The organism is Pseudomonas aphyarum (assembly GCF_028657055.1).
GTDB lineage: Bacteria > Pseudomonadota > Gammaproteobacteria > Pseudomonadales > Pseudomonadaceae > Aquipseudomonas > Aquipseudomonas aphyarum.
In genome coordinates this window covers 115344-173014 of the sequence record NZ_JAMDGS010000006.1, presented here as the reverse complement: position 1 = coordinate 173014, position 57671 = coordinate 115344, and the positions used below count along the sequence as shown (strand labels likewise).

47 protein-coding genes and 1 pseudogene (2 of these 48 cut by a window edge) are annotated in these 57671 nt (G+C 60.8%); 27 read left to right on the top strand and 21 right to left on the bottom strand.

Going from position 1 to position 57671, the window contains the following annotated elements; all coding sequences use genetic code 11:
• From M5G18_RS09965 to M5G18_RS09950, 4 genes are all read left to right on the top strand, one after another.
• Window positions 1–887 carry the 3' end of a DUF1302 domain-containing protein gene (locus tag M5G18_RS09965; protein ID WP_273899690.1) on the top strand. Its footprint begins 907 nt before the window's first position, so 887 of the gene's 1794 nt are visible here — the last part of the coding sequence; the start codon falls outside the window, past its left edge; its stop codon occupies window positions 885–887.
• A 23-nt stretch (window positions 888–910) separates the two neighbouring features.
• A complete protein-coding gene (locus tag M5G18_RS09960) occupies window positions 911–2278 on the top strand; it encodes a DUF1329 domain-containing protein (RefSeq protein WP_007957243.1) in 1368 nt (455 codons plus the stop codon).
• Between the two features lie 139 nt (window positions 2279–2417).
• Window positions 2418–4964, top strand: coding sequence for a helix-turn-helix transcriptional regulator (locus tag M5G18_RS09955; protein ID WP_273899691.1), 2547 nt, complete (start codon window positions 2418–2420; stop codon window positions 4962–4964).
• Window positions 4965–5125: 161 nt separating this feature from the next.
• Window positions 5126–8575 (top strand): dermonecrotic toxin domain-containing protein, encoded by a 3450-nt coding sequence (locus M5G18_RS09950; protein WP_273899692.1) that lies wholly within the window; start codon window positions 5126–5128, stop codon window positions 8573–8575.
• A gap of 12 nt (window positions 8576–8587) precedes the next feature.
• Here M5G18_RS09950 and M5G18_RS09945 read toward each other — a convergent pair whose 3' ends face one another.
• Window positions 8588–9370: an IclR family transcriptional regulator gene (locus tag M5G18_RS09945; protein WP_273899693.1), complete on the bottom strand. Its 783-nt coding sequence runs from the start codon at window positions 9368–9370 to the stop codon at window positions 8588–8590.
• A gap of 163 nt (window positions 9371–9533) precedes the next feature.
• Between M5G18_RS09945 and hmgA the strand changes: the two genes are divergently transcribed.
• From hmgA to M5G18_RS09925, 4 genes are all read left to right on the top strand, one after another.
• Window positions 9534–10829, top strand: coding sequence for a homogentisate 1,2-dioxygenase (gene hmgA, locus M5G18_RS09940; RefSeq protein WP_273899694.1), 1296 nt, complete (start codon window positions 9534–9536; stop codon window positions 10827–10829).
• Between the two features lie 3 nt (window positions 10830–10832).
• Complete coding sequence (gene fahA / locus M5G18_RS09935; RefSeq protein ID WP_273899695.1) at window positions 10833–12137, top strand: fumarylacetoacetase; 1305 nt, start codon at window positions 10833–10835, stop codon at window positions 12135–12137.
• 12 nt (window positions 12138–12149) lie between these two features.
• Window positions 12150–12788 carry a maleylacetoacetate isomerase gene (gene maiA, locus M5G18_RS09930; RefSeq protein ID WP_273899696.1) on the top strand — a complete coding sequence of 213 codons (639 nt, stop codon included), beginning with the start codon at window positions 12150–12152 and terminating at the stop codon, window positions 12786–12788.
• Window positions 12789–12869: 81 nt separating this feature from the next.
• The gene (locus M5G18_RS09925) at window positions 12870–14267 is read left to right on the top strand and encodes an MFS transporter (RefSeq protein WP_273899697.1); all 1398 of its coding nucleotides are present in this window, start codon (window positions 12870–12872) and stop codon (window positions 14265–14267) included.
• On the opposite strand, the gene M5G18_RS09920 is transcribed toward M5G18_RS09925, so the two are convergent.
• Window positions 14191–14994 (bottom strand): SirB1 family protein, encoded by an 804-nt coding sequence (locus tag M5G18_RS09920; protein ID WP_085729665.1) that lies wholly within the window; start codon window positions 14992–14994, stop codon window positions 14191–14193. The genes M5G18_RS09925 and M5G18_RS09920 overlap by 77 nt on opposite strands.
• Before the next feature lie 184 nt (window positions 14995–15178).
• Between M5G18_RS09920 and M5G18_RS09915 the strand changes: the two genes are divergently transcribed.
• Entirely contained in the window at window positions 15179–16198 is a 1020-nt protein-coding gene (locus M5G18_RS09915; RefSeq protein ID WP_273899698.1) for a Glu/Leu/Phe/Val dehydrogenase family protein, read from the top strand.
• A gap of 156 nt (window positions 16199–16354) precedes the next feature.
• Here the strand turns inward: M5G18_RS09915 and M5G18_RS09910 are convergent.
• Window positions 16355–16609: pseudogene (locus tag M5G18_RS09910) on the bottom strand (YebG family protein); the annotation flags it as partial.
• Between the two features lie 293 nt (window positions 16610–16902).
• Between M5G18_RS09910 and M5G18_RS09905 the strand changes: the two are divergent.
• The 3 genes from M5G18_RS09905 (at window position 16903) to M5G18_RS09895 (ending at window position 19240) form a co-directional block, all read left to right on the top strand.
• Window positions 16903–17403 (top strand): phosphate-starvation-inducible protein PsiE, encoded by a 501-nt coding sequence (locus M5G18_RS09905; protein ID WP_273899699.1) that lies wholly within the window; start codon window positions 16903–16905, stop codon window positions 17401–17403.
• Between the two features lie 77 nt (window positions 17404–17480).
• Entirely contained in the window at window positions 17481–18344 is an 864-nt protein-coding gene (locus tag M5G18_RS09900; protein ID WP_273899700.1) for a DUF6602 domain-containing protein, read from the top strand.
• Window positions 18341–19240, top strand: a complete 900-nt coding sequence (locus tag M5G18_RS09895) for a DUF4238 domain-containing protein (protein WP_273899701.1) — start codon at window positions 18341–18343, stop codon at window positions 19238–19240. The genes M5G18_RS09900 and M5G18_RS09895 overlap by 4 nt, the downstream gene beginning before the upstream one ends.
• A 94-nt stretch (window positions 19241–19334) precedes the next feature.
• Here M5G18_RS09895 and M5G18_RS09890 read toward each other — a convergent pair whose 3' ends face one another.
• The 3 genes from M5G18_RS09890 to M5G18_RS09880 form a co-directional block, all read right to left on the bottom strand.
• Window positions 19335–19649, bottom strand: a complete 315-nt coding sequence (locus M5G18_RS09890; protein WP_273899702.1) for a DUF3509 domain-containing protein — start codon at window positions 19647–19649, stop codon at window positions 19335–19337.
• A gap of 199 nt (window positions 19650–19848) precedes the next feature.
• Window positions 19849–21150, bottom strand: coding sequence for an HAAAP family serine/threonine permease (locus tag M5G18_RS09885; protein WP_273899703.1), 1302 nt, complete (start codon window positions 21148–21150; stop codon window positions 19849–19851).
• A 63-nt stretch (window positions 21151–21213) separates the two neighbouring features.
• A complete protein-coding gene (locus M5G18_RS09880; protein WP_273899704.1) occupies window positions 21214–22590 on the bottom strand; it encodes an L-serine ammonia-lyase in 1377 nt (458 codons plus the stop codon).
• A gap of 135 nt (window positions 22591–22725) precedes the next feature.
• Between M5G18_RS09880 and M5G18_RS09875 the strand changes: the two genes are divergently transcribed.
• The gene (locus M5G18_RS09875; RefSeq protein WP_011332523.1) at window positions 22726–23673 is read left to right on the top strand and encodes a LysR substrate-binding domain-containing protein; all 948 of its coding nucleotides are present in this window, start codon (window positions 22726–22728) and stop codon (window positions 23671–23673) included.
• Window positions 23674–23873: 200 nt separating this feature from the next.
• On the top strand, window positions 23874–24281 hold the full coding sequence (locus tag M5G18_RS09870; RefSeq protein ID WP_011332524.1) for an HPF/RaiA family ribosome-associated protein: 408 nt from the start codon (window positions 23874–23876) through the stop codon (window positions 24279–24281).
• Window positions 24282–24569: 288 nt separating this feature from the next.
• On the opposite strand, the gene fecA is transcribed toward M5G18_RS09870, so the two are convergent.
• From fecA to M5G18_RS09855, 3 genes are all read right to left on the bottom strand, one after another.
• The gene (gene fecA, locus M5G18_RS09865) at window positions 24570–26903 is read right to left on the bottom strand and encodes a TonB-dependent Fe(3+) dicitrate receptor FecA (RefSeq protein ID WP_273899705.1); all 2334 of its coding nucleotides are present in this window, start codon (window positions 26901–26903) and stop codon (window positions 24570–24572) included.
• 135 nt (window positions 26904–27038) lie between these two features.
• Window positions 27039–27968: a DUF4880 domain-containing protein gene (locus M5G18_RS09860; protein ID WP_273899706.1), complete on the bottom strand. Its 930-nt coding sequence runs from the start codon at window positions 27966–27968 to the stop codon at window positions 27039–27041.
• Window positions 27965–28453, bottom strand: coding sequence for a sigma-70 family RNA polymerase sigma factor (locus tag M5G18_RS09855; RefSeq protein WP_007957265.1), 489 nt, complete (start codon window positions 28451–28453; stop codon window positions 27965–27967). Before M5G18_RS09855 ends, M5G18_RS09860 begins: the two co-directional genes overlap by 4 nt.
• A gap of 175 nt (window positions 28454–28628) precedes the next feature.
• On the opposite strand from M5G18_RS09855, the gene M5G18_RS09850 reads away from it, so the two are divergent.
• The 6 genes from M5G18_RS09850 to M5G18_RS09825 all read left to right on the top strand — a co-directional run bounded on the left by M5G18_RS09850 (window position 28629) and on the right by M5G18_RS09825 (window position 34932).
• Entirely contained in the window at window positions 28629–28934 is a 306-nt protein-coding gene (locus M5G18_RS09850) for a DUF3649 domain-containing protein (protein WP_273899708.1), read from the top strand.
• Window positions 28931–30517, top strand: coding sequence for a PepSY-associated TM helix domain-containing protein (locus M5G18_RS09845; RefSeq protein ID WP_273899710.1), 1587 nt, complete (start codon window positions 28931–28933; stop codon window positions 30515–30517). Before M5G18_RS09850 ends, M5G18_RS09845 begins: the two co-directional genes overlap by 4 nt.
• Window positions 30518–30844 carry a DUF3325 domain-containing protein gene (locus tag M5G18_RS09840; RefSeq protein ID WP_273899711.1) on the top strand — a complete coding sequence of 109 codons (327 nt, stop codon included), beginning with the start codon at window positions 30518–30520 and terminating at the stop codon, window positions 30842–30844.
• A 1-nt stretch (window position 30845) separates the two neighbouring features.
• Window positions 30846–31412, top strand: a complete 567-nt coding sequence (locus M5G18_RS09835; RefSeq protein WP_273899712.1) for an RNA polymerase sigma factor — start codon at window positions 30846–30848, stop codon at window positions 31410–31412.
• The gene (locus M5G18_RS09830) at window positions 31409–32398 is read left to right on the top strand and encodes a FecR family protein (RefSeq protein ID WP_273899713.1); all 990 of its coding nucleotides are present in this window, start codon (window positions 31409–31411) and stop codon (window positions 32396–32398) included. Before M5G18_RS09835 ends, M5G18_RS09830 begins: the two co-directional genes overlap by 4 nt.
• A gap of 104 nt (window positions 32399–32502) precedes the next feature.
• Entirely contained in the window at window positions 32503–34932 is a 2430-nt protein-coding gene (locus M5G18_RS09825; protein ID WP_273899714.1) for a TonB-dependent siderophore receptor, read from the top strand.
• Between the two features lie 200 nt (window positions 34933–35132).
• Here the strand turns inward: M5G18_RS09825 and M5G18_RS09820 are convergent, their stop codons facing one another.
• A complete protein-coding gene (locus M5G18_RS09820; RefSeq protein ID WP_273899715.1) occupies window positions 35133–36008 on the bottom strand; it encodes an AraC family transcriptional regulator in 876 nt (291 codons plus the stop codon).
• Between the two features lie 139 nt (window positions 36009–36147).
• Here M5G18_RS09820 and M5G18_RS09815 point away from each other — a divergent pair, with 139 nt between their 5' ends.
• Window positions 36148–37050 (top strand): DMT family transporter, encoded by a 903-nt coding sequence (locus M5G18_RS09815; RefSeq protein WP_273899716.1) that lies wholly within the window; start codon window positions 36148–36150, stop codon window positions 37048–37050.
• Between the two features lie 51 nt (window positions 37051–37101).
• Here the strand turns inward: M5G18_RS09815 and M5G18_RS09810 are convergent, their stop codons facing one another.
• Together M5G18_RS09810 and M5G18_RS09805 are read right to left on the bottom strand one after the other, a co-directional pair.
• Window positions 37102–38076, bottom strand: coding sequence for a 2-hydroxyacid dehydrogenase (locus M5G18_RS09810; protein ID WP_273899717.1), 975 nt, complete (start codon window positions 38074–38076; stop codon window positions 37102–37104).
• 732 nt (window positions 38077–38808) lie between these two features.
• Complete coding sequence (locus tag M5G18_RS09805; RefSeq protein ID WP_011332538.1) at window positions 38809–39777, bottom strand: LysR family transcriptional regulator; 969 nt, start codon at window positions 39775–39777, stop codon at window positions 38809–38811.
• 182 nt (window positions 39778–39959) lie between these two features.
• Here M5G18_RS09805 and M5G18_RS09800 point away from each other — a divergent pair, with 182 nt between their 5' ends.
• Genes M5G18_RS09800 through M5G18_RS09785 form a run of 4 tightly spaced genes read left to right on the top strand, consistent with a single transcriptional unit; the run spans window position 39960 to window position 44738 of the window.
• Window positions 39960–41471, top strand: a complete 1512-nt coding sequence (locus tag M5G18_RS09800) for an efflux transporter outer membrane subunit (RefSeq protein WP_273900111.1) — start codon at window positions 39960–39962, stop codon at window positions 41469–41471.
• A 10-nt stretch (window positions 41472–41481) separates the two neighbouring features.
• On the top strand, window positions 41482–43674 hold the full coding sequence (locus tag M5G18_RS09795; protein WP_102686902.1) for an FUSC family protein: 2193 nt from the start codon (window positions 41482–41484) through the stop codon (window positions 43672–43674).
• The gene (locus tag M5G18_RS09790; protein ID WP_003221811.1) at window positions 43664–43864 is read left to right on the top strand and encodes a DUF1656 domain-containing protein; all 201 of its coding nucleotides are present in this window, start codon (window positions 43664–43666) and stop codon (window positions 43862–43864) included. The genes M5G18_RS09795 and M5G18_RS09790 overlap by 11 nt, the downstream gene beginning before the upstream one ends.
• 10 nt (window positions 43865–43874) lie before the next feature.
• A complete protein-coding gene (locus M5G18_RS09785; protein WP_273900110.1) occupies window positions 43875–44738 on the top strand; it encodes an efflux RND transporter periplasmic adaptor subunit in 864 nt (287 codons plus the stop codon).
• A 44-nt stretch (window positions 44739–44782) separates the two neighbouring features.
• Here M5G18_RS09785 and M5G18_RS09780 read toward each other — a convergent pair whose 3' ends face one another.
• Window positions 44783–45181 (bottom strand): DUF4440 domain-containing protein, encoded by a 399-nt coding sequence (locus M5G18_RS09780; protein ID WP_273900109.1) that lies wholly within the window; start codon window positions 45179–45181, stop codon window positions 44783–44785.
• The gene (locus M5G18_RS09775; protein ID WP_273900108.1) at window positions 45178–46548 is read right to left on the bottom strand and encodes an MFS transporter; all 1371 of its coding nucleotides are present in this window, start codon (window positions 46546–46548) and stop codon (window positions 45178–45180) included. Before M5G18_RS09775 ends, M5G18_RS09780 begins: the two co-directional genes overlap by 4 nt.
• Window positions 46549–46657: 109 nt before the next feature.
• Here M5G18_RS09775 and M5G18_RS09770 point away from each other — a divergent pair, with 109 nt between their 5' ends.
• Window positions 46658–47539, top strand: coding sequence for a LysR family transcriptional regulator (locus M5G18_RS09770; RefSeq protein ID WP_273900107.1), 882 nt, complete (start codon window positions 46658–46660; stop codon window positions 47537–47539).
• A gap of 7 nt (window positions 47540–47546) precedes the next feature.
• Here M5G18_RS09770 and M5G18_RS09765 read toward each other — a convergent pair whose 3' ends face one another.
• Both M5G18_RS09765 and M5G18_RS09760 read right to left on the bottom strand, forming a co-directional pair.
• Window positions 47547–48371 carry an SDR family oxidoreductase gene (locus M5G18_RS09765; protein WP_273900106.1) on the bottom strand — a complete coding sequence of 275 codons (825 nt, stop codon included), beginning with the start codon at window positions 48369–48371 and terminating at the stop codon, window positions 47547–47549.
• A gap of 35 nt (window positions 48372–48406) precedes the next feature.
• Window positions 48407–48871 (bottom strand): multidrug transporter, encoded by a 465-nt coding sequence (locus M5G18_RS09760; RefSeq protein ID WP_273900105.1) that lies wholly within the window; start codon window positions 48869–48871, stop codon window positions 48407–48409.
• A 181-nt stretch (window positions 48872–49052) separates the two neighbouring features.
• Here M5G18_RS09760 and M5G18_RS09755 point away from each other — a divergent pair, with 181 nt between their 5' ends.
• On the top strand, window positions 49053–51872 hold the full coding sequence (locus tag M5G18_RS09755; RefSeq protein ID WP_273900104.1) for an RHS repeat domain-containing protein: 2820 nt from the start codon (window positions 49053–49055) through the stop codon (window positions 51870–51872).
• A 76-nt stretch (window positions 51873–51948) separates the two neighbouring features.
• On the opposite strand, the gene M5G18_RS09750 is transcribed toward M5G18_RS09755, so the two are convergent.
• The 5 genes from M5G18_RS09750 to M5G18_RS09730 form a co-directional block, all read right to left on the bottom strand.
• Window positions 51949–53400, bottom strand: coding sequence for a mannose-1-phosphate guanylyltransferase/mannose-6-phosphate isomerase (locus tag M5G18_RS09750; RefSeq protein ID WP_273900103.1), 1452 nt, complete (start codon window positions 53398–53400; stop codon window positions 51949–51951).
• 210 nt (window positions 53401–53610) lie between these two features.
• On the bottom strand, window positions 53611–54267 hold the full coding sequence (locus M5G18_RS09745; protein ID WP_273900102.1) for an alginate O-acetyltransferase AlgF: 657 nt from the start codon (window positions 54265–54267) through the stop codon (window positions 53611–53613).
• A gap of 14 nt (window positions 54268–54281) precedes the next feature.
• On the bottom strand, window positions 54282–55457 hold the full coding sequence (locus tag M5G18_RS09740; RefSeq protein ID WP_273900101.1) for an alginate O-acetyltransferase: 1176 nt from the start codon (window positions 55455–55457) through the stop codon (window positions 54282–54284).
• Window positions 55458–55467: 10 nt separating this feature from the next.
• The gene (locus tag M5G18_RS09735) at window positions 55468–57033 is read right to left on the bottom strand and encodes an MBOAT family O-acyltransferase (protein WP_273900100.1); all 1566 of its coding nucleotides are present in this window, start codon (window positions 57031–57033) and stop codon (window positions 55468–55470) included.
• A gap of 300 nt (window positions 57034–57333) precedes the next feature.
• Window positions 57334–57671: the final stretch of a mannuronate-specific alginate lyase gene (locus tag M5G18_RS09730; protein ID WP_273900099.1), read on the bottom strand. Its footprint extends 787 nt past the window's final position; only the last 338 of its 1125 coding nucleotides appear in the window; its start codon lies beyond the right edge, outside the window; its stop codon occupies window positions 57334–57336.

Here is a 57671-nt window from a genome sequence, read left to right as displayed (position 1 = left end):
GCTGGCTCGGCGATGACACCGAGTACGGCCTCTACTTCATGAATTACCACAGCCGCACACCGACCGTCGGCACCAGCACTGCCGGCCTGTCGACCCTCGCGGCCCTGCCGGGCATGGTCGGGATCGCCAACCGGCTGGCGCCCGGCAGTGGATCGGGACTGGCGCAAAGCGTGATGCTCGGGCGTGGTCAGTACTACCTCGAATACCCGGAAGACATCCGCCTGTATGGCGCGAGTTTCTCCACCACACTTCCGACCGGCACCGCCTGGACCGGCGAGATCAGCTACCGGCCCAACGCGCCGGTGCAGGTCAATACCAACGACCTGACTCTGGCCTTGCTCAATCCGATTGCCGGCGGTACCGCGTCGCCGCTGGTCACCTCGCCGGGCGCCGACAACAAGGGCTACCGGCGCAAGGAAGTGACGCAGATCCAGAGCACGCTGACGCACTTTTTCGATCAGGTCTGGGGCGCACAGCGTCTGACCCTGGTCGGCGAAGCAGCGGTGGTTCGGGTTGGTGGACTGGAGTCGCGCAGCAAACTGCGTTACGGCCGTGACTCGGTCTACGGCCAGTACGGTTTCGGCGGTGACACCGACGGTTTCGTCACCTCCACCTCCTGGGGCTATCGCGCCCGGGCGATCCTCGACTACGCCAACGTGATCGGCGGGATCAACCTCAAGCCGAACCTGTCCTGGTCCCACGATGTCGCCGGTTATGGCCCCAACGGTCTGTTCAACGAGGGTGCCAAAGCCGTCAGCGTCGGGGTCGATGCCGACTACCGCAACACCTATACCGCGAGCCTGAGTTACACCGACTTTTTCGGCGGTGACTACAACACCCTCGAAGACCGTGACTTCGTGGCCCTGAGCTTCGGTGTGAACTTCTGATCTGCCCGAGAAGGATGAATGCAATGCGCAAGATGATTCTGCAATGCGGTGTCCTGGCCCTGAGCCTGCTGGCCGCCAACGTGATCGCGGCGGTGTCGCCGGACGAAGCCAACAAGCTTGGCACCAGCCTGACGCCGCTGGGCGCCGAGAAGGCCGGCAACGCCGACGGGTCGATTCCGGCCTGGACCGGTGGTATCCCGAAAAACGCCGGTGCGGTCGACAGCAAGGGCTTCCTGGCTGACCCGTTCGCCAGCGAAAAACCGCTGTTCACCATCACCGCCGCCAACGTCGACAAGTACAAGGACAAGCTGTCCGACGGCCAGGTGGCGATGTTCAAACGTTACCCCGAGACCTACAAGATCCCGGTCTACCCGACCCATCGCACCGTGGCCGTGCCGCCGGAAATCTACGAGTCGGCCAAGCGCAGTGCGCTCAACGTCACCACGATCAACGACGGTAACGGTCTGGCCAATTTCACCGGCAATCGCTACTACGCCTTCCCGATTCCCAAGAACGGGGTCGAGGTGTTGTGGAACCACATCACTCGCTATCACGGCGGCAACGTCAAACGGATCATCACTCAGGTGACCCCGCAGACCAACGGCAGCTATACGCCGATCCGCTTCGAAGAAGAGATCGCGGTGCCGCAACTGATGAAGGATCTGGACGCGGACAAAGCCGCCAACGTGCTGACCTTCTTCAAACAGTCGGTGACCGCTCCGGCGCGCCTGGCCGGTAACGTGCTGCTGGTGCACGAGACCCTCGATCAGGTGAAGGAGCCGCGTCTGGCGTGGATCTACAACGCCGGCCAGCGCCGGGTGCGCCGTGCGCCGCAGGTCGCCTATGACGGGCCGGGCACCGCTGCCGACGGCCTGCGCACCTCGGACAACTTCGACATGTTCTCTGGCGCGCCGGACCGCTACGACTGGAAACTGATCGGCAAGAAGGAAATGTACATTCCGTACAACAGCTACAAGCTCGACTCGCCGAGCCTCAAGTACGACGACATCGTCAAGGCCGGGCACATCAACCAGGATCTGACCCGTTATGAGCTGCATCGGGTCTGGGAAGTGGTCGGCACGGTGAAACCGAACGAGCGGCACATCTACGCCAAGCGCCACATGTACATCGACGAGGACAGCTGGCAAGTGGCGCTGGCCGATCACTACGACGGTCGCGGGCAACTGTGGCGAGTGGCCGAGGGACACGCGCAGTACTACTACGATCACCAGGCCCAGGCCTACACCCTCGAAGCGCTCTACGACATCATCGCCGGCCGATACATTGCCCTGGGGATGAAGAACGAAGAGAAGCACAGCTTCGAATTCGGCTTCGAAGCCAAGGCCGCCGACTACACCCCGTCGGCCCTGCGCGCCGAGGGCGTACGGTAAGGGTTTCGATACATTGGCAAGGCAAAAGGCGACCGTACGGTCGCCTTTTTTATGGGCGCCAATCAGCGTACTGAATACTCGTCAACAAGCGCCGGGGAGAGGGCTAGGGTGAGTGTACAACGATAAAAAGGCGTACCCGATGACCGCCATGACCCACGCTCCGGATCGAGCGGATTTTCTCCCGAGACTGTCTTCCCATCACCTTGCGCGTCCGCGCCTTTGTGGGGCTCTGCTTGAGTCTGCGACGCGGGTCAAACTGGTCTGCGCACCCGCCGGCAGCGGCAAGACCGCGCTGCTCACCGAATGCTTGTTGCAGGCGCCCGTCAATTGCACGGTGTGCTGGTTGCCACTGGCAGGCTCGTCCTTGAGCGTTGGCGAATTTTGCGAACGGCTTGCGCACGCCATGGGGCTGACAGTCGCAGACGAGACGTCATTGCTGTATGAACTGGCGCGGCGAACTTCGACAACCTGGGTGCTGATCGATGATTACTGCCGATATCCGGAGCCTGCACTGGATGCTTTTCTCGATCGAATGCTGGCGGTCAGCAGTCCGGCCCTGACGTGGTGGATCGGCACGCGGCGCCGTCCGTCCTGCAACTGGCCCCGCCTGCTGCTCGATGATGCCTTGTACGAATGTGAAGGCGCGGTGTTGGCGCTGACCCGGGACGAAATCGCACAAGTGCTGCGTCATTTGCCTCCCGCCCAGGCCGACAGTGTGGCGGGGCGCATCTTCCAGCGCAGCGGCGGTTGGTGCGCCGGGGTGCGGATGCTGTTGATGCAAAAATGCGACTGGTCGCAAAAGACCTTGCCGCAGCAGCGCATGGACACCTTGCTGGATTACCTGCAACACGAACTGTTCAGTGGTTTGAGTCCGGAGCTGGCCGAGGCCTGGCGGGTGCTGGTGCATCTGCCGCGGTTCAATGCCAGCCTGTGCGATCACCTGTTCGGTGCCGGCGACGGGGCGCAGTGGATGCGCACGCTGCAAACGCTCGGGTGTTTTATCGAACCCTGGCAAGGGTCGCCGGACTGGTTGCAGGTGTGCGCTCCGCTGTCGCGTCTGATGCGCGACGAACCCTGGTCGGCCGGGCGTTCCTGGCATCGCCGCGCCTGTCAGTGGTTTGCTGCCGGACAGCATTGGAAATGCGCCTTCGAACAGGCGTTGCTGGCCGAAGAGTACGAAGTCGCGGTGAGCCTGCTGCAGCACTTCAGCTTCGAGCATTTGTTCGAGGAGCAGACGGTCGTTCTGTTGCTGCGGCTCTACGAACAACGCGGCGAGGAACTGCTACTCGGCTCTGCCCAGTTGGTCGGCCTGATCACGGCAGCGCTGCTGTTCGCCGGACGATTTGCCCAAGCGGCGGATTGTATCGGGCAACTGTCGCGTTTTTTACCACCACCGTCAGCTGGCCAGCAAAGGCAATTGATCGCTCGTTGGCAGGCTCAGCAAGGCTGGCTGCTGCACTTGCAAGGGCACATGGACGAGGCGCGCGAGCATTTCGAGCAAGCCTTGAACGATCTGTCGCCCCAGGCCTGGACTGCACGTCTGCTGTGTCTGTCGGGCCGCACTCAGCAGGCGTTGCTGTGCGGTGATCTGGAACTGGCTCATTCGATCAATCGTGAAGCGTTGTGCCTGGCCCGGGCCGAGGGCTCATTACTGTTCGAGGCTTTGCTGGAGCTTGATCACGCCCAGCTGCTGGAGCAGCGGGGCGCGTCTGCTCGCGCGGAGGCGTTGCTGGCAGATCTTTGCGAAATGCTCGGCTCGTCCGTCGAGCGACCGACGTCGCTGCTGGGACGCATCGCCCTGCGTCGCGGGCGGCTGGCGTTGAGCATGGGGCAGCAGGATCGGGCCGCCGGATTCTTTCAACAAGGGCTCGACGACTGTCTGCGCAGCTTTGACAAGCGCGTGCTCTACGGCTTTCTCGGACAGGCACAACTGGCCGCGGATCAGGGCGATTACCCGCAGGCGTTCATGCGTCTGCGTGATGCCGAGCGGCTCATGCAGCAGCGGCAGATTCCGGACACGGTTTATCGCGGCGTTCTGCTGCAAGTCAGCAGCGAATTCTGGCTGCAACAAGGACGGCCCGAACTGGCTCGCGAGGCGCTGACTCGTGTACTCAGGCACTATCGCGGCCCAGGTGCTCGGCAGGCGCCGCCGGCAACATTGGAGCTGATTCCGCGCATCGAGTGTTTGCTGATTCTGGCCGAGACCCGTTTGGGGCAGACGCAGCAGCCAGTGCTGCGATTGCAGTCTCTGCTCGAGCAGGCTCGGTCTTGCCGGATGATCGTTCTGGAAGCCGAGCTGCTGCTGGCAATGAGCGAGGTGGCATCAATTCTCAGTGATCGGGAATCTGCCCGGCAATATTCCGATAAGGGCCGAATGCTGGTCCGCCAGTTCAACTTGCGGCGCCTGCTCATGAAGTTCGATGACGCCGCTGCGGTTATTGGATCCGAATCATTGTCCGAACAGCAGTTTTCTGAGGGTGGCGAGAGTGAAAGTTCATTAAGTCTGAGAGAGTCGCAAGTGTTGGGGTTGATTGCGGCGGGAAGTTCCAATCAACAAATAGCGGACAAGTTGTTCATCTCGTTGCATACCGTTAAAACTCATGTCCGGCGAATTCATGCAAAGTTGGGCGTCGAACGCCGGACGCATGCCGTGGCGCGCGCGAGAATGCTGGGTTTGTGTTGTTAATTGTCAGTTAATAAGAGTGTCGGTTTTTTTTAAGTTTGACCCTTTAAATTTCTTGCAAAGGATGGTGGGTGTTTTTGTTGGTTTTGCTCCGGTTAAGTTGTTTGCACGGCTCGGGCGATATTTTGTCGTCTGGTTATCGCGTGTAATAACGGAGTTTTATCATGAGTACAGAAAAAAGGTTTTCGGCGGAAAAACATCTGAATGAAATCAATCAGCGCAGGGACGACCTGGAAAGTTTGCTGGGTGCACTACCGTCGTTCAAGTCACTGTTGCAGGATCTGATGTTAAAGGAACTTCAACAGTTATCGCCGGATATCTATATCAGCAAAACGTACATCACCGCCCAACGTCCAGGGATTGTGAATCCGCAACCGACCGGGTTGTTGATGGACGTGTTCATGCAGTGCCTGATGTCCGGCAATGCGCCCGTCTATGACGCCAATCTGTACGGCGTCTACGACTGGCCTGACTCCACGGATGAAGAGGACCGGATACACGGGCTGGATGTGGTCGCCGTCGGTTCGTTGATCGGTAATGTGCTGGGATCGCTGGCGCAGAAGTACACGCCTTTGCTGGCGCAATACTGGGCTGCTTCTTCGGGGAAGGACGACAAGGGGCGTGAGCTGGCTTCGCGCAGTCGTCAGCTGCAGGATGTCCATGCAGCGCTGTTCTGGCAGGAATTGGGCGCGACGGTGCAGATGCAAGGCGTCAGGCCGGAGGTAGAGGAAAGCTATGCCGTTTTCATCAGGGGCACATCCCCGACTCCGGCCTACAGTCTTTCACTGCAACTGGAAAACGGTCGATTCGCAACGCTGGCCGGCTGCTTTGTCACCTACCTCACGGGGCGCTCTATTCCCGAACTGGTTCTGGACGATGACGAATGGGTTGTCCTCTACACCACCGTGAACGGCCTGGAAACGTTCCGCACACCCGCCTTGATGCATCAAACGTTGCAGCAACGCCTGGGCAATGCACAAACCCGGGCACAATTGCTCAGGAGCGTTTCACAGGAAGATGCCGAGCAGCTCGGCAGCGTTCCGGATATCCGTTACCTGAACATTCAAGGCGAAATCTTCCAGACCCTCACCGCCCAGCTTCTTGAAAAACAACAACGCGACGTTGCTTACCCTCTTCGCCGGTTACAGGCGCCGGGCGGGGATCGGCCGGCTCTCGTGCGTTCGGTCGAGAGCGCCCTTCAGCAGCAGGCGGTCATCGACGCTGCCAGGGGGCGGGTCGCCAGACTACTGGCCCTGATGAACCGAAACGCCCGGCCGCAATGGTTGAAGGATGCCACCGCCAACCATCAGGAAGCATTCGCTTCTCTGGAAAAGGAACTGCTCAAGGGGCAGATGGGCCTGCATGAGGCCATGGAAGGGGTATCTTCTTTTCAGGACTACGTGCGCGGTGTCGTCGAAACCCACATCAGCGCGGGTGATACCCGGCGAGTGGACCCTGATACTGTCTGGGTGACAGTGCAACATTCGTTGCGCATGGGGACTCGGCGTATCGAACATGTGGAGCGTAAAACCCTGACCCAGTTGTTCATGTACGGCGTTCATGACACGGCGGCTCCCTACACGATCAAGCTCGAAGCCTTTCACGACAATCCGCGACTGACGGCTTCGAATATCGAACTCGCCATCCGCCAGTTTGATCTGCGTGTGCAATATGCCAATCAGCGCAATCAGCGTTTCGCACAGGCGCGGACCCGCGAAGCCATGCGCGAAGTCCTGGGGCAGGAAATTGCGCTCAGCCACTTCGCCGCCGTCCTGCAAAAACACATCGGCCCACAAGCGCAGAACATGGTGCAGCGGTATCTGTATGGCGACCCGGGAGTCGAAGCGTTTGGCGTTGCCTTTCGTCAACGCTACAAGCCGTTCAAGGACATGATTGCGTTTCGTGCAAGGGGGGCTGCGCCTGACCGTCAATTACATGTGCTGTACGCGCCGGGTGCCCCGACCGGGCAGCAGTGGTACGAATTCTCCGATCTGACGGGGTTGAAGCGCCAGTTCATCTCCTGGGGATTCGAGCCACGTGATCGTGAATTCCTGACCGGTCAGGCTTTCAGCAACGATCGTGCAGCTTTCGTGAAAGACGAGCTCTCTTATGACGAACCGGGCCCTGTGTTTCAGCCATGGTGGTGGGGTGGTGTCACCCTGGTCGAGTGGACTCGGGGGCACGAAGACGGGCCGCTGATGGGGGCCATTCATGAAATCATCGATTGGGAAATTGCCGAGGAACAGGTGGCTACGCCTGTCTGGTACAGGAGTGCGGCGTCGCGGGATCGCGAAATGCTTACCCGACTGACCACGGATTTCAGGGCGATCTACGAACTGTCGAAAGAGGAGCTGAATATCCCCACGCTGGTTTCTTATTCACGAGACCAGGTGATGGAGCGGTTGAACAGTCATCTGCGTCGTTCTGACCCGAACCACCCGTTGATCGATCCTGATCGCGTTGATGTCAAGGTGAAAGGGCAGGACTGGATGACGCTCACCCATCTCTTCATTCAATGGCAGCTTTGGCCTGGTGACGATCAGGTGGCATTCGTCTCCCGGGATGGATCTTCATTGGGAGATCTGAATGCGACGGTCGTCAAATCGTTGATCGGTTTGCGGCCGGGCATGATGTATGAATGGCATCTGGTCGACCGTTTCGCCAACGGCCCTTCGCTGGATCTCAAGGCGAAACTGTTCTGCAAGATCAAGCAGAACGAAATGCTCAGGGCCGCATTGACCCAGAAAATGCAGGGCTCTCTGTCCTCCGAGCAATTCACCTGGCTGGCGGGACTGGTCGACGGGCTCGATCATGACCGTCCTCATGAACTGGATCCGTTCAAGCCGGGCACTACCCCGCAGGACGGTATCTACACGCTGGTTCTTGAAGGGCGACGCATCGAGGGCGCTTATACGTTTGGACGCCGGGTGGCAGGGAAGCTGCAGCTGCTGGTCTATATTCCGAAGGCTCCGGATGGCCTTGGTTTCCGCCCACTCGAGTCCCTGACACTGGGGCTCAAGGACGCCGACCTGGGAAATCACGTCATCGCACTGACCAGGCTCGAACACAGGAGTGTCGTACAGAACTTTGTCAGTCGCTGCCAAAACGCTTCAGGCGCTCTCCCTGCCCCGGCGTTGAACAACAGTTCTGTCGTGACCCATTTCAAGTTCGAATTCGACAGCATGATTTCCCGTGTGCTCAGCGACGTTGACTATCAGACCACCACACCTGCCGAGCGATTCTGGAACACGGTCATGGTGATCACCGAGCTTGCGGTGGATATCGTTTCGCTGTTCGTCCCGCCGGTGGGATTGGTGAGCAGCATCGTGCGCATCACACGGTCGATCGTCCAGGGCATCGTTGCCTACAGCCTGGGGGATGACGAAGCCGGCAAGAACCATCTCGCCTCGGCCTGGAGAAGCTCCATTCTCCTGTATGTGGGGATTGTGGCAGGCGTTGGCGGGTCTGTTTCGGCGGTGGGGCTGCTGACGCGAGTCAAGGATATTTCCGAAATCGTATCGACCGCGACCGGGGTGCCGGTGGGCATTGGTTATGTCACCGCCGTCGCTTCTCCCTATGTGATCGCGGACAGTAAAACCCGAATCATCGGCTGACCCCTTGCTTCGTCAATCTGGCTGATAACCCATCCGCCAGCTCACGGCCCGCGTCGCAGCCAATAACCGCTGCGCCGCCGGGCCGTTTTCGTCGGCGTGGAACAGCGAGGTCGGGCCGACGATGGTCAACACCGCAGCGACCTGCCCGAGGGCGTTGAACACCGGTGCCGACAGGGCATCGACGCCGGGCATCAGCAACCCGTGGACATGATGCAGACCGCGTTCGCGGATCTGTTCGCACAACGCCGCATAGGCCTTTTCGTCTGCCAGCGGATGGCCGCCGCTGGCGATTTCCTGTTCGCGCAATTCGTCGCTTTCCCGATGCGGCAGGTAGGCGCCGAAGACCAGGCCGGTGGAGGAACTGAGCAGCGGCAATACCGAGCCCAGTTGCGTCACTACCGTCACCGCGCGCACCGCCGGTTCGATGTGCACCACGGTCGCGCCCTGATTACCCCACACCGCCAGGAAACAGGTTTCGTTGAGTTCGTCGCGCAACTCGGCCAGCGGCAGGGCGGCGACTTTCAGCACGTCCATACTGTTGAGTGCGGCCAGGCCCACGCGCAGCGCTTCACGGCCGAGACCGTAGTGGTTGGTGGCGGTGTTCTGTTCGGCGAAACCGCTGGCAATCAAGGCCTGCAGATAACGGTGAACCTTGCTCGCCGGCATCTGCACATGTTCGGCCAGACGCGACAGCGAAGTGGACGGCGACAACTCGGCCAGGGCCTTGAGGATGTCGGTGCCGACTTCGGCGGAGCGGACTTTCTGTTTGCCGTTGCTGTCGCTGGTTTTTTCCATGGTGCTGCCGTGTCCCGGAACGAATGGCCGTCTTTATAGCTTGACGCTGGATAGCGGGCAAATTACGTTATGCGTAATTGAATTACGATAAAAATAACCCCGGCGTGCCAAGACCTCTGATCCAGAGCGTCCGGCCATGCCGACTCCCTGTTCAGGAGGCTCCATGAACCTCGATTCAGCCCTGGCTTACCAGTCCGGTTTCGGCAACGAATTCAGCTCCGAAGCGTTGCCCGGCGCACTGCCCGTCGGCCAGAACTCCCCGCAGAAAGCCCCGTACGGTCTGTACACCGAACTGTTCTCCGGCACCGCGTTCACCATGACCCGCAGCGAAGCGCGGCGCACCTGGATGTACCGGATCCAGCCGTCGGCCAATCACCCGGCATTCGTCAAACTGGAGCGGCAACTGGCGGGCGGCCCGTTGGGCGAAGTCACCCCGAATCGCCTGCGCTGGAACCCGCTGGAGATCCCGGCCGAACCGACTGATTTTATCGACGGCCTGGTAAGCATGGCCGCCAACTCCGCGGCCGAAAAACCGGCCGGCATCAGCATCTACCACTATTGCACCAACCGTTCGATGGAACGGGTGTTCTTCAACGCCGACGGCGAGCTGCTGCTGGTGCCGCAACTGGGGCGCCTGCGGATCGCCACCGAACTGGGTGTTCTGGACGTGGCGCCGCTGGAAATCGCCGTGTTGCCACGGGGCCTGAAATTCCGCGTTGAACTGCTCGACCCGCAGGCTCGCGGCTATGTCGCCGAGAATCATGGCGCGCCGCTGCGCCTGCCGGATCTGGGGCCGATCGGCAGCAACGGTCTGGCCAATCCGCGGGACTTCCTGACCCCGGTCGCCGCCTACGAAAACCTGCAACAACCGACCACCCTGGTGCAGAAATTCCTCGGCCAGTTGTGGGGCACCGAACTCAATCACTCGCCGCTGAACGTGGTCGCCTGGCACGGCAACAACGTGCCGTACAAATATGACCTGCGCCGCTTCAACACCATCGGCACCGTCAGTTTCGATCACCCGGACCCGTCGATCTTCACCGTGCTGACCTCGCCGACCAGCGTCCACGGTCTGGCCAACCTCGACTTCGTGATCTTCCCGCCGCGCTGGATGGTGGCCGAGAACACCTTCCGTCCGCCGTGGTTCCACCGCAACCTGATGAACGAATTCATGGGCCTGATCCAGGGCGAGTACGACGCCAAGGCCGAAGGCTTCCTGCCCGGCGGCGCGTCCCTGCACAGCTGCATGAGCGCCCACGGCCCGGACGGCGAGACCTGCACCAAAGCCATCAACGCGGACCTCAAACCGGCGAAGATCGACAACACCATGGCCTTCATGTTCGAGACCAGTCAGGTGCTGCGCCCAAGCCGCTTTGCCCTCGACTGCCCGCAACTGCAATCCACTTACGACGCCTGCTGGGCCACGCTGCCCGCCACGTTCGACCCGACCCGGAGATAACCCATGACTCAGAATTCCATCACCCGCAGTTGGGTCGCTTCGGCCAACGGCCACACCGAATTCCCGCTGCAGAACCTGCCGCTGGGTGTGTTCAGCCACAACGGCTCGGCACCACGCGCGGGCGTGGCGATTGGCGAACACATCTTCGATCTGCAAGTCGCGCTGGAGGCCGGTCTGTTCGACGGCGTCGCGCGCAGTGCCGTCGAAGCCATGCGCGGCGGTCAGTTGAACGCCTTCTTCGAGCTCGGCCGCGATGCCCGCGTTGCCTTGCGTGAACGCCTGCTGGAACTGTTCAGCGAAGGCAGCACTCATCGCGGCAACATTGAAGCCCAGGGCGCAAAACTGCTGCCACTGGCCGCCGATTGCCAGCTGCACCTGCCGGCGCGCATCAGCGATTACACCGACTTCTACGTCGGCATCGAGCACGCGCAGAACGTTGGCAAACTGTTCCGCCCGGACAACCCGCTGCTGCCGAACTACAAACACGTGCCGATCGGCTACCACGGTCGTGCGTCTACCGTGCGCGCCTCCGGTGCCGACGTGCGCCGCCCGAAAGGCCAGACCTTGCCGGCCGGTGCGACCGAGCCGACCTTCGGCCCATGCGCGCGTCTGGACTATGAGCTGGAACTGGGGATCTGGATCGGTCAGGGCAACGAGATGGGCGAGCCGATTGCCATTGGTGACGCCGCTGAACACATCGCCGGTTTCTGCCTGCTCAACGACTGGTCGGCCCGTGACATCCAGGCCTGGGAATACCAGCCGCTCGGCCCGTTTCTGTCCAAGAGCTTTATCACCAGTGTTTCGCCATGGGTGGTGACTGCCGAAGCGCTGGCGCCATTCCGCACCGCGCAACCGGCGCGTCCGCAAGGTGATCCGCAGCCGCTGCCGTACCTGCTCGACAAGCGCGATCAGGATGGCGGTGGTTTCGACATCGAGCTGGAAGTGTTGCTGCTTACCGAGAAAATGCGCGAGCAGAATCTGCCGGCCCATCGCCTGACCCTGAGCAACACCCGCTACATGTACTGGACCGTCGCGCAAATGGTCGCGCACCACAGCGTCAACGGTTGCCAGTTGCAGGCCGGTGACCTGTTCGGTTCGGGCACCTTGTCCGGGCCGGAAAACGGTCAGTTCGGCAGCCTGCTGGAAATCACCGAGGGCGGCAAAAAGCCGATTGAACTGGCGTCCGGCGAAGTGCGCAAATTCCTTGAAGACGGCGACGAAATCATCCTGCGCGCCCGCTGCGCCCGCGAAGGTTTTGCCTCGATCGGTTTCGGCGAATGCCGTGGCACCGTGCTGGCGGCGCGCTGACAGGAGCGGCTCATGGATCTCTACACCTATTACCGTTCCACCTCGTCATACCGGGTGCGGATCGCGTTGGCACTCAAGGGTCTCGACTATCAGGCGCTGCCGGTCAATCTGATCGCAGCGCCCGGTGGCGAGCATCGGCAACCGGCGTACCTGGCGATCAATCCGCAGGGCCGGGTGCCGGCGCTGCGCACTGATGACGGTAAGTTACTGATTCAGTCGCCGGCGATCATCGAGTATCTGGAGGAACGTTATCCACAGGTGCCGCTGCTGCCCGAAGACCTTGTTGCCCGCGCCCAGGTGCGCGGCGTCGCGGCGGTGATCGGCTGCGATGTGCATCCGTTGCACAACGTCAGCGTGCTCAATCGCCTGCGCGGTCTGGGGCATGACGAACCGCAGGTGAACGAGTGGATCGGTCACTGGATCAGTCAGGGGCTGGCGACGGTGGAGCAGTTGATCGGCGACAGCGGCTTCTGTTTCGGCGAGTGGCCGTGCGTGGCGGACGTGTACCTGATTCCGCAGTTGTACGCGGCCGAGCGGTTCAACGTTTCGCTGGAGGCGTATCCACGGATTCGTCGGGTGGCCGCGTTGGCGGCTGAGCATCCGGCATTCATTGCGGCGCATCCGGCGAATCAGCCGGACACGCCGAAGTAGCATTTGATGGCTCCCGTGCAGCGCACGGGAGCCATTCCGGTTACCCGCAAAAAAACATAAAAACAAAACAGGTACCTTGCGATGCACAACCAGATTGCCAGCTTTCGGGCGGCACTCGACGCCCGTCCTGTGTCCCGCTTTCAGTGGTTGCTCCTGATCCTTCTCGCCTTGTTGCTGGTCACCGACGGTTATGACGCCCAGGTGCTCGGTTACGTGGTGCCGGCGCTGGCCCAGGACTGGGGCCTGGAAAAGTCCGCATTCGGCCCGGTGTTCAGCGCGAACCTGCTCGGCCTGACGCTAGGCTCGCTCGCTGTGACGCCGCTGGCGGACCGCTTCGGCGTTCGACGGATTCTGCTCGCCTGCGTGCTGATCTACGCCAGCCTCACGGTGCTGATGGTGTTCGCCGATTCCCTGAATACCCTGATGATCGCGCGCTTCATCTGCGGTATCGGTATGGGTGGCGCGATGCCCAGCGCCATGGCGTTGATGTCGGAATATTCACCGCCACGCCTGCGCACGTTGATGGTGACGCTGGCGGCGTGCGGCTTTTCATTCGGCGGTGCGGCAGGTGGTTTTGTCGCGGCCGGCTTCATCGACCGTTTCGGTTGGCAAGCAGTGTTCCTCGCCGGCGGTGTCACGCCGTTGCTGCTGTTCCCGTTTCTCTGGTGGATGCTGCCCGAATCCCTGCCACGTCTGCTGCGTGATGCGCCGCCGTATACGCGCCTGCGCAAAGTCACCGCACGGATGCTGCCAGACTGGCAACCGCCCGCCGCATCGGCTGAGCAGAACGAACGCGAGCAGGGCAGCAAACTGACCGTGGTGGAGTTGTTCCGCAACGGTTACGCACGCCCGACCTTGCTGATTTGGGCAACGTTTTTTGTGAGCCTGATCCTGCTGTATTTCATGATCAGCTGGCTGCCGTCGCTGCTGCTGGAAAGTGGCCTGAAACTCAACGAAGCGAACCTGGTGACGTCGATGTTCCTGTTCGCCGGCACGCTGGGCGCGATCTGCATGGCGTGGTTCGCCGACCGGTTGAAAAGCAAGGTGCGACTGCTGTCCGGCGTGCTGGCTGGCGCGGCGGTGTGCACGATTTTGTTAGGCCTGAATCACGACAACCCGCGTTATCTGGTGGCCTGTGTGTTTGCGGCGGGGTTCTGCATCATCGGCGGGCAACTGACGCTCAATGCGTTCGCCAGCAATTTCTATCCGGCGCATGTGCGTGCCACCGGCACTGGTTGGGCGTTGGGAGTAGGGCGGTTCGGCTCGATTCTCGGGCCGCTGTTCGGCAGCCTGTTGCTGGCGATGCACATTCCGGTGGAGCAGATTTTCTTCTTCTGTGCGATTCCGGCAGTGATTGCGGCATTGCTGATCATTCAGGTGCGTTCACCAGCCACTGCGCTGCTCAGTGGACAACCGCGTTCGGCGGCAGATGCCCCAGTCGTTCCGTCAGGCGAAGTCGCTGAATCGGGTCGTCACTGAGCAATAGCGCGTGCTCCAGATCGAAACGCTCAGCGTTCGGGCAATCGAGGCGCTGGTACAGACTGGCCCGCGCCAGGTAGTCGGCGGCGCTGGCATTGCCCAGCTCGAGCACGCGCTCGGCATCGATCAGCGCCGCGATGAAGTCGTCGTGGGTCAGGTGCAACTGGCGCAGGTTGCGTGACAGACGCTGAAGCATCTGCACCGGTTCGGCAGTCAGCAGGTGGTCGGCGTTGAGTTTCATCTGGTGGCCGTACTGGCGATGCAGCAGTTCGCGGCAGTCGTTCGGATACAGACGCCGCCCGCCGCACGGATCAAGCAGGTGATCGGCCCCGGGAACCTTCAGCAGGAAATGCCCGGGAAAGTTCACGCCCACCAGCGGAATCTCCAGGCCACGGGCCAATTCCAGAGCAATCAGTGCCAGCGCCAGCGGCTGACCGCGTTTGGTCTGCATGACTTTGTGCACCATCGCGGCCTGCGGGCGCAGCGGTACGAAATCATCTTGGGCAAACCCCAGGTCGGTCATGCGTCGCAGCAACGGTTGCGCCAGCTCGCTGACCGGCAGCAACGGCAAGCCATAACTGACCCGCTGCTGCAGTTCCTTGAATTCCTGCAGCAGCGCTTCGGGGTCGGCTTGTTTGTCGTGTTCGGCGGCCATCCACAACGCCGCTTCGAACAGCGCGGGCGGTGAACGGTGCAGACAATCGAAGAAACGTTGGCGCGGACTCATCTAAATCTCCGGGGCATGCCTCGTTTTAGCCCCGTCTTTGCCATTCGTCCAGTGCCGGGCCGCTCTGCCATCGGGTTATGCCACAACCCTCCGATCGGTGGCGGCGCTTATTCCGGCGCGCTTCAGCAATTTTCAGGCGCAAGCCTATACTGGCGTCTACCAGAAGTGATTCGGGAGCCTGCCGATGTTCGCTCTCATGCAAAGCACTCGCCTGGAATCGCTGCACCTTAGCGTTGATCCGGTGTCCGGATTGAAGGCGGTCATTGCCATTCATAACAGTCGCCTCGGGCCAGCCCTGGGCGGGTGTCGTTATCTTGCCTATCCGAACGACGAATCCGCGGTCGAGGACGCCATACGCCTGGCCCAGGGCATGAGCTACAAGGCCGCGCTGGCTGGCCTCGCCCAGGGCGGCGGTGTCGCCGTGATCGTGCGGCCGGCCCATGTGGAAAACCGCGGCGCCTTGTTCGAAGCCTTCGGCCGTTGCATCGACCAGCTCGACGGGCGCTACATCACCGCCATCGACAGCGGCACGTCAGTGGCGGATATGGATTGCATCGCCCAGCAAACCCAGCACGTCACCAGCACCACCTCGGCCGGCGACCCCGCGCCGCATGCGGCGATGGGCGTGTTCACCGGGATTCGCGCCACAGCCATGGCGCGGCTGGGCAGCGATAACCTCGAAGGCTTGCGCGTGGCGATTCAGGGGCTGGGGAATGTCGGTTTTGCCCTCGCTGAACAGCTGCACGCAGCCGGTGCCGAACTGCTGGTCAGCGACATCGACCACGGCAAGGTGCAACTGGCGATGGAACAGCTCAACGCCCATCCGATTGCCAACGACGCATTGCTCAGCACGCCATGCGACATCCTCGCGCCGTGCGGCCTCGGCGGTGTGCTCAACAGTCACTCGGTCACCCAGTTGCGTTGCTCGGCGGTGGCGGGTTCGGCCAACAATCAGTTGACGCATCTGGACGTCGCCGATCAACTGGAGCGGCGCGGCATCCTGTATGCGCCGGATTACGTGATCAATGCCGGCGGGCTGATCTACGTTTCCCTCAAGCATCGGGGCGAAGAACTGACGACCATCACTGCGCACCTGTCGAAAATCAGTTCGCGGTTGACCGAAGTCTTCGCCCACGCCCAGGCGGAAAAACGGTCGCCCGCGCGGGTGGCGGACGAGCTGGCGGAAAAGGTGTTGTACCGCTGAGATTGGTCCGGGCATGAAAAAGCCCCTGAGTCTTTCAACTCAGGGGCTATTCAATTCAAGTGTCGCTTACTTTGCAGTCTTCGCCGCTTTGGCGGGTTTGACTGGCGCTTCTGCCGCATCAGTCGCGTCTGCCGTCTCGGTCGCTACAACCGGTTCGGCCGGTGCGTTGATCAGCTCCGACAGTGCGTCAGGCTGGCTCTTGAACGCCCGGGCGAACACATCGCGGTTCTTCGCCATGAAGATTCCGACTTCTTCCACTTGCTGCTCGCTCAACGAAGGAACGGCTTTTTCCAGCACTTCGGCCAACAGTTCGGCCAGTTCGAGCATTTTGTCATGACGGTCAGCTTCGGCTTTATCCATGAACAAGCGCTCCAGATCTCGGCTGCTGCGGTATACCACTTCGACGGCCATTCACCACCTCACATGCCTTCACATTAAGTTGTCTTTGCGACTACTGTATCTATATACAGCGAAAAGGATAAGCGAATCCCTGCGCTTTGGGTAGTGGCTTTTCAATGTAGACCGGATTCGGATTTTGTCAGCCCGGCGCCTGCGCACAGGTGCGACCAAACGCCACGGCGCGGGTTTCGCGGCGGCTCGCCATGATGGCGTGGCCTCTTTTCTGCATGCATCTGTGTACGTGCGCAATAACCGTCACGTCCAACAAGCAACATCCGCTCGAACCGGGCTAAGGAACCTTCATCGTGAAAATCAACTGGGCCGAGAAACTGCGGCAAAACGTGCATCAACTGGCCGAGTCCCTGGGCAACCTGTTCGTCGAGACCTTCCACTACCTGGCGCTGTTCGCCATTGGTGCGGTAACCGCCTGGGCGGCGGTGATGGAGTTTCTCGGGATGCTCGAGGTAGGGCACATCAAGATCGATGACATTCTGCTGCTGTTCATCTATCTGGAACTGGGGGCGATGGTCGGGATTTACTTCAAGACCAACCACATGCCGGTGCGCTTCCTGATCTACGTGGCGATTACCGCACTGACGCGCCTGCTGATCTCCAACGTCTCGCACCACAACCCGCCGGACATGGGCATTATCTACCTGTGTGGCGGCATTCTGCTGCTGGCGTTTTCTATCCTGGTGGTGCGTTACGCCTCGTCGCAATTCCCTTCGGTGAAAATCGAGAAGCCGCAGCGCAAACTCGGTGCGGGTTCCGGAGAACACCCTGAAGTCGAGAAAGGCGAACTGTAGCAGGTGAAGAATTGAGCGAATATTTAAGAGTGACTGTAAAGTCGTTGAAGTGATCTGAAAGCAAAGGGAGTTGAAAGTTGAGTAAAGAATCTTTTCAGAAATATATCAACGATCAGCATGATGCGTTGTTGAAAACGATCGATCTATTTCGAACGTTATTGCCTCATGTGAAAAATAATGCATCGGTGCACTCGGGCGAGGAAGGCCGCTTTATCGAATTGGCACTGATGCAGTTTTTGCGTGAGAAACTCCCGCAGGGCATTGGTGCAGGCAGTGGTTTTGTCATCGATGTCGATAGCGGCTGGAACTCTCGGCAGATAGATATTCTCCTTTATGATGCGGCGACTTATGCGCCACTCATGAAGTATGGCGACGCGGTTGTCTTGCCTGTGCAGTCTGTCATTGCGGCGATATCGGTTAAAAGAACTCTATACGCAAGCCAGCTTGAAAACGAAATCTCCGCGTTATCCGCCATTGGTGCACGAGCAGGCGGACGCGGATATCCAAAGCCTTATTTGACGCTGGTCGCGTTTGATTCGGAGACTGACAAAGTCTTGACGATGAAGGATAAGGTGTATTCGGCAATCGAGAGCTTTTATAAGCCTCGTATAGATATCAAAGCCAGAAAGCATTTGTACTCTTGGAACGAAATGTTGGATTCGGTTATTGTTTTCGATAGATTTCTGGTCAAGGGCGATAATCTCGCAGCGGATAGCGTCAATAAGGTCAATAAATACCTGTGGACAGGTGGAAAGGATGTAAATCGAAATATTTACATCCAGCATTTGCTGAAAGGTATTCATCGAGCATGGTACGACCAGCGCCGGGGAAATAAGCCGGATGAACATATCCTGGCCTTTCCCAAGGGCGACATGCAAACGGCCGGGAAACTGCAGTTTTGTATTCTGGATCGTAAGTATGTCTGGGATAAATTCAAATGAGTGATAACCCACCCAAAAACCATCACTACGTTCCCCGTCACTTTCTAAAAGCCTGGTCGTTTGATGGAAAAAAGCTGTACAGATATAAGCTTCAACCATGGGGCGGAGATCTTGAAGTGCAAAAGGCGTCTCTTGACAGAGTGGCCTCTGAACATGATCTCTATACAGTAGAGTTTCCTGATGGCCGCTTTGAAACCGAAACGTCTCATGTGACCCCGCAAGTAGATGTTCCGGGGTTTAAGGTTTTAGAAAGGGCGCGCTCGTCCAGTGTTTGTGAATTCGATGCGGAAGATTTACGAGAACTGGCTAATTACGTGGTTTTGCTGGAGGCGCGTAATCCAAAGATTCTAAAAATCATGGACATCCGTCCCCAGTTGTCCGAAATCGCTGAGCAATCCATTCGTGATGGCCTGAAAAAGGCAGACGTTGATCACGTAGCAGATTATCTGAAACTGGGTAATCTCGGGCCTGTGTCTCTTGGTCTATTCATCAAGAATGAGAGTGACGGTCGGTATGGAAAACCTTTTGCCGAGGGGCTGGCAAGTGTCGAGTTACGGGAGTACGAGTTCGATTCAGACCGGCTGTTATGTTCAAATTATCCTGCGGCGCGTTGGGGTAAGTTTGATGGAGAACTATTGCTTGTCTTGGCGATAACTCCACGCAAGGCATTGGTTTACTCATCGAATAATCGGCTTATTGAAAGCATTCCGGATGATCTCAAAGCGGTGCTGTTCAATTTGTACACTCTGGGTAAGGCAGAGGAAGCCTATTATATCGATGGCGCTATGGGTGACTTTGTGCGCGCTCATCTGGGATGGGCCGTGGATCAGACTCTTGAGGAATCGAGAGAGTACGTTGTCAGTATTCTTACGAGCTACTTGAGTCCTGGAATCTAGATCATCAAGCATTTTGCGCATTATTTAACCGATGGCTGCCGATGTTTTTCGTGGAACATCGGCAACCATTCACTGGCCGGAAGCTGAGTATTGGTTACGGGCCAGGTACTGTTCTGTTCTGGTTGTTTTTTCGAAGTGTCGGGCGGGGTATTCCACTGCCGGTCATGGCATCGAGGATCGCCATGGCGCTGTGACCCTGCTCGATGGCGATACCGAACTGAATGCTCTGCACCAGGCGTTTGAGGCGCTTGGGATCGTTGCGCTGTTCGGCGCTGATCATCCTTTTGGCGACGATCCGCCCGCCGTTGGAGAGGGTCAGCATGATGCTGCCGTCGAGCCCCTGAATGCTCAGGTTGATCTGATAGTCCGGCGCGAAGGCATCGGTAATGATCTGAAAAGGATTGTCCATGATGCGTCACCGCCTGATTGAACGTGCAGTTGTTGACCGGCCTTGATCGGGTTGGTTCGCCAAACCTGACCATCGGCCCTTCCGTGGTCCTGTCTCCTTCAGCGATCTAGCAAGGGACATGCCGGGAATATTGTCGAACAATGAAACCGGCCAAAAAGAAGGCGAGCCCATGGCTCGCCTTCTTCGTTTGCGGCCCGTTTCAGGGCAGAACCGAGTAGATGATCGCTGACAGTGCAATCAGGCCGATCAGCACCACGAACACGTTCGACACCTGGCCCGAATACTGGCGCAAGGCCGGCACGCGACGGATGGCGTACATCGGCATCAGGAACAAAAGACAGGCAATCACCGGCCCGCCGAGGGTTTCGATCATGCCGAGGATGCTCGGGTTGAAGGTCGCCACGGCCCAGCAACTGAGGATCATGAACAGCGCGGTCGCACGGTTCAGCCAGCTCGCCGACATCACCCGGCCGCGGCCGCGCAGGCTTTTGACGATCATGCCCTGGAAGCCTTCGCTGGCGCCGATGTAGTGGCCGAGGAAGGATTTGGTGATCGCCACCAGCGCGATCAGCGGCGCGGCGTAAGCGATGACCGGGGTCTGGAAATGGTTGGCCAGGTACGACAGGATCGAAATGTTCTGCGCCTTGGCCGCTGCCAGATCCGCCGGCGACAGCGCCAGCACGCAGCTGAAGCAGAAGAACATCACCGTCACCACCATCATCCCGTGGGCCATGGCGAGAATGCCGCTGCTCTTGCGTTCGGCCTGCTCGCCGTAGCGTTGTTTCTGTTCGACGGCGAACGCGGAAATGATCGGCGAATGGTTGAACGAGAACACCATCACCGGGATCGCCAGCCACAGGGTCTTGAGGAACACCGACATTTGCATCGGTTCTTGAGCACTGGCGAAGAATGCGCCGTTCCAGTTCGGAATCAGGCTGATGCCGAGCAACAGCAACGCGGCGACGAACGGATAGACCAGCACGCTCATGGCTTTGACGATCACGCTCTGACCGCAACGGACGATGGCCATCAGACCGAGGATCAACGCCAGCGACAGCACCGCGCGCGGCGGCGGGGCGATGTGCAACTGGTGTTCGAGGAAGCTGCTCAGGGTGTTGGTCAGCGCCACGCTGTACACCAGCAGGATCGGGAAGATCGCGAAGAAATACAGCAGCGTGATCAGCTTGCCGGCGCCGATGCCGAAGTGTTCTTCCACCACTTCGGTAATGTCACCGGAACGGCCCGACAGTACGAAGCGGGTCAGGCCACGGTGAGCGAAAAAGGTCATCGGAAAGGCGAGCAGCGCCAGGATCAGCAACGGCCAGAAGCCGCCAACACCGGCGTTGATCGGCAGAAACAAGGTGCCGGCACCGATGGCTGTGCCGTACAGGCCGAGCATCCAGGTGGTGTCGAATTTGCTCCAGCCCTTGTGGGCGGTTTCGTTGTTGCGTGTGCGGTCTACAGCAGGATTTTCGGCAGCAGGTGTGCGTACATCGGTCATCGTTTTTGCCTCGTTATTATTCTTGCTCGGGCTCACGTATTACGGGCGGTCAGGGAGTGCTCCTCAGCACTCCACCCAGCTCACGGCCAGGCCGCCCCGTGAAGTCTCTTTGTATTTGTCATGCATGTCGGCGCCGGTATCGCGCATGGTGCGGATCACCCGGTCGAGGGAAATGAAGTGTTTGCCGTCGCCGCGCAGGGCCATTTGCGTGGCGTTGATCGCCTTCACCGCAGCGATGGCGTTGCGCTCGATGCACGGCACCTGCACGAGTCCGCCGACCGGGTCGCAGGTCAGGCCGAGGTTGTGTTCCAGACCGATTTCGGCGGCGTTTTCCAGTTGCTCCGGAGTGGCACCCAGCACATCGGCCAGACCTGCAGCAGCCATCGCACAGGCCGAACCGACCTCGCCCTGGCAGCCGACTTCGGCACCGGAGATCGAGGCGTTTTTCTTGCACAGGATGCCGACCGCTGCCGCACCCAGAAAGAACGCGACCACGTCATCGTCGGACGCGTCCGGATTGAATTTCATGTAGTAGTGCAGGACGGCCGGAATGATCCCGGCGGCTCCGTTGGTCGGCGCGGTCACCATGCGCCCGCCGGCGGCGTTTTCTTCGTTGACAGCAAGGGCGAACAGGTTGACCCACTCCATCGCCGACAGGGTCGAGCTGATGACGTTCGGCTTGCCGATTTCCAGCAGGCTGCGGTGCAATTTCGCCGCACGACGGGGAACATTCAGACCCCCAGGCAGGATGCCTTCGTGACGCAGGCCCTGCTCGACGCACTCGCGCATCACCGACCAGATGTGCAGCAGGCCCTGACGGATCTCGGCGTCGCTGCGCCAGGCCCGTTCGTTGGCCATCATCAGTTCGGAAACCCGCAGGTTGTGCTGCTTGCACAGCGACAGCAGTTCGACGGCGCTGGAGAATTCGTAAGGCAACTCGACGTCGCCGGCCGGCGCCACACCCGATTCCGCTTCGGCCGCTTCGATGATGAAACCGCCGCCGACCGAGTAGTACGTTTGCTCGAACAGTTGCCCGGATGCACCAAAGGCTGTCAGCGACATGGCGTTCGGGTGGTAGGGCAGACTCTCGTCCAGCAGCAGGAGATCGTGCTGCCAGTTGAAGGCAATCGAGCGTTCACCGGCGAGGGACAGTTGGCCTGTCTCGCGCAGTTGCTGGATGCGTGGCTCGATGGTCGAAGGATCGATGCTGTCCGGCCACTCGCCCATCAGGCCCATGACGGTTGCACGGTCAGTGGCATGGCCGACGCCGGTGGCCGATAGCGAGCCGTACAAACGGATTTCCACCCGTTGCACATCGTTCAGCAAATGCTGCTCGATCAGGGCCTGGGCGAAGGTCGCAGCGGCACGCATCGGGCCGACGGTGTGGGAACTGGACGGGCCGATGCCGACTTTGAATAGATCGAAAACACTGATAGCCATGCTAAACCCTTACAAGCAATGGAGTAGGAATCGCTGCCATTTTTTGTAGGACAAGCGCAATGTCGGCGATACTGCCTACCTCGCTTCAACGTGACTAACGAAACTTCCTAAGTAAGCCTTTAGCAGGACTAAACAATGAGTCGTCAATTGCATGCCCAGACTTACGTCTGGCTGCAGGTGTTTTCCTGTGCCGCGCGGCACCTGTCATTCACCCGTTGTGCCGAAGAACTGCACATCACGCCGGGGGCGGTGAGTCAGCAAATCCGACAGCTGGAAGAGCGGTTGGGGTTTCGCCTGTTTCACCGCCGCGCGCGCGGTGTGGAGCTGAGCGCGGAAGGGCAGCGACTGGCGATCACGGTCAACGAGGCTTACGGCAGCATCGACGCGGAATTGCGTCGCCTCGATGCGGGGATGATCAGCGGGATTCTGCGGGTGCGTTCGATTCCGTCGTTCCTCAGCAAGTGGCTGACCCCGCGCCTGCCGCGCCTGCAACAGCGATACCCGGACATCCAGTTGCGGCTGGTGGCCGAGGACAGCAGCGTGCCGTTACATGAAGGGGATTTCGACCTGGCCATCGACCTGAACGACGGCAGTTATCCGGGATTGTTATCCACAGCCTTGCTCGATGAGCAGATTTTCCCGGTGTGCGCGCCGGGCCTGCTGCGCGGACGGCCGCCGCTGCACGGGCCGGCGGATCTGGTGCATTTCCCGCTGTTGCATGACATCACCGCCTGGCGCGGCAGCTATGAATACGCGGAGTGGGAGTTTTATCTGAATGCCATCGGTTTCGAGGGCGCCGATGTCCGGCGTGGGCACACGTTCAATCGCAACCACCTGACCATCGAAGCGGCGATTGCCGGCATGGGCGTGGCGATTGCCCGGCGCACGCTGCTCAACGATGAGCTGGAGCGGGGGACGTTGATCGTGCCGTTCGGGATTTCGGTGCCCAATCACAAGCGCTATGTCTTGCTTTATGCGCCGGGGGCGCTGAGTCATCCGGGCGTGCGGGCGGTGCATGACTGGCTGGTGGAAGAGGCGGGGATTTTCCGCAGCCTGCACCCGTTGGGTGATGGCCAATTGTGAGCAGATTTTTCGGGGCGGCGGGGCGACCCAACTCCCGACCTTACCAGCGCTTTACTCGGTTGTCCGGCTTTTTTTGCGTATGAATATTTATCTTTTTTAAGGGGTTGAAATGTTCGTCCGGCGGGCCGATTGTTGTAATCAAGAGGTCACGAAATCCTGTTCCAGGCCTCTTGCGAGCTAGCTGAAATAAGGGATGAACTATGCAAATCCAAGTCAACAGCGACAACCATATTCAAAGCAGCAAACGACTGGAGGAGTGGGTACGAACCACAATTGAGAGCACGCTCGACCGTTATGAGGAAGACCTGACCCGTGTTGAAGTCCATCTGAGCGACGAGAACGGTGACAAACCGGGTCCCCATGACTTGCGCTGCCAACTGGAAGCGCGGCCGAAAGGCCATCAACCGATTTCCGTCACCCATAAAGCCGATTCGCTGGAACAGGCGATCGATGGTGCAGCCGAAAAACTGGAGCACGCGCTGGAGCACCTGTTTGGCAAACTGCGCGGCAAACCGCGAGCCGCTGTGGTGCCATTCACAAGCAAAGCCAATGACAAGTTGTTGGCGGAAGAGTTTGACGAGAACGAACAGGCAGCGATCAACAGTTGATGCGCTGATTTTCCAAGCCACCCAATGAGAAAGGGCCTGCAATTGCAGGCCCTTTTTTGTTTGTGGTGTTGCTGGTATTTGTGAACGGCTCAGGTACGAAACCCTCACCCCAGCCCTCTCCCGGAGGGAGAGGGGGCCGACCAAGGTGAATATAACTATCCACCGACCTGAAATATTGAGTCGATTATGGATTCAAAGCCAATCGTTCAAGTCGGCGTACCTTCTCAATATCCCCCAATCAGTCCCCTCTCCCTCTGGGAGAGGGTTAGGGTGAGGGGTTTTTAAGCGTCAGAACGCCACTGAGGTCTGCACGTACACCGTACGCGGCTCACCGACGTACTTGCCCTTGTTGTTGTCATCGAACGAACGGGTGAAGTACTGGGTGTTGAAGATGTTCTTCACCCCCACCGCCACGTTCAGGTCCGACAGTTGCGGGCCGAAGTCATAACCGGCACGGCTGCTGAACAGCATGTAGCCGGGGATCTTGCCGGTGCTGCCGTCGGCGCTTTCTTTCGAGGTGTTGGCGTTGTCGGCGAACTGGTCGCTCTGGAAGCTGCTGTCCAGGTTCAGTTTCCACGGCCCTTCGGTGTAACCGACGCCGATCGTGCCTTTGTGTTTCGACGAGAACGGCACACGATTGCCCTTGTTCGGCCCGTCTTCGCGGATGGTCGCGTCGACATAGGCGTAAGTGGCGTAGACGTCGAAGCCGGCCAGCGCCGGGCTCAAGTCGTCGAGAGCGTAGTTGACGCTGGTCTCGATGCCCTGATGGCGAGTTTCGCCACGGGCGATCACCGAGTCGTTGGTCTGGTTACTTTCATACTGGTTGTCGAAGTTGATCAGGAACGCGCCGATCTCCGCTCGCAGTGCACCGTTGTCGTAGCGGGTGCCGACTTCCCAGGTGCGGGCCTTCTCCGGTTTCACTTCGCCGCTGCTGACGCGGTTGGGCATCTGGCTGTATTGCACACTGCCGAAGGAGCCTTCGGTGTTGGCGTACAGATTCCAGCTATCGGTCAGGTGATACAGCACGTTCAGCGCCGGCAGCGCGGTGTTGTAGTCACCCTTGTATTTGACGTTGGTCAGGTTGTTGGTCTGTTGCGACTCGATCATCTCGTAGCGCACGCCCGGGGTGATCGTCCACTTGCCGATGTCGATCCGGTCATCAACGAAGAACGCATTGGCTTCGGTGCCGCCGCGAGTGTCACGGTCGTTGCGGCTGTTGGTGGTCGGGTACTCGTTGCTGCTGATCGGCGTGCGATAGCGCAGTTCGTGGCCGGCCTCGTTGATGTAGCGATAGCCGACGCCGACTTCATGGCTGGTCGCGCCGAGATCGAAGCCCTGGGCGAAGCGGGTTTCCAGACCGCGAACCCAGTATTCGCGCGGCGATAGCGACAGGAAGGTGCCCTGATCCAGATAACCGCTGCGCAGGGTCTTGGTGAAGAAGGTGTTGGCGGTGAACTCGCGGCGATCTTCCTGATAGCGATAGCCGAAGTTGAACATCGTGCGACGGCCCCAGAACTGGTCTTTCGGCCGGGTCGACTGATACGGGTCGGCATCGTAATCGGCGACATTCAGGCCGCCGGGCATGTCGGCCTTGCCTTCGTAATACTGGGCCATGGCGTTGAAGCTGTTGGCTTCGTCGAGCTGGTATTTGCCCTTGAGGATCAGGTCGTCGATTTCCGTGTCGCTGTGCTCGCGCCAGTCGCCACCGCGAGTGCCGGAGTACAGCAGCGCGCCGCCCAGACCGTTGGCATTGGTGCCGCCTGCTAGCAGGTTGGCGCTGGTCTTGAAACCATCATGGCTGGAAGAAGGACTGGTTTCAGTCTGGAAGCCGCCCTTGACGGTCGGCTCGTCCGGAATCGCCCGGGTCACGAAGTTCACCACGCCGCCGACGTTCTGCGGGCCGTAACGCACGGCGCCGCCACCACGCACCACGTCCACCGCGTCCATGTTGCCCATGCTGATCGGCGCGAAGGACAACTGGGGCTGACCGTAGGGCGCGAATGGCACTGGAATGCCGTCCATCAACACCGTTGAACGTGCAGCCAGGCGCGGGTTGAGGCCGCGAATGCCGAAGTTCAGCGCCATGTCGTGGCTGCCGGTGCCGTTGTTTTCCGGCGCGTTGACGCCGGGAATGCGGTTGAGTACGTCACGGGCCTGGGTCGCGCCCTGGCGTTCGAACTCTTCGCGGCGGATCACGTCACGGGCGCCGGGATGTTCGAAGACGTTGACCTGTGCCGCTTCACCCAGCCAGTCGCCGACCACTTTCGAGGTGTCCAGCTCCAGGGCGCTGTCGTTCGCCGGCTGCAGGCTGAAGGCATTGCCGCCCTCGGCACGGGCTTGCAGACCAGTGCCTTCGAGCAGCGCATTCAGGCCTTGCTCGGCTGTGTAACTGCCTTCGAGGCCACGGCTTTGCACACCGCTGGTGACCTGCGAGCCGAACGAAATCAGCACACCGGCTTCACGGCCGAACTGGTTGAGGGCATTTTCCAGCGACGACGGGGCGATGTGATAAGCCTTGGTGTCGGCAGCCTGCGCAAGGGGCAGGGCGCTGAAGCTCAGGCTGGCGCCGAGGACGAGGTTGCGTAGGGTTCGGGCCAGCGGCGTGAGGCGGGTGGGGTGCATGGAGGACGGTCCTGAGAAGGTTGAATCAAGGGGGCTTTCCTTCTCTGTCACGCCAGATCTGAAAAACGGCTCATTTATTTTTACGGGGGACGCGGAGCGTCCGGGGCTGCGTTCCCACGCAGAGTTTGGGAACGATCAGGCTTTGGCTTCGACCGTCACCCAATAGCGAGTAAAACGCTTCACTTTCACTGGCAGGCTGATTTCCAGCAGATCGAGAATGCGCTCGCTGTCGTCCAGTGGATAAGTCCCGGAGATCAGCAAGTCAGCCACTTTCGCATCGCAATTGAGCTGCCCGCGACGGTAGCGGCCGAGTTCATCGAGGAAATCGCCCAGTCGCATGTGCGCGGCCACCAGCATGCCGTCGGCCCAGGCGCCGCTGTTGGCGTCCAGTGGTTTGGCGTCACTGATGGAGGTGGTGCTGAAACTCAGTTGTCGGGCGGCCGGCAGCAGCATCGGCGCGCGACCTTGCGCGTTCAATTCGACTCGACCTTCAAACAGTGCGATCTGCGTGCGGTCGGCAAACTGCCGCACGTTTATTCGCGCGCCCTGGGTTTTCAGCAGGCCTTGGGAGGTTTGCACTTCGAAGGATTGAGTAGCGGTCAGCAACATTTCGCCTTCGAGCAAGCGGATCAAGCCATCGCCCCGGACATCCGCCGCGCTGGCGGTGTTGAGCTGCAACTGGCCGCCGGCGCCAAGCGATATCTTGCGGCGTTGACCGATCGGGCTGCGGTAATCGGCCAGCAGCGATGGCAACGGATTGTGCTCGCGCATCCCCCAGGTGACCGCCGAGCCGGCGCCGAGAATCAGCAACAACTTCAGCGCCTGACGACGGCTACCGGACTTCGGCGCATTCAACGCGGCGTGGGCCAGTGGCGACGACAACCCGCGCAACCGCGAATTGACCCGCTGAATGTGCTCCCACGCGCGGCGGTGTTCGCTGTGGGCGTCGATCCAATGTTGCCAGGCTTGTTGCTGGCGCGGGCTCAATTGCCCCTGCTGCATTTCCAGCAACCAGTGCACCGCCTGTTCGGCAACCTGCGCGGAAAAACCCATCGGCGGATTCATAGGGCGAAATAGCAGCGCATCGCCGCTTTATTCAGATGACGTTTGACCGTCGCCACAGAAATGCCCAGTTCAGCGGCGATCTGCGGATAGGTCAGGCCATCGACCTGCGCCAGCAGAAATGCACGTTTGACGGCGCGCGGCAGACCGTCGAGCAACTGATCCAGCTCCATCAGAGTTTGCAGGATGATGGCTTTCTCTTCTTCCGAAGGCGCAACCATTTCCGGCATCTGCGCGAGGGTGTCGAGGTAGGCGCGCTCCAGATCCTGGCGGCGGTAATGGTTGAACAGCACGCGCTTGGCCAGGGTGGTGAGGAATGCGCGCGGCTCGATGATCACCGGCGGCTCGCGGGCGGTCAGCACCCGGATGAAGGTGTCCTGAGCCAGATCGGCGGCGCTGTCCGGGCAGCCGAGTTTTCGCCGCAGCCAGCCGGTGAGCCAGCTGTGGTGGGCCTGATACAGCGATTCGACAGGATGGGCGGACGACAACGGCATCACTCCGGGCGCATGCGGGATGCGTTAGAGAACAAGAATGGTTCGCATTGTAGGGTCGTGAATGCCTGCCGGCAATCAGACTCTTTTGCGTATGAGAATATTTATCATTAATATTGCTCGCCTGTCGTTCGGCGTGTTGGCCGGGCGTTAACCGTTTCAGGGTCGAAACATGAAAGCCAAACTCGCCGCACTCCCCATGTCTTATCGTCTGGCCGTCACTTCGCGGGTGCTCGCGGCGGTGTTTGGCGGCTATCTGGTTGCGGCGCTGGCCAGTGTCACGCTGACAATGTGGCTGCCGTTGAACCGCGCCGAAGCGGTGGTGACCGGCATGACCGTTTCGTTTCTGGTCTATCTGGTGGCGGTGCTCTGGTGTTTCGCCTGTCGCACGGCGTGGTCGGCGTGGGTAGGTCTGCTGGTGCCGAGCGTGATCCTGGCGACCGTTTCCGGGGCTGCACGCGGTCTGGGTCTGGCATGAAAGAGGGCTTTCGGCAGGCGATGGCCTGGCTGCATACGTGGACCGGGCTGGTTTTCGGCTGGCTGTTGTTCGCGATTTTCCTGACCGGAACTCTGGCCTATTTCAAGGATGAAACCACGCACTGGATGCAGCCGGAAATCCACGCGCACCCATTGGATGCCGAAAAAAGCCTGACGCTGGCCCAGCAGTATCTGCAACAAAACGCCCCCGACGCTTCGCGCTGGATCATTGGCCTGCCCGACGCTCGTGATCCCGGTCTGAGCGTGGGCTGGCAGCAGACGCCAGCCAAGCCGGGAGAGCGCGGCGCATTCACCCGCAAAACCCTCGACGCGCAGACCGGCGCCGAAGTGCAGCCCCGGGAGAGCATGGGCGGAGAGTTTTTCTACCGCTTCCACTTCCAGCTGCAAATGCCTTATCCGTGGGGCCGTTGGCTCTCGACCATCGCCGCGATGGTGATGTTCGTCGCGCTGATCACCGGGATCATCACCCACAAGAAAATCTTCAAGGACTTCTTCACCTTCCGCCCGCGCAAGGGCCAGCGTTCGTGGCTCGACGGGCACAACGCGGTGGGTGTGCTGGTGCTGCCGTTTCATCTGATGATCACCTACAGCAGCCTGGTGATCTTCATGTCGATGGTGATGCCGGCGAGCATTCTGGCTTCGTACGGCAACAACCTCCGGGCGTTTTACGACGAGGTATTTCCCGAATCCAGCATTCCTGAACGTGCGAACCAACCGGCGACACTGGCACCGCTGGCGCCCCTGTTGCTGGTGGCCAGCGAGCAATGGTCGGGCGGGCGCGTCGGGCGTATCAGCGTGAACAATCCGGGCGATGCCAATGCTTCTGTGGTGATGTCCCGCGCGGGCTCCGACCGTGTGGTGAATTCCGGCAGCGCCGTGACCTTTAACGGTGTCAGCGGACAAGTCATCGGCATAACGCCCGATCAGCCAATGGCGATGGCGGTCGCTGGCAGTTTCTACGGTTTGCACATGGGCCACTTTGCCGGGCCGGTGCTGCGTTGGCTGTATTTCATCTGCGGTCTGGCGGGCACGGCGATGATCGGCACCGGGCTGGTGATCTGGCTCGGCAAGCGTCAGCTCAAACACGCCAAGACGGGAGTGATGCCTTTCGAACTGCGGCTGGTGGAAGTGCTGAACATTGCCAGCATGGCCGGGCTTGTGGCGGCGGTCGCCGTGTTCTTCTGGGCCAATCGTCTGCTGCCGGTGAGTCTGGCCGGACGTGACGACCGGGAAGTGAACGCGTTTTTCATCGCCTGGGGCTTGAGCGTGGTCCACGCCATGTTGCGACCGGGGCGCAAGGCCTGGGTCGAACAGCTGTCGCTGGGAGCCGCATTGTTTGTCGCAGTGCCGCTTGTTAACGGTTTGACTTCCCCGTATCACCTCGGCGTGACAGTGCCCGAAGGCGATTGGGCCCTGGCCGGTTTCGACCTGACGTGTCTGGGCAGCGGTCTCTTCCTCGCCTGGGCCGCCCGAAAAATGCAGCGCGCCGGGCACGCCGTCAGCGTGAAAAAACCAGCCCGCGAAAAGGCCCGGCCGATCACCCTTGAGCAAGGGGCGAACTGAATGCTGTTGGCGCTGTTGCTCTGTTATTCCGCTTTCACCGCGCTGTGCCTCGCGATGCCCCGCCATCACGAGGAGCTACTGGGCCACAAACCTTCGGCTCGCCGTCGGCAAGGTTTGAAACTCGTGGGCTGGCTGTTGCTGGGGCTGTCGCTCTGGGCGGCGGTTTCCATGAAGGGCTGGAGTTTTGGTCTGGTCGACTGGGGCGCGGTGTTGATGCTCAGCGCGCTGACTCTGGTGCTGTTGTTGCCCTATCGACCACGTTTGGCATTGACCATGGCCGGACTGAGCCTGCTCGCCAGCCCGGTCGCTGCGTGGGCCTTGAACTGACATGCTGATCGGCCATCCTCCCGAGCATCGCGACGACGAACCCCATGGCGCCCGTGCGCATTTTCTTCAGGTGTTCCTGTCCCAGCGTTCGCAGATGGAAGCGCTGGTGAGCCGGCGCGTCGGCTGCCGGGCGACGGCGGCGGATCTGGTGCAGGATCTGTTCCTGCGGTTCTGGCGTCGGCCGCTGGTGCAGGTCGAAGAACTCAGCACTTATCTGTTGCGTTGCGCCGGCAACATCGCCATCGATCATTTGCGCAGCGAAGGCGCGCGGGTGCGGGTCAACGAAGGCTGGCAACCGGACGAGCCGGACAGCAGTGGCAGCGAACCGCAGGCGGCGCTCGAAGCAGGCAACGATTTGCGTCATGTCGAAGCGGCGTTGCGCGCATTGCCCGAGCGCACGCGGCAGATCTTTTTGCTCAATCGCATCCACGGGCGCAAGTACGCCGAGATCGCCAAAGCCATGGGCCTGTCCCAAAGCGCCGTGGAAAAACATATGATGCGCGCCCTCGAGGCCTGCAAGGCCAGCCTGCGCGAACCCGCGCCACGCCTGCCAGGGAAAGCACCGTGAATCACATCGAACGCGTCATTCCGACGCCCGCTCAGGAACAGGCCGCGTTCGCCTGGCTGAGCCTGCTGCACGACCGCCCGAGCACCGGTGATCAACTTACCTTCAGCCAGTGGCTGCACGCTGACCCGGCCCACGCCGAGGCCTACGCCCAGGCGCAAGTGGTGTGGGAATTGAGCGAAGGGCCGGCGCGCACCTTGGCCGATGAAGACGCGTTGGCGTTGCAGGGTTTGCTCGATGCGATGGACCGGCCGCGTCGTCCGCAGGTCCGACGTTGGGCCGGCGCGCTGGCGATGGCGGCCTGTCTGTTGTTGATGATCAGCCTCGGCACTGGTTGGCAGCCGCAGCGCTGGATCGATGATCTGGGCGCCGATTACGTGTCGGCGCCGGGCGAGATCCGCACCGTGACCCTGGCCGATCAATCGCAGGTGACGCTGGACGCCGACAGCGCCATCGCCGTGGATTTCAGTCATGGCGAGCGGCATGTGCAATTGCGCCGAGGGGCCGGGTTTTTCAGCGTGACTCACACGGGCGATCCCTTTGTGGTCGAGGCCGAGAAGGGTCAGGCGGGAGTGTTGGGCACGCAATTCGAAGTGCGCCTGGAACCCCATGGCGCACAAGTCACGGTGCTGTCCGGACGCGTTGGCGTGACGGCGGCGCGTGATGCCGAGCAGCAGATTCTCACCGCCGGCCAGCAAGTGGCGTACGGCGCAGGCACCGCAGAAAAACTCCACGCCGTGGACAGCGAAGCGCAACTGGCGTGGCGCCAGGGCTGGCTGACTTACTACAAGTCGACACTGGCCGATGTGGTGCAGGATCTGCGGCGTTATTACCCCGGACGGATCGTGTTGCTCAACGACGAACTGGGCGCGCGCAAGGTCAGCGGCAGCTTTCCGAGCAAGGACCCGCAGGCAGTGTTGAACTCGCTGCAAGGGGTGTTGGGATTCGAGCAGCATCAGGTCTTGGGCAAGCTGATCATCCTGCGCTGAAAATATTTTCAACTTTGTGGTGAGGTAAACCCGGGCGCCATTCGTGTAGTGACTGAAACTGCGAGTCATTCGCATCCGTTGCGGTTCTACACAGGTCATGAGCAATGAAGTCCAGGGCAAAATCGGGTTCGGTCAAACAGTGGTTAGGCGTTTCGGCCTTGAGTTTTTCGGCATTGGCCCTGTTGCCGATGAGCGTGGCGCTGGCCGCTGAATCCGTCAGCAGTCAGCCACAAAAGCAATTCAGTTTTTCCCTGGCTGCCAAGCCGTTGCCTCAGGCTCTGAGTGATTTCAGCCGTGTCACCGGACAGAGTGTGGTCTACACCGATGAAGCGCCTTACGGCCTGACCGCTCCAGCGATCAACGGCCAGATGAGTGCCGAACAGGCGCTGCAACGTCTGCTCACCGGCTCGGGACTGACTTTCCGCCGCACCGACAGCCACACCCTGGCGCTCGAACCGCAACCGACCGCAGGCGCTCTGAACCTCGGCGCGACCACCATCACCTCGGTGGTCAACCAGCCGATGAGTTACCAGCCACCGGAAACCAGTTCGGTGATGCGCTCTTCCGCTTCGCTTCAGGAAATCCCCCAGACCGTCAACGTGATTCCGGCCCAGGTCATTCGCGATCAGGCACCGCGCAACCTCGATGACGCACTGGCCAACGTCAGCGGCATCACCCAGGGCAACACCTTGGGCAGCACCCAGGATTCGGTGATGACTCGCGGCTTCGGCGACAACCGCAACGGCTCGATCATGCGCGACGGCATGCCGGTGGTGCAGGGCCGTGGCATGAACGCGACCGTGGATCGCGTCGAAGTACTCAAAGGCCCGGCCTCTCTGCTCTACGGGATTCAGGACCCGGGCGGCGTGGTCAACATGGTCAGCAAGAAGCCTGAGCTGACCCAGTACAACGCGCTGACCCTGCGCGGTTCGACCTACGGCGACGGCAAGAATGGTAGCGGCGGCTCGTTCGACAGCACCGGTGCGCTGGGGGATTCCGGCCTCGCGTATCGCATGGTGCTGGACCACGAAGACGAAGATTACTGGCGCAATTTCGGCACGCATCGTGAAACCCTGATCGCGCCGTCGCTGGCCTGGTATGGCGAGCGCACCAAGTTGCTGTTCGCTTATGAGCACCGCGAATTCCTGACCCCATTCGATCGTGGAACCCTGATCGATCCGCGCACCAACCATCCGCTGGACATCTCGCGCAACGAGCGTCTCGACGAGAAATTCAACGATATGGAAGGCCGCTCGGATCTCTATCACTTCGAGGCCGACCACGAACTCAACGACGACTGGAAAGCCCATTTCGGCTACAGCTGGAACCGCGAAACCTACGATGCCAGCCAGGTCCGCGTAACCGCGATCGACACCAAAAAAGGCACCCTGACCCGCAGCATGGACGGCACCCAGGGCGCGATCAGCACCGACCGTTTCACCACCGCCAGCCTCGAAGGCAAGGTCAACGTGCTGGGCATGCAGCATGACCTGGTGTTCGGCGTCGACGACGAGTACCGCAAGATCTACCGCGCCGACCTGATCCGCCAGAAAAGCCTGAGCACCTTCAGCTACGTCAACCCGGTCTACGGCCGCGAAGTCGAAGGCACCACGGTCAGCGCCGCCGATAGTGCGCAGACCGACGAACTGCGCAGCGATTCGGTGTTCCTGCAGGACTCGATCCACCTCAATGACCAGTGGATTCTGGTGGCCGGCGGGCGCTTCCAGGAGTACGACCAGTACGCCGGCAAAGGCGTGCCATTCAAGGCCAACACCGACAGCAACGGCCAAAAGTGGGTGCCGCGTGCAGGTCTGGTGTATCGCTACACCGACGCGTTGTCGTTCTACGGCAGCTACACCGAATCGTTCAAACCCAACTCGACCATCGCTCCGCTGAGCGGCAGCAGCACCGTGCTCGACGGCAGCATTGCGCCGGAAGAAGCCAAGTCCTGGGAGTTGGGTGCACGTCTGGATATGCCGGGACGCGTGACCGGCAACATCGCGCTGTTCGACATCAAGAAACGCAACGTGCTGGTGGCCAATGCCGAAGGCCCGACCACGATTTACAGCGCTGCCGGCGAAGTGCGTTCCCGTGGTCTGGAAGTCGATCTCACCGGTCAGCTCAGCGACCGCTGGAGCATGATCGGCAGCTACGCCTACACCGACGCCGAGGTTACGGAAGACCCGGACTACAAAGGCAACAAGCTGCAGAACGTGGCGAAAAATACCGGCTCGCTGTCGGCAGTCTACGACTTCGGCAGCGTGATCGGCGGCGATCAGCTTCGGGTCGGCGCCGGCGCCCGGTATGTCGGTGAACGAGCGGGTAACGCGGTGAATGATTTCGACCTGCCGAGCTACACCGTGGCCGATGCGTTTGCCACGTACTACACCAAGGTTGAAGGGCAGAAGGTCAAGTTCCAGCTCAACGTGAAGAACCTGTTCGACCGCACTTACTACACTTCGGCGGCGAGCCGGTTCTTCGTGTCGATGGGCGATTCGCGGCAGATTTCGTTGTCGAGCACGCTGGAGTTTTGAGGCAAGATCAAAAGCCCCTCACCCTAACCCTCTCCCGGAGGGAGAGGGAACTGACCGAGGTGTCTTGCGCGATACGTCGACCCGAAATATCGAATCGATTATGGATTCAGAAGAGCACTTTCAGGTCGGTGTAAAGCTTGAGCATCCCCCAATCGGCTCCCTCTCCCACTGGGAGAGGGCTGGGGTGAGGGGAGAGGGGCTCAACGCAAAAACGCCTGCCGATATTCGCCAGGCGTCCCGCATAAAACCTGTTTGAAACGGTTGGTGAAGTGGCTGGCACTGGCAAAACCGCACGCCAGGGCAATTTCTCCCAACGGCAACGCCGTCCCGCGCAACAACTCCCGCGCCCGGCTCAAACGCCGCGCCAGCACGTACTGATGCGGCGGCAGGCCGAAGCTCACCCGGAACATCCGCGCAAAGTGGTATTCCGACAACGCACACAACCCCGCCAGTTGACCGAGGCTGATCGGCTCGGCCAGTTGGCTGTCGATGAATTCCACCAGTTGCCGACGTTGATGCGGCGCCAGTCCACCCTTGAGGCGCAAGCCCTGACGTACGCCGACCTGACTCAACAGGGTATGGCTGATCAGTTCGTGGGCCAGGCTGCTGGTCAGCAGACGCTCGCCAGGTTCGTCCCAGTTCAGGGTCAGTAACTGGCGAAACCGTCGGGCCTGTTGCGGGTCTTCGAGAAAAGTCTGTTCGCGCAGCTGCATTTCCCGAGGCTCGCGATCCAGCAGTGTCACGCAACCCAAGGCAAATTGTTCGGCGCTGAAATACAGGTGAGCCAGACGAATATCGCCGTTGATCACCCAACCTGATTCATGGTCGGCCGGCAGGATGCACAGCTTGTCCGGGCCGCCCTTGTGGCCGGGTTCGCCACGGCGGAAGGTGCCGGTGCCGCCGGCGATGTAGCAGGAGAGGGTGTGATGGCTCGGCGCTTCGTATTCCTGGGCGTCGTGGTGATTGGTCCACAAAGCTGCAGACAGGCCGTCACCCAACTCGGCGCTGTGCACAAGACGTGCATTGGGCGAATTGTTGAGGGCTTGAAAGACTTGCAGGGTATCGATGGCGGCCATGATCGGTTCTCTTCAACGCCTTGCATCCTACTCCGTAGATTTCGCGCTGCCAGCCCGCGCGCCGACAAAAGCGCAAGTTTATGCAAGCGCAGGTCGAGGGCGGGGGCGGACACTGAAACCCAATCAAGGAGTGTCTGTCATGAACCTGTCGTTGTATTTGTTGACCGTGCTGATCTGGGGCACCACCTGGATCGCCCTCAAATGGCAATTGGGCGTGGTGGCGATTCCGGTGTCGATCGTCTACCGCTTCGGTCTCGCGGCGCTGGTGTTGTTTGCGCTGTTGCTGCTCAGCCGTCGCCTGCAACCGATGAACCGGCGCGGGCATCTGATCTGCGTGGCGCAGGGCTTGTGCCTGTTCTGCGTCAACTTCATGTGTTTCCTGACCGCCAGCCAATGGATTCCCAGCGGTCTGGTGGCGGTGGTGTTTTCCACGGCAACGTTGTGGAACGCGCTGAATGCACGGGTGTTCTTCGGCCAGCGTATCGCGCGCAATGTGCTGATGGGTGGGGCGCTGGGGCTGGGCGGTCTGGGCCTGTTGTTCTGGCCGGAGCTGGCCGGGCATCACGCCAGTCCGCAAACCCTGCTCGGCCTTGGCCTGGCACTCTGCGGCACCTTGTGTTTCTCGGCGGGCAACATGCTCTCGAGCCTGCAACAGAAGGCCGGTCTCAAGCCACTGACCACCAATGCGTGGGGCATGGCTTACGGTGCGGCGATGCTGTCGGTGTGGTGTCTGGTCAAAGGCATTCCGTTCGAGATGGAATGGACGTCGCGCTACATCGGCGCGCTGCTGTATCTGGTGATTCCGGGGTCGGTGATTGGCTTCACCGCGTACCTGACGCTGGTCGGCCGCATGGGCCCGGAGCGCGCGGCGTATTGCACGGTGCTGTTCCCGGTGGTGGCGCTGAACGTTTCGGCCTTTGCCGAAGGCTATCAATGGACGGCGCCGGCGTTGGCCGGACTGGTGCTGGTGATGCTGGGCAATGTGCTGGTGTTTCGCAAACCCAAGGCGCCGGCATTGCCGAGTCACGGCAAACTGGCCTGAGTGTTCTGAAGGTAAAAGGGGCAGACGTTTCACGACGTCTGCCCCTTTTTTTCATCTTTTCCAGACTTGCGGATTGACCAGATCCTGCGGCCGTTCGCCGAGCAGGGCGCTGCGCAGGTTGGCCAGGGCGCGGTTGGCCATGGCTTCGCGGGTTTCATTGGTGGCCGAGCCGATGTGCGGCAAGGTCACGGCATTTTTCAGCTGGAACAGCGGCGATTCGGCCAGCGGCTCTTTCTCGTAGACGTCGAGGCCGGCGCCGCGAATGCGGTTGTTTTGCAGCGCTTCGATCAGTGCTGGCTCGTCGACTACCGGGCCACGGGAGATGTTCACCAGAATGGCGTCCGGCTTCATCAGCGCCAGCTCGCGGTGGCTGATCAGGTGGCGAGTCTTGTCGCTGAGCGGCACCACCAGGCAGACGAAATCGGCTTCGGCCAGCAGTTGGTCAAGGCTGCGAAATTGCGCGCCGAGTTCCTGTTCCAGCTCGTTCTTGCGGCTGTTGCCGCTGTAGAGAATCGGCATGTTGAAGCCCAAGCGTCCGCGACGCGCGACGGCGGCGCCGATGTTGCCCATGCCGACGATGCCCAGGGTCTTGCCGTGTACGTCGCAACCGAACAGCGGTGCGCCGACGCTGGCCTGCCATTGGCCGGCCTTGGTCCAGGCGTCCAGTTCGGCGACGCGGCGGGCGCTGCTCATGATCAGGGCGAAAGCCAGGTCGGCGGTGCTTTCGGTGAGGACGTCCGGGGTGTTGGTGAGCATGATCCCGCGTTCGTTGAAGTAGGCGAGGTCATAGTTGTCGTAGCCGACGGAGACGCTGGAGACCACTTCAAGTTTTGTGGCGTTTTCCAGTTGGGCTTTGCCGAGTTTGCGACCGACGCCGATCAGGCCGTGGGCGTGGGGCAGGGCTTCGTTGAACTGGGCGTTGATGTCGCCGTTTTTCGGGTTGGGGACGATGACGTCGAAGTCCTGTTGCAGGCGTTCGATCATGGGGGGGGTGATGCGGCTGAAGGCCAGGACTGTTTTTTTCATTGGCATTTGGCTCGGGCATGGCGGCTGGTGTGATGCCAAGCAAGCTAACATTTCTGTTTTGGGTTGTCTTGGCGGCCTTTGGGCCGACCAGGTTCTTGGGGTTTTGGGTGAATATCCGTTTTTGCGGGTGTTGCGGCTGGCGGTTTCGCCCTTACGGCGACTCCCTTTGGCAAACGCCGGAGTGCCGGCCCAGCCCAAAGGAAGCAAAGGTCTGGGCCCCGGCGTTCGGCACCTCGCTTTGGCTCGGTGTTCCTTCGTTCCGGGATTCATCCGGGGGCATCGCCTACGGTTTGCTTCGCTGCACCTCCTCTCGATGCATGCGGCTGCGCCGCACGGTCGCTGCGCTCCCACCCCCGGATGAATCCCTCCACTCAGCCTTCCGAAGGGGCCGGCACGTCAAAAGCGGTACTCGAGCTAACGCTCATTGTGTTGAGTGGTGGGAAGCCAAAGCCAAAGCAAAAGCGGAGGCGGAAGCAGGAGCAGATGCGGCAAAAAGCGGTGGAAGCTGATGCTGATGCTGATGCTGATGCTGATGCTGATGCTGATGAGGTTGAGGATGTGGGTGTGGATGCGTGAGTCTAGTTGCTTGCATTTTCGAACCTGAGTTCACCTCGGTATTTCACGTCGGCGTACCTCTCCCAAACAACTCGGTCGGTCCCCTCTCCCTCCGGGAGAGGGCTAGGGTGAGGGGTTGGCGCCCTCCGCATCACCCCATTTTTCAGGCCGGCCAAATCAGTTCGCCACCCGCACCCCCGCCAGACTCCCACTCAGCTCATAAGCCGCCAGTTCCGCCTGATGCCCCGCCAATATCTCCGGCAACGACCCACGCAGGTACTCAACCCAGGTCTTGATCTTCGCATCCAGATACTGCCGCGACGGGTAGATCGCGTACAGGTTCAGTTCCTGCGAGCGGTAGTTGGGCATGACCCGTACCAGCGAGCCGTTGCGCAAGCCTTCAATCGCGGCGTACACCGGCAACACGCCGACGCCCATGCCACTGGTGATCGCGCTTTTCATCGCGTCGGCGGAGTTCACCAGGAAAGGCGAGCTGTTGATGGTGACCATTTCCTGCCCGTCAGGGCCGTCGAAGGCCCATTTTTCCAGGGGGATCACCGGGCTCACCAGGCGCAGGCAGGCGTGGTTCAGCAGGTCGCTGGGTTTTTGTGCGCAGCCGTTGGCTTTTACGTAGGCCGGGGAGGCGCAGACGATGCTGTAGGTGATGCCCAGGCGTTGCGAGACGAAGCCCGAGTCCGGCAGTTCGCGGGCGAGGACGATGGACACGTCGTAGCCTTCGTCGAGCAGGTCCGGCACGCGGTTGGCCATGGTCAGGTCGAAGGTCACATCCGGGTGGGTCTTGCGGTAGCGGGCGATGGCGTCGATCACGAAGTGCTGGCCGATGCCGGTCATGGTGTGCACTTTCAACTGTCCGGCCGGGCGGGCGTGGGCTTCGCTGGCTTCGGCTTCGGCCTCTTCGACGTAGGCGAGGATCTGCTCGCAGCGCAGCAGGTAGCGCTTGCCGGCCTCGGTGAGCGCGATGCGGCGGGTCGTGCGGTTGAGCAAGCGGGTTTGCAGGTGGGCCTCAAGGTTGGAGACCGCGCGCGAGACGTTGGCGGTGGTGGTGTCGAGTTGCACGGCGGCGGCGGTGAAGCTGCCGGCTTCGGCCACACAACTGAAGGCGCGCATGTTTTGCAAAGTGTCCATGGGGTGCTCTCAAGGGAGATGGCAAATTGTGACACGAAGTTTCAGGGGCTGAGACCCCCGACCAAGGGATTATCTCGTTAACGGTAACAAAGATTCACAGGATTCCCAGCTTATCGCCGTAATGGCGCCCCCCTAGAATTATGCCCACCTCGAAACATCTCCCACCTCAGGAATTCGCAGCAGTGCCGCGTCGCATCAACAGAGCGCTTTTGCCGCTCAGTGTTCTGGCTTTTTCGTTAGGTCTTGGCGGCTGCATCGGAACCGGAGGGATTGCCCCGCAGGGCAAGGCTCTGGAGGCCAATGAACTGGCCACCGACGAGGCCATCGCCCACGCCGCCCGAGACGCAAATTGGCCCACCGCCCAATGGTGGCAAGCCTACGGCGACCAGCAACTCAACCGCTGGATCGACCTTGCCGTGCAGGGCAGTCCGACTATGGCGATGGCCGCCGCGCGAGTGCGTCAGGCCCGGTCCATGGCCGGTGTCGCCGAAGCCGCCGAGTCGTTGCAGATCAATGGCGAGTCGACACTCAAGCGCCACAACTGGCCGACTGACCAGTTCTACGGTCCCGGTGAGCTGGCCAACAGCACCACCTGGGACAACAACGCCGCGCTGGGTTTCAGTTACGCACTGGACCTCTGGGGCCGTGAAAGCAACAGCACCGAGCGGGCCGTCGATCTGGCGCACATGAGCGCTGCCGAGGCGCGTCAGGCGCAGCTCGAATTGCAGAACAACATCGTGCGCGCCTACATCGATCTCTCGCTGCATTACGCCCAGCGCGACATCGTCGCGGCGACACTCAAGCAGCAACAGCAGATTCTCGAGCTGGCGCAGAAACGCCTGAACGGCGGAATCGGCACGCACTTCGAAGTCAGCCAGGCCGAAACCCCACTGCCGGAAACCCATCGGCAACTGGATGCGCTGGACGAAGAAATCGCCCTGAGCCGCAACCAGATCGCGGCACTGGCCGGCAAAGGCCCGGGCGCTGGCGCGCAGTTGCAGCGTCCGACCCTGTCCCTCGGCGCGGCACTCAAACTGCCGTCGGCACTGCCCGCCGAACTGCTCGGCCAGCGTCCGGACGTGGTCGCCAGTCGCTGGCAAGTGGCGGCGCAGGCGCGCGGGATCGAGGTCGCGCATGCCGGGTTCTACCCCAACGTCGATCTGGTCGGCAGCCTCGGCTACATGGCCACCGGCGGCGGGGCGCTGGAGTTTCTGACCGGCAAGAAGCTCAACTACAACGTCGGGCCGGCGATCTCGCTGCCGATCTTCGACGGCGGGCGACTGCGTGCCGAACTCGGTGAAGCCTCGGCGGGTTATGACATCGCCGTCGCGCATTACAACCAGACCCTGGTCAATGCGCTGAAGAACATCTCGGACCAGTTGATCCGCCGCGAGTCGATGGACAAGCAGCAGACATTCGCCGCCGAATCCGTGGCTACCGCGCAGAAAACCTACGACATCGCGATGATCGCCTACCAGCGCGGGCTCACCGATTACCTCAACGTGCTCAACGCCCAGACCCTGCTGTTCAAACAGCAGCAGGTTCAGCAGCAGGTGCAGGCGGCGCGGTTGAGTGCTCATGCGGAACTGGTGACGGCATTGGGCGGTGGCCTTGGTGCGGGTAAAGACGTGCCGACTGCCGAACAGACCGCTGCACCGAAAACCCCGGCCCTTCTTCAAGCCCTCGACCACTGAGCAAGATTCAATGACTCCCTTGCCCGCACCTTTGCGCTGGCTCTACTCCCTGGAATGGCGCCGGGGTTTCTTCGACTGGGCGCGCAGCGACGGCGTGACCTGGGTCTACATCTTCAAGGTGTTGATCGCCGCATTCCTGACCCTGTGGCTGGCGATGCGCCTGGAATTGCCGCAACCGCGCACGGCGATGATCACTGTGTTCATCGTCATGCAACCACAGAGCGGCCAGGTGTTCGCCAAGAGTTTCTATCGCTTTCTCGGCACACTGGCCGGGTCGGCGATGATGGTCACGCTGATTTCGCTGTTCGCCCAGAACACCGAACTGTTCCTCGGTTCGCTGGCGATCTGGGTCGGCATCTGTTCGGCCGGCGCCGCTCGTTGCCGCAACTTCCGTGCGTACGGTTTTGTGCTGGCCGGGTACACCGCCGCGATGGTCGGCCTGCCGGCGCTCGCCCATCCTGACGGTGCGTTCATGGCGGCGGTGTGGCGGGTGCTGGAAATCTCGCTGGGGATTCTCTGCTCGACCCTGGTCAGTGCCGCGATCCTGCCGCAAACCGCCAGCGCCGCGATGCGCAACGCCTTGTATCAGCGCTTCGGTGTGTTCGCGTTGTTCGTCACCGATGGCCTGCGCGGGCGCAGCAAACCGGAGTCGTTCGAGGCCAGCAACGTACGCTTCATCGCCGAAGCGGTGGGCCTGGAAGGGCTGCGCAGCGTGACCGTGTTCGAAGACCCGCACATGCGTCGGCGCAACGGCCGGCTCAGTCGCCTGAACAGCGAGTTCATGGGCATCACCACCCGTTTCAACGCCTTGCACCAGTTGCTCGAACGCCTGCGCCGCAACGGTGCCGACCATGTGGAAGCGGCGATCAAACCGGGCCTGCAGGATCTGGCCGAAGTGCTCGACGGCTTCAGCGGCCGCGCCCTGACCAGCCCGGACGCGGCGCGTCTGGTGCTGGCGCTTGCGGCGTACAAGGAAGGCTTGCCGGCGCGGGTGCGCAGCCTGCGGGCGATCTTCCAGGAGAGCGAGCCGAGCGACGCCGAACAACTGGATTTCCACACCGCGTATGAGCTGCTTTATCGCTTCGTCGATGACCTGCACAGTTATGCACAGACCCACGCCTCGCTGGCCGATCACAGCCACGAACGCGAGCGCTGGGACGAACCGTTCACCCCGCAGACCAGTTGGTGGGCGGCGGCAGCTTCGGGGATTCGTGCCGCATTCATTCTGGTCGTGCTCGGCAGTTACTGGGTCGCCACCGCGTGGCCGAGCGGCGCGACCATGACCCTGATCGCTGCCGCCACCGTGGGCCTGTCGGCGGCCACGCCGAACCCGAAACGCATGGCCTTCCAGATGGCGTGCGGTACTTTTCTTGGGGCGCTGATCGGCTTCGTCGAGATGTTTTTCATCTTCCCGTGGATCGACGGTTTTCCGTTGCTGTGCGTGATGCTCGCGCCGGTGATCGTGCTCGGATCGTTCCTCGCATCGCGGCCGCAATACGCCGGCGTCGGCCTCGGTCTGCTGATCTTTTTCAGCACCGGTTCGGTGCCGGACAACCTGACGATCTATAACCCCTACACCTTCATCAACGACTACATCGCCATGGTCATGGGCATGCTGGTTTGCGCGGCGGCGGGCGCGATCATTCTGCCGCCGAACAGCCGCTGGTTGTGGCAGCGCCTGGAGCAGGACCTGCGCGGGCAAGTGGTGTACGCGATCAGCGGCAAACTCAAGGGCCTGGCATCGAGTTTCGAAAGCCGTACCCGCGACCTGATGCATCAGGCTTATGGCCTGGCGGCCGGTCAGCCGCTGGTGCAGAAAAACCTGCTGCGCTGGATGTTCGTGGTGCTGGAAGTCGGTCACGCGATCATCGAGTTGCGCAAGGAACAGGCGATCCTGCCGGTGCACCCGGCGTATGCCGAATCGCAGCCATGGCGTCAGGCGATCCGGGTCATGGGGCGTTCGCTGGTGCGGCTGTTCCTGCAACCGAATTCGAGCAATCTGGAACGTGCGCTGGTGGCGGTCGATCACGCGATCAGCCGGGTCGCTGCCACCGACGAGCCGTTCGCACCGCACTTCGATACCTCGGCCCTGCGGCGGGTGAAAAGCTACCTGCACTTCATCCGCACCTCGTTGCTCGACCCGCAATCGCCACTCGCCGCCTACGCCATCGCCAAGCCCGAAGGACTTGCCCATGCCTCGTGAAATCGCCTTCCACGGCGTGTACATGCCGACCATGACCCTGATGTTTTTCGTCGCTGCGGCACTGGCCTGGGCGCTGGACCGGTTTCTGTCGGGGTTCGATCTGTACCGCTTCTTCTGGCACCCGGCGCTGCTGCGCCTGAGTCTGTTTACCTGTCTGTTCGGCGCCATGGCGCTGACTGTCTACCGTTGAGAACGTTCTGATGAAAAAGTTTTTCAGCCTGCTCGCGACCCTGCTGGTGCTGGCCCTGGCGTTGTGGATCGGCCGCACGTTGTGGGAGCACTACATGAACACCCCGTGGACCCGCGACGGCCGGGTGCGCGCCGACATCATCAACGTCGCCGCCGACGTCACTGGTGAAGTGGTCGACGTGCCGGTGCGCGACAACCAGTTGGTGAAGAAGGGTGATTTGCTGATGCAGATCGACCCCGAGCACTATCGTCTGGCGGTGAAACAGGCGCAGTCGCTGGTGGCTTCGCGCAAGGCCACGTGGGAGATGCGCAGGGTCAACGCCCACCGCCGCGCTGACATGGACGCATTGGTGATCTCCAAGGAAAGTCGCGACGACGCCAGCAACATCGCCGACTCCGCACTGGCCGATTACCAACAGGCCCAGGCGCAACTGGAAGCCGCCGAACTCAACCTCAAACGCACCGAAGTGCGGGCGGCGGTGGACGGCTACGTGACCAACCTCAACGTCCATCGCGGCGACTACGCGCGCATCGGCGAAGCGAAAATGGCCGTGGTCGACATGAATTCGTTCTGGGTCTACGGCTTCTTCGAAGAAACCAAACTGCCTCATGTGCGCGTTGGCGACAAAGCCGACATGCAACTGATGAGCGGCGAAGTCCTGAAGGGGCACGTGGAGAGCATTTCCCGCGGTATCTACGACCGTGACAACCCGGAAAGCCGCGAGCTGATCGCCGATGTGAACCCGACCTTCAACTGGGTGCGTCTGGCGCAACGGGTGCCGGTGCGGATACACATCGATGAGGTGCCGGAAGGCGTGCTGCTGGCAGCGGGGATTACCTGCACCGTTGTTGTGAAGCAGGACGCTGTCGAGTAATCCGTTGGCGAGGGAGCGGGCTCCCTCGCCAGAACCGGACGGTGTCAGCCCTGGCAAAACGTCTCGTGCAGATGCCGCCAGATCACCCGTCCGGATTCGGCTTTTTCGAACACCACGGTTGAACGTCGATCCGTGTGCAAGCCGCTCGCATCGGTCTGCTGTTCGCGATAACTCACCGTCGCGCCGCGTTCATGCAAGGCAATTCCTTGAAGCTCCCCGAGCTCGATCCTGAATCCCTTCTTCTTCCCGCCCGCCATTTGAAACAACGCACGCAAGGCTTCTAAATCCAGTACGCGGCCCAGCGGCGTCACCATGGAAAACCGTGGCGAAAAACGTGTCAGCAATCGCTCGAGTGCCGCCTCGTCTTCCTCAACGGCAAACCATCGTTCGATGGCCTCATGGGCCCGGATCACTTCGTCAAAATAGTCGGTGTAGTCAGTCATGTGGATTTTTCCTGAAGGTGAGGTGAGCGCAGAAGGGCTAGCACTTTTGTCGAGTCGAAACGCAGCACGGCCGCCATCGGCAACAGCGTGAGCAATGCAGCGGCGAGAAAGCAGTATTTGAAACCGTTGGCCCCCAAGGCACCCAGCAATGAACTGAGCAGCGCCGCGCCAAGGCAGAAACCGAGTTGGCGATTGATGTTCCATAGGGCGCTGGAGTGGCCCATTTTGTCTGGTGTGATACCGACAAACGCCAGGGTCTGGGCGGTGACGCTGCAAAGACTGCCGCCCAACCCCATCAGGGCATAGGCGAGGATCAACGGGCCGCTGGCGGATTGATCGATCTGCATCAGCACGACGATGCCAAGGCATTGCAGCAGCATGCCGACGATCAGCAACGGCTTGGGACCGGTCCGGTTGAAGCTGCGTTTACCCAGCATGATCGCCACGCCCGAAGCCGCCGCCCAGGACAGCATCAACGCCCCGGTTTGTGCTGCGCCGAAACCGAGGTCGTGCAGGTACAACACGGCAATCATGTTGGTGCCGGTGAAGATGCCGGGCACGAACAGGTAGATCAGCATCGCCAGGCGCAACGAAGGGTTCTTGATCAACTGCAGGTCGAGAACCGCCCCGGGTTTGCCCCAGCCATCACGCAGGTAGATGCACAAGGTAATGACGCTGAGCAGCAGGACACCGCCCGCGAGATGTTGGGTTGCGGGTGCGCTCGCCAGACTGACAGCGATCAAAAATAAACTCAGGGCCAACACGGCCAGAAACAGACCGCGTGCATCCAGTGTCGGCCGTTCACTCGCTGCCTGATCCGCCTTCAACCAGAGCACGCCCAATCCGAAAGCGAAAAGCGCCACCGGTACGTTCAGATGGAAAATCCAGCGCCACGACAGCACCTCGACGATCAAACCACCCGCCGCTGGCGACAGCGCCGGCACCATCAGCGCCACCAGCAAAACCACGCCAGTGAAGTGTGCACGTTGTGTCGCCGGAAACTCCCGATAGGCCAGCGCCTGACCAACCGGAAGCAGCAACCCGCCACCCAACCCTTGCAGCAGTCGCCAGCCGATCAGGCTTTCAATCGAAGTCGCCTGAGCGATAAGCCCGGAGGCGATTCCAAACACCAGCAGCGAACCGAGGATCAGCCGCCGCTCGCCCAGCCGTGCAGCCAGCCACACGCTCATCGGAATGATCAGCGTCAGCCCGAGCATGTAGGCGTTGGTGATCCACGCCAGTTGCGTCACCGAGGCGTGCAACTGCGCGGCGATGTCCGGGTAGGCGATGCTCGCGGCGAACATGTTCAGCAGGTCGAGGGCGAACCCCAACAGATACACCAGCGCGACTTTCGAGTGATAGGCCATGGCAGCTTCCCTGTGATGAGGCGTGCAGGGTAGGGCGCTGGCGGCGATAGAAATACGCTGGTTTGGCTGCTAGTTTGTCAAAATTATTTTGACAGGGAGCGCTGCGAGCATGGTCAGCCTGGATCGATTCGATACCTTCAAAGCCGTGGTCGAGGCCGGCTCGCTGACTGCAGCCGCCGATACGCTGGGGCAAACGCGGGCGGTGGTGAGCTTCAACCTCAAACGTCTTGAGGAAGAGCTGGGCGTCACCTTGCTCACCCGCAACACCCGGCAACTGGCCCTGACCGATGCCGGCGAACGCTTTTACCGACGCTGTCTGCGCACCCTCGACGAAGCACGCTTGGCCATCGAGGAAGCGCGCTCGGAACACTCGCAACTCAAGGGCACCCTGCGCATCACCACGACCGTGGAGTTCGCGCTGGCTCAGGTGGTGCCGGCGCTGGAGGTGTTTCGACAACAGCAGCCGCAACTGAACATTCATCTGTCCACGTCCTCGACCCACGCCGATCTGATCTCCGAACGCTTTGACATGGCGATTCGTCTGGGCCGCATGCACGACTCCAATCTGCGGGCGGTGCAGCTGTCGACGTTCGAAGTGTTTGCCGTGGCGGCACCGGGGCTGGTCGAGCGATTTGCGCCGGTCAACACGCTGGCGGTGCTGGAATCGATGCCGACGCTGGGGCATGGGCGAGTGCCGGAAATGACGGTCAGCGACCCGGTCGGCACCGAGCATATCTACCAGCCAAAACCGGGAACCACCGCCATCGTCGCCGACAACTCGGCGACCCTGCGTGCCTTTGCATTGACCGGACAAGGCGTGGCGATTCTGCCGCAATGGCTGATTCAAGAAGACCTGGACGCCGGGCGATTACAGCGTTTGCTGCCGGATTACCGCTTCGCCCAGCAAGGGGTTTACGCGTTGTACCCGGACACCCGGCACCTGCCACTGAAGGTGCGGGCGTTCATTGATTTCATGAAAGGCTGGGGCTGACGCGGTTTCAGAGTTGCCCGCGCAACCCGAACCGCTTCATCAGCGTCGATTCCAGCAACCCTTTCGGCAGCAGCGTCGCCAGCAGCGGCAACGCCCGGCTGCCATTGCCGATGCGGATCAGTCGTGGCGGTTTGTTCTGCTGCACAGCCTTGAGCAACTCGGCGGCAAAGTCGCTGGCCGGCGTCGGTTTGTCCTGCGAGGCCTTGGCCCGCGCCCGGATGCCTTCACGCAACGGAAACCACGGCGATTGTTCGTTGATCAGTTGTTCGGCCTCATGGCCGGCATTCTTGGCGAAGCTCGATTGAATCGCCCCCGGCTGCACTTCCAGCACGCGAATCCCGAACGGCGCCAATTCCATGCGCAACGCATCGCTCAACGCGTGCACCGCCGCTTTCGACGCGCAATAGGCGCCGGCAAATGGCGTGACCAGCACCCCGGAAACACTGCCGACATTCACCACCAGGCCCTTGGCCCGACGCAACACCGGGAACAGTGCACGGGTCACGCCGACAATCGAAAACACGTTGGTTTCGAACTGGCGCTGCATGGCCGGAACACCACCGTCGAGCAGCGGCCCCATGGCGCCGTAACCCGCGTTGTTGATCAGCACGTCGAGGCCGCCGTGCTGCTGGTTGATCCGTTCGGCGAGTTGTTCCAGCGCTGCATTGTCATTGACGTCGAGCTGCACTGCCGTGAACCCGGCCGTGCCGAGTGCCGCGACATCTTCAGCCTTGCGCGCACTGGCCCAGACCTCGTAGCCAGCGCTTTTGAAGGAATCGGCGAGGGCGCGGCCGATGCCGCTGGAACAACCGGTAATCAACGCAACGGGCATGGCGCATTCCTTGTGCAAAAGAGTGGGAGAGGGGATCAGTCGGAGAAACTACCCTGCAATCGCTCGGCGCGAAACTCCAGGGTTTGCGGGCGATAACCGGGACGCAGCGGTGGCATCGGCAGGCAGTCTTCCCAGTTGCCGCCGGGCTGCAATTCACCAGGACCGCGATAGCGCGGCGCGGCGTATTGATTGTCGGCCAGGTTCACGGTGTCGCCCGGCGCGTACGCAGCAATGCGCCAGCGCAGTTCGGTCAGCGGCACGTCGTTGCCGTTGCTCATCTTCAGCAGGAGAGGGCGGTCGGCAGGGCAATGCTCTGGGGCATAGGCGATGCGCAGTTCCAGGCGCGCCAGTTGCTTGACCTCGCGGTTGTCCAGCCACACCACCCACATTGCTACCAGCCCGAGGCCCACGGCGGCGGCCATGGACACCGGCAAGGCCTTGGCCGGGTAGCGCAGCAGCAGGATCAGCCAGGTGATGACCAGCAAGACGCCGATGAACATGTTCGAACGCTCCTTGAACTTGTGCCCCCATCCTACCGAAGGGGCGCGGGAATGGACATTCGCTGATTGAGCGAAGGCGCCGTCGGTCGGAACTGTAATTTCTGACAGTGGCCGATTGGACGCTTCACCTGCTCAGATGCCCGGGGCAGAAAAAATGTCGGTCGCGCCGGGAGCGCGTTCCATGAGTTTGCACATCGATACACCGAGGATGTCTGTGGTCGACCCGCGCGGTTTGCCGGTCGGCACGGTCGACTATTGTCGAGACATCGAGGACGGCCCGGTCGAGCCGCGATTCAACCGCACGCTTCACGATCCGGCAGGACGTGCGGTGAAACACTGGGATCCGCGACTTTGGCGGTCACAAGCCGGCGACCCGCTGACATCGGCGAACCTGGCGCAGGTATTTGCACTGGACGCCTCGGTCATACGTTCGGACAGCGTCGATGCCGGTACGCAAATCGAGTTAAAGGGGCTTGCCACGCAAACGGTGTTCAGCTGGGACAGCCGTCAGACGCAGCGCGAGATCGAGCACGACAATTTGCTGCGCCCCGTCGCGATATTCGAAGAGGGGGCAGGTGAGCCTCGGCGTTGTGTCGAGCGCCTGACTTACGGCCATCCCGGCAGCGGGGACCCGTCACGAAACCAGTTCGGTCAGTTGATTCGTCATGACCATCCGGCCGGCAGCGTGCTGTTCAATGCGTTTGCAATCAGCGGCCCATGCACCGAAGACACCCGCCACTTCACCCTGGAGCCGCTGATACCCGACTGGCCGGAGCAGGAGTCGGATCGTCAGCGGCTGCTTGAGCCCGGCGCTGGTGCGATATCGCGGTGGCGCTATGGTGCGCTGGGGGATGTAGTGGAGCAGACGGATGCCCGAGACAACCGGCATACATTCGCACTGACCGTCGATGGCCGCTTGCGCGAGCGCCGATTGCAGTTGAAGGGACAGCCCGGTCAGACCCTGGTCAGTGACATTCACTACAACGCGTACGGCAGCGTCGAGCAGGAAACCGCCGGTAACGGCGTGCAAACCACGCTGACATATCGGCCCGGAGACGGTCGCCTGATGATGCGCCGGGCCGAGAGTGCCGAGAGTCGTGTGCTGCAACACTTGATTTACGGCTACGACAGGATGGGCAATGTCCTGAGTATCGAAGACAGAGCGCTGCCGATCCGATACTTCGCCAACACGCGCATCGCGCCAGTCAGCCGTTTTGTCTACGACAGTCTTTACCAGTTGACCAAGGCGTTTGGCTGGGAAGCCGGCACTGTTAATCAGGGGCCGCAATCGGTGGGGCGCGTCGATCCGGCGGCGCTCAGCAACTATCGGCAGACTTACGAATATGATCCCGCTGGCAACCTGCGCAGGCTGACTCATGTCGGCGCACAAAGTCATGGGCGCACGCTGCAACCGGCGAGTTACAGCAATCGCGCTCTGCCTTACGAGCACGCACCTCCCGACGACGCTCAAATCGAGGCCGCCTATGACCGCAGAGGCAACCTGCTGCAACTGGAGCCGGGGCGGATACTGAACTGGAACCTGCGTAACCAACTGCAATCAGTCAGCCCGGTGAAGCGCGCTTCCGGTGCCAATGACAGCGAAACCTATCTCTACGATGGCGGTAGCCAGCGGGTGCGCAAAATCCGTTCTTTGCAGACCGGCCCCCGCACCCTGATTACCGAGGTGCGCTATTTGCCCAGGCTGGAACTGCGCACCGACAACGGCACGTGCGAACGATTGCAGGTCATCATTGCCGACAACGCTCAAATACAGCATTGGGAGAGCCCGCCACCTTCGGGAATCAACAATCGGTATCGATACCAACATGTCGACCACCTGGGTTCGGTCTGTCTGGAAACCGCAGATGACGGCGCGATGATCAGCCGCGAAACCTTCCACCCATTCGGTACCAGCGCCTGGCAGGACGGCGAATTCAGCTACAAATTCGTCCGTTACTCTGGCAAGGAGCGCGATGCGACCGGGCTCGACTACTTCGGGCTGCGTTATTACATCCCGTGGTTGCAGCGCTGGACCAGTGCCGATCCTGCCGATTACGCCGACGGTGTGAACCTCTATCGAATGGTTCACAACAATCCGCTCACCTTCATCGACAACGAGGGAGCGGTCACCCGCAAGAAACTGGCCAACGGCTTATGGCAACCAGTGATCGCCACAGGGGCCGGTCGTGAGATTTCCGGTGCTGTGCCGGTCAGCCTGGGTAGTCCGTTGCGCGGCGTTGCCGCGACGGGTAAGCCCGGCAATATCCAGAAGGCGCTGGAGGCGCGTGAACTCGGCAGGATGGAAATCAGTACTCAGTTTCTCGATCCGGCTCCCGGACGCTATTCAAACGATACGGTGGCTCAATTGATACGTAAGGACGGCAAGGGCGAGTTGATCTTCAGCCTGGACCGGATCGCTTATTCGGGCACAAGCAAGGGTGAGTTCAATGCGTTGAGGATTGTCGACATCGGTAAAGGCGAGATTCCCGACAAGCACAACGCAGTCTCGGGGTTCTGGGCGCCTCAGGGTGGCTATGTCGATATCCCGCTGCATCCGACCGGAACGCAGCCAGACCACGTATTTACCCCCGGTTTCAGCGGTTGCTCACTGACAGTGGATCAACTCAACGACAACGTGCTTCGTGTCCGGCATGTGGAAGGCGGAAAGGAAAATGTCCAATACAACGATCTCTCCGAAGGTCACGGAATGGGGCAGGCCGCCGCCATGGAATATCAGGATTATGGTTATGCACCGGATGATCAGGGCCGTCAGGAAAACCTCACGACCGGTTTCGCCTTCATGAAATATGACCGCAAGCAGCAGCACTGGAACATCCATTACCAGACCATTCAGGGCGCCAGCGGGATCGAGCGTTACAGCCCGGGCAGCTCGGGCCTTTTCAAGAAAACCAATGCAGCTGTTTCGGTTTATCCACAGACACGTGTCAGGAAAACCATGAGCCGAGCAGTCATTGCGAGCGACAGGCGCAAGACGGGCTGAAAAAAAGCCCCCGCCCAACCCGCTGCGGATAGGGGACGCAGCGGGCTGGACAGGGGCTTCTTGTTTTACGCAACGCTTACTGCGCGATGGTTTTCACCGACACGCCGCGTTCGATCGGGGTCGAGCGACCGTAGATATCTTCAAAGCGCTCGATATCGTCTTCGCCCAGGTACGAGCCCGACTGCACTTCGATGATTTCCAGCGGGATCTTGCCCGGGTTGCGCAGGCGATGCACCGAGGCGATCGGGATGTAGGTCGACTGGTTTTCGCAGAGCAGGAACACGTTCTCGTCGCAGGTCACTTCGGCGGTGCCGCTGACCACGATCCAGTGTTCGGCGCGGTGGTGGTGCATCTGCAGCGACAGACATGCGCCCGGCTTGACCGTGATGTGCTTGACCTGGAAGCGACCGCCCATGTCCACCGAATCGTAGGAGCCCCACGGACGGTAGACCTCAAGATGGTTCTGGGTTTCGCTGCGACCCTGCTCGTTGAGGGTGTTGACCATCTGCTTGACGCCTTGGACCTTGTCCTTGTGGGCGATCATCATGGCGTCCTTGGTTTCGACCACCACGATGTTTTCCAGACCGATCACCGACACCAGTTTGCCGTTGCCGTGGATCATGCAGTTCTTGCTGTCCTGGATCACCACATCGCCCTTGCTGACGTTGCCGTTGGCGTCCTTCTCGTTGACTTCCCACAGCGACGACCAGCAACCGACATCGCTCCAGCCTGCTGTCAGCGGCACCACGCAGGCGCGCTGGGTTTTTTCCATCACGGAGTAGTCGATGGAGTTGTCCGGGCAGCAGGCGAAGGTGGCTTCGTCGAAGGTGATGGTGTCGGCGTCTTGCTGGCTGCGTTCGAGGGTCAGCAGGCAGGTGTCGTAGATGTCCGGATCGTGCTTTTTCAGCTCTTCGAGGAAGCGGCTGGCGCGGAACAGGAACATGCCGCTGTTCCAGTAGTAACCGCCGGATTCGACGTACTCGGTGGCGCGTTTGACGTCGGGTTTTTCGACGAAGTGCGAGACACGGCTGACGCCTTCCGGCAGCAGCGAATCGCCGGTGGACTTGATGTAGCCGTAACCGGTTTCCGGTTTGGTGGCCGGTACGCCGAACAGCACCATCTCGCCGTTTTCTGCCGCCACGGTGGCCAGGGCCAGCGCACGTTGCAGGGCTTTCTGGTCTTCGAGAACGTGGTCGGCCGGCAGCACCAGCATCAGTTCGTCGCGACCTTCATTGACCAGCATCATCGCGGTCAGCGCCACGGCCGGCGCGGTGTTACGACCGAACGGTTCCATCAGGATGCGCTGGCATTCCAGATTGCGGCTGGCCAACTGTTCGTTGACGATGAAGCGGTGATCCTTGTTGCAGACCACGATCGGGGTGTCCATGCCTTCGAACACCAGACGCTCGAGGGTTTGCTGGAATAACGTGTGTTCGCCGGTCAGGGCGAGGAATTGCTTGGGAAACTGCTTGCGCGAAAGCGGCCAAAGACGTGAGCCGCTACCACCTGACAAGATCACCGGAATCATATTGTTTACTCCATAAAATCGATTGGTTAGAGGCACGAACGCTGTGTCGTTTCACTCTTGTTTTTGTCTCGTATCCGAACTCTCACCTCGGCCCCTGTGGGAGCCTGGCTTGCCAGCGATGGCATCACCTCGGTGTATCTGCAGAACCGAGGTGTCTGCATCGCTGGCAAGCCAGCTCCCACAGGGAACCGGTTCAGTTCGGAAAATTTGTTAGCGGGTCGACACCGGGCGTTTCACCCAGACCGGCGACAGGTTGCTGCCGTTGCCAGTGACGTACAGCACGGCTGCCTCACCACGCTCCAGGGCGACCGGTTTCACGTCGCCGACTTTCTTGTCGCCTTCGTACAGCGCGAGGCTGACTTTCACCGGGTTGATTTCACGCTCGCCACGGCCCTTGGCGGCCACGTTCGGCACCACGTCGGTCTTGCCGTCGGCGGTCTTCAGGGTCAGCGGTTTGTCGCTGAGGTTCTGCACGCGCACCAGGGATTTCTGCTTGTTCTTGAACGGCGGTTCTTCGATCAGTTGCGGCGCGCCGGACGCGTTGTTGACCAGGGTGTAGTAATGGTCACCGGCGAGTTTCACCGGCAGGGTCTGACTGCCGACCTTGGCGCTGTAGTCACCGCCCGGCATGAAGCTGAAGTCACTGCTGGCCAGCGGCGCGACGTCGGCGAGATTGGTGCTGCCGACGGTGGCGCTGACTTCAGCGTTGCTGGCGTTGTAGACGCGTACGAAGGTCGAGCCTTTCGGTGCGGTCGGGCCGTACAGCGCAGCGTCGCCACCGGCAAAGGCCTGGACCGACAGCACGCTCATACCCGCAACCAGAGCAATGCGTTTAGCGAGACGACGAGGAGTTGTAGTGAAAGTCATGGTGTACCTCTCTTTCAGTTTTGCGCCCGATCGGGCGTCTCGGATTTAGTGTTGATTGCTACGTTTTGTTGGCGCGCGCCGGCTTGTTTAAGCTCTGCGATCCACTGCGGGTCGGCGTCGCCGATTTCGTTGTTCACAGGCAGATATCGTTCAGGAAACTCCCAGATCAGTACCTGTGGCGGGCTGTTCTTGAAGTCGTCGCTTTTCAGGTAGCTGAGCATCGGCAGGATCGGGCCGTGGCCGTCTTCTGCGTAGTTGACGACGTCGCTGTGCAGCGCTTGCTTGAGCGCACCGACGAAGTTCCAGTTGGGGTTGGCGCTGTAGCTGGTGCCGATCAGCGCGACCGGCACTTCGCTGTTGGCGAACAGCGCGTCGTCACCGGCAGGCTGCTCGGCGGCGGCCACGGTGTTGCGCTTTTGCAGCGGCTCTTGCGCCGGCATCAGGTTTTCGAACAGCGGATCCAGCGGCAGGAACAGACGCAGGTCGCCTTTGTGCGTGACCTTCTCGGCTGGCGTGGTGACGAAACGCTGCGGCTCGCCGCTGAGCGGGAACTTGTCGGCAATGGTTTTGGCCAGGGTGTTGGCGGCGATTTCCGCGCCTTCCGGGGTCCAGTGGGTGTCGGTGCGCAGGAACACTTGCTGACCGTTCTGCTTGGCGGCTTGCAGCGGGCCAAGCAGGTCGGGGGCGAGGATCTTGTCCGCCGCGACACGGGCGTGGAAGTCCTGATAAAGGTTGGCGTGGATGCTCGCCGGTTTCACTTCACCCAGGTGTTCCGGGTAAAGGCGAACCTTGGCCGGCACGATCGCCATCACCAGTTTCACGCCTTTTTCTTTCAGGGTCTGGCGCACGCCTTCGACCAGCGCGTAGTTGCCTTGCAGGTTCAGCTCTTCGTTGACGATCGGGTTGAATTCCTCATCGCTGTACAACCACTGATCGCGACCGAGCACCACGCCCGGACGACCTTCGTTGAACAGTTTGAAATCCAGCGCGGCCCAGAGATTGGTGCCCAGACGCTTGATCGGGAATTCATCGTCGTAGTGGGTTTCCACGGCTTTGGTCCAGCGGCCGTTGAGCACCGTCGCGTCGGCGTTGGTGCTGAAGCCGAAGAAGCTGCGCACCGACCACAGACCGAGCACGAGCAGGGTCACCAGAAACAGCGCGATGTAGAAGATGCGTAATGAGCGGGTCATGTCAGATCCCTCAGAACTGGAAGTAAAGGAACGGCGAGAAGCTTTGCGCCGAGAGTTTGAGAATCGAGGCGATGAACAGCAGCAGGATCACGGCGCGCATTGCGTAGCGCGACCAGTCCGCCGTCCAGTACGCCGGTTGCACCTGGGCGTCGACGCCGACGGTGTAGCCAGGCTCGTGGATGCTCGCCGGGTTTTCGCCGGGCGCAGCTTTGATCATTCCCGGGGTCGCCGTGGCAGGGCCGTTAGCCTCCACGTTGACTTCAGGTTTGCTCTTGGCTGGCGGATGGTTGGTGTACAGATCACGCAGGCCGAAGAACGCCAGGGTCACGTAAGCCACAACGAGAGTCGCGACTTGCAGGCCGGTGAGGCTGGCCTGATTGAGTTCCGACAGCGACCAGTCGCCGAAGCTGAACATCGCGCCGTACATGCGGCCGGCAACGTGCAGGTTTTCTGCGCGGAAGATCACCCAGCCCATGACCACCAGCAGGAAGGTCAGCGCCCAGCGGATCGGGTTGAGGCTGCGCGGCGAGGTATTCAGGCCGAGCGCTTTTTCAATCGCCAGCCACATGCCGTGCCACGCACCCCAGACGATGTAGGTGATGTTCGCGCCGTGCCACAGACCACCGAGCAGCATGGTCAGAAACAGGTTGCGATAGGTCATCAGCGTGCCTTTACGGTTACCGCCGAGGGTGATGTAGAGATAGTCACGCAGCCAGGTCGACAGGCTGATGTGCCAGCGGCGCCAGAACTCGGTGATCGACTGGCTGATGTACGGCTGCTTGAAGTTTTCCATGAAGCGGAAACCCATCATCAGGCCCAGGCCGATGGCCATGTCGCTGTAACCGGAGAAGTCGAAATACAGCTGCGCGGTGTAGGCCAGCGCGCCGAGCCAGGCATCGCCCGTGGTCGGGTTTTGCAGGGCGAAGCAATGGTCGGCCACCACGGCGAGGGTGTCGGCGATGAACACCTTCTTGATGAAACCCTGCATGAACCGCGTGCAGCCCTCGGAGAACTTGTCGAGGGTGTGGGTGCGGTTGTTGAACTGGTCGGCCAGGTCACGGAAACGCAGCACGGGGCCGGCGATCAGGTGCGGGAAGATCGCCACGAACGCCGCGAAGTCGATGAGGTTGCGGGTCGCCGGGGTATCACCACGGTAGACGTCGATGATGTAGCTGATCGACTCGAAGATATAGAACGAGATACCGATAGGCAGCAGCACGTGGGTCAGGATGAACGGTTCCAGACCGACCGACGTCATCATCGCGTTGATGCTGTCGACGCCGAAGTTGGCGTACTTGAAGTAGCCGAGGATGCACAGGTCCACCGCCACGCCGAGCAGCAGCCAGCGCTGGGCCGGTTTGGTGCGCACGCCGGCGGCGCCGACTTTGAGGCCGATCCAGTAGTTCCACAGGGTGACGCCGGCGAACAGCGCCAGGAAGTCCACCCGCCACCACGCGTAGAACACGTAGCTGGCGATCAGCAGCAGCAGGTTGCGATAGCGTTGCCCGCTCAGGTAGTACAAGCCGAGAAAGATCGGCAAGAACAGAAACAGGAACACGTTGGATGAAAATACCATCCCGATCTCTCCATGTTTGAACCAACAGTCAAGGGCCAAAGCCCCCCCAAACCCCCCGTGGTGCTGGAGGGGTGAAACGGTGTTTCTTCGAAGGTTGTGGGTGGCCTTGCGACCGCAGCCCTCACCCCCCGCCCTCCCGAAACGTCGGACCGCCCGTAGGGAGAGGGAGCCTGATCTCTGGTGCTGCCAATATCGAGATCGACTCGATGTATCAGGTCGGCGGATTTCTCATAAGCACCCCGGTCAGTCCCCTCTCCCTCCGGGAGAGGGTTAGGGTGAGGGGCTTTTGCCTTTCGCTTTTCACGATCCCTTGTTGCCCTTTTCATGGGACGGGTCGTAGACCTTGGTCAGGTCGCCACCGAGCCGAAACGTCTTGAACGGCTGCATCCCGTGCTTCTTCTCGATCACATCCGGCGAGCAGGTGTAGAGGGTGCAGAACGGTTCGAGCCAGGCGAATTTCATGTCCTCTTTCAAATCGGTCATGTCCTGTTCCTTGCCGTTCTTCTTCTCGAAGTCCTCGGGATCTTTCACCCCGGCCAGTACCCGGTCACCCAGACGCTTCAGCGCGCCGTTGTTTTCCTGACGCAGATCCACACCGTTGACCTGGGCGAAACTGGCGATCATCGCCAGTGGCGGCA

What these genes read in the sequence shown, in the direction of transcription:
- M5G18_RS09960 (WP_007957243.1), top strand. Translation starts at nt 911, where the DNA reads ATGCGCAAGATGATTCTGCAATGCGGTGTCCTGGCCCTGAGCCTGCTG.
- M5G18_RS09955 (WP_273899691.1), top strand. Translation starts at nt 2,418, where the DNA reads ATGACCGCCATGACCCACGCTCCGGATCGAGCGGATTTTCTCCCGAGA.
- M5G18_RS09950 (WP_273899692.1), top strand. Translation starts at nt 5,126, where the DNA reads ATGAGTACAGAAAAAAGGTTTTCGGCGGAAAAACATCTGAATGAAATC.
- M5G18_RS09945 (WP_273899693.1), bottom strand. Translation starts at nt 9,370, where the DNA reads ATGGAAAAAACCAGCGACAGCAACGGCAAACAGAAAGTCCGCTCCGCC.
- hmgA (WP_273899694.1), top strand. Translation starts at nt 9,534, where the DNA reads ATGAACCTCGATTCAGCCCTGGCTTACCAGTCCGGTTTCGGCAACGAA.
- fahA (WP_273899695.1), top strand. Translation starts at nt 10,833, where the DNA reads ATGACTCAGAATTCCATCACCCGCAGTTGGGTCGCTTCGGCCAACGGC.
- maiA (WP_273899696.1), top strand. Translation starts at nt 12,150, where the DNA reads ATGGATCTCTACACCTATTACCGTTCCACCTCGTCATACCGGGTGCGG.
- M5G18_RS09925 (WP_273899697.1), top strand. Translation starts at nt 12,870, where the DNA reads ATGCACAACCAGATTGCCAGCTTTCGGGCGGCACTCGACGCCCGTCCT.
- M5G18_RS09920 (WP_085729665.1), bottom strand. Translation starts at nt 14,994, where the DNA reads ATGAGTCCGCGCCAACGTTTCTTCGATTGTCTGCACCGTTCACCGCCC.
- M5G18_RS09915 (WP_273899698.1), top strand. Translation starts at nt 15,179, where the DNA reads ATGTTCGCTCTCATGCAAAGCACTCGCCTGGAATCGCTGCACCTTAGC.
- M5G18_RS09895 (WP_273899701.1), top strand. Translation starts at nt 18,341, where the DNA reads ATGAGTGATAACCCACCCAAAAACCATCACTACGTTCCCCGTCACTTT.
- M5G18_RS09890 (WP_273899702.1), bottom strand. Translation starts at nt 19,649, where the DNA reads ATGGACAATCCTTTTCAGATCATTACCGATGCCTTCGCGCCGGACTAT.
- M5G18_RS09885 (WP_273899703.1), bottom strand. Translation starts at nt 21,150, where the DNA reads ATGACCGATGTACGCACACCTGCTGCCGAAAATCCTGCTGTAGACCGC.
- M5G18_RS09880 (WP_273899704.1), bottom strand. Translation starts at nt 22,590, where the DNA reads ATGGCTATCAGTGTTTTCGATCTATTCAAAGTCGGCATCGGCCCGTCC.
- M5G18_RS09875 (WP_011332523.1), top strand. Translation starts at nt 22,726, where the DNA reads ATGAGTCGTCAATTGCATGCCCAGACTTACGTCTGGCTGCAGGTGTTT.
- M5G18_RS09870 (WP_011332524.1), top strand. Translation starts at nt 23,874, where the DNA reads ATGCAAATCCAAGTCAACAGCGACAACCATATTCAAAGCAGCAAACGA.
- fecA (WP_273899705.1), bottom strand. Translation starts at nt 26,903, where the DNA reads ATGCACCCCACCCGCCTCACGCCGCTGGCCCGAACCCTACGCAACCTC.
- M5G18_RS09860 (WP_273899706.1), bottom strand. Translation starts at nt 27,968, where the DNA reads ATGAATCCGCCGATGGGTTTTTCCGCGCAGGTTGCCGAACAGGCGGTG.
- M5G18_RS09850 (WP_273899708.1), top strand. Translation starts at nt 28,629, where the DNA reads ATGAAAGCCAAACTCGCCGCACTCCCCATGTCTTATCGTCTGGCCGTC.
- M5G18_RS09845 (WP_273899710.1), top strand. Translation starts at nt 28,931, where the DNA reads ATGAAAGAGGGCTTTCGGCAGGCGATGGCCTGGCTGCATACGTGGACC.
- M5G18_RS09840 (WP_273899711.1), top strand. Translation starts at nt 30,518, where the DNA reads ATGCTGTTGGCGCTGTTGCTCTGTTATTCCGCTTTCACCGCGCTGTGC.
- M5G18_RS09835 (WP_273899712.1), top strand. Translation starts at nt 30,846, where the DNA reads ATGCTGATCGGCCATCCTCCCGAGCATCGCGACGACGAACCCCATGGC.
- M5G18_RS09825 (WP_273899714.1), top strand. Translation starts at nt 32,503, where the DNA reads ATGAAGTCCAGGGCAAAATCGGGTTCGGTCAAACAGTGGTTAGGCGTT.
- M5G18_RS09820 (WP_273899715.1), bottom strand. Translation starts at nt 36,008, where the DNA reads ATGGCCGCCATCGATACCCTGCAAGTCTTTCAAGCCCTCAACAATTCG.
- M5G18_RS09815 (WP_273899716.1), top strand. Translation starts at nt 36,148, where the DNA reads ATGAACCTGTCGTTGTATTTGTTGACCGTGCTGATCTGGGGCACCACC.
- M5G18_RS09810 (WP_273899717.1), bottom strand. Translation starts at nt 38,076, where the DNA reads ATGAAAAAAACAGTCCTGGCCTTCAGCCGCATCACCCCCCCCATGATC.
- M5G18_RS09805 (WP_011332538.1), bottom strand. Translation starts at nt 39,777, where the DNA reads ATGGACACTTTGCAAAACATGCGCGCCTTCAGTTGTGTGGCCGAAGCC.
- M5G18_RS09795 (WP_102686902.1), top strand. Translation starts at nt 41,482, where the DNA reads ATGACTCCCTTGCCCGCACCTTTGCGCTGGCTCTACTCCCTGGAATGG.
- M5G18_RS09790 (WP_003221811.1), top strand. Translation starts at nt 43,664, where the DNA reads ATGCCTCGTGAAATCGCCTTCCACGGCGTGTACATGCCGACCATGACC.
- M5G18_RS09785 (WP_273900110.1), top strand. Translation starts at nt 43,875, where the DNA reads ATGAAAAAGTTTTTCAGCCTGCTCGCGACCCTGCTGGTGCTGGCCCTG.
- M5G18_RS09780 (WP_273900109.1), bottom strand. Translation starts at nt 45,181, where the DNA reads ATGACTGACTACACCGACTATTTTGACGAAGTGATCCGGGCCCATGAG.
- M5G18_RS09775 (WP_273900108.1), bottom strand. Translation starts at nt 46,548, where the DNA reads ATGGCCTATCACTCGAAAGTCGCGCTGGTGTATCTGTTGGGGTTCGCC.
- M5G18_RS09770 (WP_273900107.1), top strand. Translation starts at nt 46,658, where the DNA reads ATGGTCAGCCTGGATCGATTCGATACCTTCAAAGCCGTGGTCGAGGCC.
- M5G18_RS09765 (WP_273900106.1), bottom strand. Translation starts at nt 48,371, where the DNA reads ATGCCCGTTGCGTTGATTACCGGTTGTTCCAGCGGCATCGGCCGCGCC.
- M5G18_RS09760 (WP_273900105.1), bottom strand. Translation starts at nt 48,871, where the DNA reads ATGTTCATCGGCGTCTTGCTGGTCATCACCTGGCTGATCCTGCTGCTG.
- M5G18_RS09755 (WP_273900104.1), top strand. Translation starts at nt 49,053, where the DNA reads ATGAGTTTGCACATCGATACACCGAGGATGTCTGTGGTCGACCCGCGC.
- M5G18_RS09750 (WP_273900103.1), bottom strand. Translation starts at nt 53,400, where the DNA reads ATGATTCCGGTGATCTTGTCAGGTGGTAGCGGCTCACGTCTTTGGCCG.
- M5G18_RS09745 (WP_273900102.1), bottom strand. Translation starts at nt 54,267, where the DNA reads ATGACTTTCACTACAACTCCTCGTCGTCTCGCTAAACGCATTGCTCTG.
- M5G18_RS09740 (WP_273900101.1), bottom strand. Translation starts at nt 55,457, where the DNA reads ATGACCCGCTCATTACGCATCTTCTACATCGCGCTGTTTCTGGTGACC.
- M5G18_RS09735 (WP_273900100.1), bottom strand. Translation starts at nt 57,033, where the DNA reads ATGGTATTTTCATCCAACGTGTTCCTGTTTCTGTTCTTGCCGATCTTT.